Origin of the sequence: Alcaligenes sp. YSL9 (assembly GCF_030515105.1) — a bacterium.
Lineage (GTDB): Bacteria > Pseudomonadota > Gammaproteobacteria > Burkholderiales > Burkholderiaceae_B > Alcaligenes > Alcaligenes phenolicus.
Genome location: NZ_JALXJU010000003.1, coordinates 625711 through 682188 on the forward strand (window position 1 = coordinate 625711; position 56478 = coordinate 682188).

51 protein-coding genes and 1 tRNA gene (1 of these 52 only partly in view) are annotated in these 56478 nt (G+C 56.1%); 26 read left to right on the forward strand and 26 right to left on the reverse strand.

Going from position 1 to position 56478, the window contains the following annotated elements; translation table 11 throughout:
• From glyA to M2Q46_RS15490, 4 genes are all read left to right on the forward strand, one after another.
• Positions 1–400 carry the final stretch of a serine hydroxymethyltransferase gene (glyA, locus tag M2Q46_RS15475; RefSeq protein ID WP_009460681.1) on the forward strand. Its footprint begins 851 nt before the window's first position, so 400 of the gene's 1251 nt are visible here — the last part of the coding sequence; its start codon lies off the left edge, out of view; it ends in the stop codon at positions 398–400.
• Between the two features lie 36 nt (positions 401–436).
• A complete protein-coding gene (gene nrdR / locus M2Q46_RS15480; RefSeq protein WP_003801815.1) occupies positions 437–898 on the forward strand; it encodes a transcriptional regulator NrdR in 462 nt (153 codons plus the stop codon).
• Between the two features lie 4 nt (positions 899–902).
• Entirely contained in the window at positions 903–2051 is a 1149-nt protein-coding gene (gene ribD, locus M2Q46_RS15485) for a bifunctional diaminohydroxyphosphoribosylaminopyrimidine deaminase/5-amino-6-(5-phosphoribosylamino)uracil reductase RibD (RefSeq protein WP_302357594.1), read from the forward strand.
• Positions 2052–2191: 140 nt separating this feature from the next.
• A tRNA-Ser gene (locus tag M2Q46_RS15490) sits at positions 2192–2282 on the forward strand.
• Positions 2283–2425: 143 nt separating this feature from the next.
• Here the strand turns inward: M2Q46_RS15490 and M2Q46_RS15495 are convergent.
• Entirely contained in the window at positions 2426–3409 is a 984-nt protein-coding gene (locus M2Q46_RS15495) for a GlxA family transcriptional regulator (RefSeq protein ID WP_302357595.1), read from the reverse strand.
• Between the two features lie 253 nt (positions 3410–3662).
• Between M2Q46_RS15495 and M2Q46_RS15500 the strand changes: the two genes are divergently transcribed.
• The 5 genes from M2Q46_RS15500 (at position 3663) to M2Q46_RS15520 (ending at position 7575) form a co-directional block, all read left to right on the forward strand.
• Positions 3663–4130 carry a GNAT family N-acetyltransferase gene (locus M2Q46_RS15500; RefSeq protein ID WP_009460687.1) on the forward strand — a complete coding sequence of 156 codons (468 nt, stop codon included), beginning with the start codon at positions 3663–3665 and terminating at the stop codon, positions 4128–4130.
• A gap of 24 nt (positions 4131–4154) precedes the next feature.
• Positions 4155–4877 (forward strand): TenA family transcriptional regulator, encoded by a 723-nt coding sequence (locus M2Q46_RS15505; protein WP_009460689.1) that lies wholly within the window; start codon positions 4155–4157, stop codon positions 4875–4877.
• A gap of 90 nt (positions 4878–4967) precedes the next feature.
• On the forward strand, positions 4968–6131 hold the full coding sequence (locus M2Q46_RS15510) for an MFS transporter (protein ID WP_247966858.1): 1164 nt from the start codon (positions 4968–4970) through the stop codon (positions 6129–6131).
• A gap of 7 nt (positions 6132–6138) precedes the next feature.
• The gene (locus M2Q46_RS15515) at positions 6139–7368 is read left to right on the forward strand and encodes an aminotransferase class I/II-fold pyridoxal phosphate-dependent enzyme (RefSeq protein ID WP_115634408.1); all 1230 of its coding nucleotides are present in this window, start codon (positions 6139–6141) and stop codon (positions 7366–7368) included.
• 9 nt (positions 7369–7377) lie between these two features.
• Complete coding sequence (locus M2Q46_RS15520; RefSeq protein ID WP_009460694.1) at positions 7378–7575, forward strand: hypothetical protein; 198 nt, start codon at positions 7378–7380, stop codon at positions 7573–7575.
• Between the two features lie 85 nt (positions 7576–7660).
• Here the strand turns inward: M2Q46_RS15520 and M2Q46_RS15525 are convergent, their stop codons facing one another.
• The 7 genes from M2Q46_RS15525 to M2Q46_RS15555 all read right to left on the reverse strand — a co-directional run bounded on the left by M2Q46_RS15525 (position 7661) and on the right by M2Q46_RS15555 (position 13227).
• Positions 7661–8068 carry a YgiW/YdeI family stress tolerance OB fold protein gene (locus M2Q46_RS15525; RefSeq protein WP_060186678.1) on the reverse strand — a complete coding sequence of 136 codons (408 nt, stop codon included), beginning with the start codon at positions 8066–8068 and terminating at the stop codon, positions 7661–7663.
• An 87-nt stretch (positions 8069–8155) separates the two neighbouring features.
• A complete protein-coding gene (locus M2Q46_RS15530) occupies positions 8156–9556 on the reverse strand; it encodes an ATP-binding protein (protein WP_115634407.1) in 1401 nt (466 codons plus the stop codon).
• Positions 9553–10221 (reverse strand): response regulator transcription factor, encoded by a 669-nt coding sequence (locus tag M2Q46_RS15535; protein ID WP_302357596.1) that lies wholly within the window; start codon positions 10219–10221, stop codon positions 9553–9555. Before M2Q46_RS15535 ends, M2Q46_RS15530 begins: the two co-directional genes overlap by 4 nt.
• Positions 10222–10367: 146 nt before the next feature.
• Positions 10368–11084, reverse strand: coding sequence for an arsenical resistance protein ArsH (gene arsH, locus M2Q46_RS15540; RefSeq protein ID WP_302357650.1), 717 nt, complete (start codon positions 11082–11084; stop codon positions 10368–10370).
• Positions 11071–11502, reverse strand: coding sequence for an arsenate reductase (glutaredoxin) (gene arsC, locus M2Q46_RS15545; protein ID WP_239054664.1), 432 nt, complete (start codon positions 11500–11502; stop codon positions 11071–11073). Before arsC ends, arsH begins: the two co-directional genes overlap by 14 nt.
• A gap of 22 nt (positions 11503–11524) precedes the next feature.
• Positions 11525–12814 (reverse strand): arsenic transporter, encoded by a 1290-nt coding sequence (locus M2Q46_RS15550; RefSeq protein ID WP_302357597.1) that lies wholly within the window; start codon positions 12812–12814, stop codon positions 11525–11527.
• Between the two features lie 89 nt (positions 12815–12903).
• Positions 12904–13227, reverse strand: a complete 324-nt coding sequence (locus tag M2Q46_RS15555; protein ID WP_009460707.1) for a helix-turn-helix transcriptional regulator — start codon at positions 13225–13227, stop codon at positions 12904–12906.
• 260 nt (positions 13228–13487) lie between these two features.
• On the opposite strand from M2Q46_RS15555, the gene M2Q46_RS15560 reads away from it, so the two are divergent.
• Complete coding sequence (locus M2Q46_RS15560; RefSeq protein WP_081055444.1) at positions 13488–14609, forward strand: transporter substrate-binding domain-containing protein; 1122 nt, start codon at positions 13488–13490, stop codon at positions 14607–14609.
• Between the two features lie 9 nt (positions 14610–14618).
• On the opposite strand, the gene M2Q46_RS15565 is transcribed toward M2Q46_RS15560, so the two are convergent.
• The gene (locus M2Q46_RS15565) at positions 14619–15497 is read right to left on the reverse strand and encodes a LysR substrate-binding domain-containing protein (RefSeq protein WP_302357598.1); all 879 of its coding nucleotides are present in this window, start codon (positions 15495–15497) and stop codon (positions 14619–14621) included.
• Positions 15498–15859: 362 nt separating this feature from the next.
• Between M2Q46_RS15565 and M2Q46_RS15570 the strand changes: the two genes are divergently transcribed.
• Entirely contained in the window at positions 15860–16477 is a 618-nt protein-coding gene (locus M2Q46_RS15570; RefSeq protein ID WP_083054595.1) for a LysE family translocator, read from the forward strand.
• Positions 16478–16855: 378 nt separating this feature from the next.
• On the forward strand, positions 16856–18079 hold the full coding sequence (locus tag M2Q46_RS15575; RefSeq protein ID WP_302357599.1) for a hypothetical protein: 1224 nt from the start codon (positions 16856–16858) through the stop codon (positions 18077–18079).
• A 198-nt stretch (positions 18080–18277) separates the two neighbouring features.
• On the opposite strand, the gene M2Q46_RS15580 is transcribed toward M2Q46_RS15575, so the two are convergent.
• Positions 18278–19924 carry a long-chain-fatty-acid--CoA ligase gene (locus M2Q46_RS15580; protein WP_302357600.1) on the reverse strand — a complete coding sequence of 549 codons (1647 nt, stop codon included), beginning with the start codon at positions 19922–19924 and terminating at the stop codon, positions 18278–18280.
• 365 nt (positions 19925–20289) lie between these two features.
• Between M2Q46_RS15580 and M2Q46_RS15585 the strand changes: the two genes are divergently transcribed.
• Entirely contained in the window at positions 20290–23880 is a 3591-nt protein-coding gene (locus M2Q46_RS15585) for a BTAD domain-containing putative transcriptional regulator (protein ID WP_302357601.1), read from the forward strand.
• Here the strand turns inward: M2Q46_RS15585 and M2Q46_RS15590 are convergent.
• Entirely contained in the window at positions 23877–24635 is a 759-nt protein-coding gene (locus M2Q46_RS15590; protein WP_302357602.1) for a hypothetical protein, read from the reverse strand. The two genes, M2Q46_RS15585 and M2Q46_RS15590, sit on opposite strands and share 4 nt — an antisense overlap.
• Before the next feature lie 118 nt (positions 24636–24753).
• On the opposite strand from M2Q46_RS15590, the gene M2Q46_RS15595 reads away from it, so the two are divergent.
• Positions 24754–26748 (forward strand): alkyl/aryl-sulfatase, encoded by a 1995-nt coding sequence (locus tag M2Q46_RS15595; RefSeq protein WP_302357603.1) that lies wholly within the window; start codon positions 24754–24756, stop codon positions 26746–26748.
• A 185-nt stretch (positions 26749–26933) separates the two neighbouring features.
• Positions 26934–30221, forward strand: a complete 3288-nt coding sequence (locus tag M2Q46_RS15600) for an autotransporter domain-containing protein (RefSeq protein WP_302357604.1) — start codon at positions 26934–26936, stop codon at positions 30219–30221.
• 117 nt (positions 30222–30338) lie between these two features.
• Here the strand turns inward: M2Q46_RS15600 and M2Q46_RS15605 are convergent, their stop codons facing one another.
• Positions 30339–30866, reverse strand: a complete 528-nt coding sequence (locus M2Q46_RS15605; RefSeq protein WP_302357605.1) for a DUF2478 domain-containing protein — start codon at positions 30864–30866, stop codon at positions 30339–30341.
• Positions 30867–31151: 285 nt separating this feature from the next.
• Here M2Q46_RS15605 and M2Q46_RS15610 point away from each other — a divergent pair, with 285 nt between their 5' ends.
• Positions 31152–31901 (forward strand): IclR family transcriptional regulator, encoded by a 750-nt coding sequence (locus M2Q46_RS15610; RefSeq protein ID WP_250756086.1) that lies wholly within the window; start codon positions 31152–31154, stop codon positions 31899–31901.
• Positions 31902–32018: 117 nt separating this feature from the next.
• On the opposite strand, the gene M2Q46_RS15615 is transcribed toward M2Q46_RS15610, so the two are convergent.
• The 3 genes from M2Q46_RS15615 to M2Q46_RS15625 are packed head-to-tail and all read right to left on the reverse strand — an operon-like array spanning position 32019 to position 34951.
• Positions 32019–32771, reverse strand: a complete 753-nt coding sequence (locus tag M2Q46_RS15615; protein WP_137430677.1) for an enoyl-CoA hydratase/isomerase family protein — start codon at positions 32769–32771, stop codon at positions 32019–32021.
• Positions 32768–33919 (reverse strand): CaiB/BaiF CoA-transferase family protein, encoded by a 1152-nt coding sequence (locus M2Q46_RS15620; RefSeq protein ID WP_035273440.1) that lies wholly within the window; start codon positions 33917–33919, stop codon positions 32768–32770. Before M2Q46_RS15620 ends, M2Q46_RS15615 begins: the two co-directional genes overlap by 4 nt.
• A gap of 45 nt (positions 33920–33964) precedes the next feature.
• The gene (locus tag M2Q46_RS15625) at positions 33965–34951 is read right to left on the reverse strand and encodes an MDR family oxidoreductase (protein ID WP_035273442.1); all 987 of its coding nucleotides are present in this window, start codon (positions 34949–34951) and stop codon (positions 33965–33967) included.
• 341 nt (positions 34952–35292) lie between these two features.
• Between M2Q46_RS15625 and M2Q46_RS15630 the strand changes: the two genes are divergently transcribed.
• From M2Q46_RS15630 to M2Q46_RS15645, 4 genes are read left to right on the forward strand one after another with little or no spacing between them, the layout of a single operon-like run.
• On the forward strand, positions 35293–36291 hold the full coding sequence (locus M2Q46_RS15630) for a tripartite tricarboxylate transporter substrate binding protein (RefSeq protein WP_051316466.1): 999 nt from the start codon (positions 35293–35295) through the stop codon (positions 36289–36291).
• A 34-nt stretch (positions 36292–36325) separates the two neighbouring features.
• Positions 36326–38428, forward strand: coding sequence for an acetate--CoA ligase family protein (locus M2Q46_RS15635; RefSeq protein ID WP_302357606.1), 2103 nt, complete (start codon positions 36326–36328; stop codon positions 38426–38428).
• Positions 38429–38471: 43 nt separating this feature from the next.
• Positions 38472–39224 (forward strand): enoyl-CoA hydratase/isomerase family protein, encoded by a 753-nt coding sequence (locus M2Q46_RS15640; RefSeq protein ID WP_035273445.1) that lies wholly within the window; start codon positions 38472–38474, stop codon positions 39222–39224.
• A 55-nt stretch (positions 39225–39279) separates the two neighbouring features.
• Positions 39280–39846: a cysteine dioxygenase gene (locus M2Q46_RS15645; RefSeq protein WP_203145466.1), complete on the forward strand. Its 567-nt coding sequence runs from the start codon at positions 39280–39282 to the stop codon at positions 39844–39846.
• Between the two features lies 1 nt (position 39847).
• Here the strand turns inward: M2Q46_RS15645 and M2Q46_RS15650 are convergent, their stop codons facing one another.
• The 5 genes from M2Q46_RS15650 to M2Q46_RS15670 form a co-directional block, all read right to left on the reverse strand.
• The gene (locus M2Q46_RS15650; protein WP_302357607.1) at positions 39848–40609 is read right to left on the reverse strand and encodes a S9 family peptidase; all 762 of its coding nucleotides are present in this window, start codon (positions 40607–40609) and stop codon (positions 39848–39850) included.
• The gene (locus M2Q46_RS15655; protein WP_035273451.1) at positions 40606–41730 is read right to left on the reverse strand and encodes a DUF3182 family protein; all 1125 of its coding nucleotides are present in this window, start codon (positions 41728–41730) and stop codon (positions 40606–40608) included. Before M2Q46_RS15655 ends, M2Q46_RS15650 begins: the two co-directional genes overlap by 4 nt.
• Positions 41731–41775: 45 nt before the next feature.
• Positions 41776–42570 carry a trehalose-phosphatase gene (otsB, locus tag M2Q46_RS15660; protein WP_251197067.1) on the reverse strand — a complete coding sequence of 265 codons (795 nt, stop codon included), beginning with the start codon at positions 42568–42570 and terminating at the stop codon, positions 41776–41778.
• Between the two features lies 1 nt (position 42571).
• Complete coding sequence (locus M2Q46_RS15665) at positions 42572–43543, reverse strand: SDR family oxidoreductase (protein ID WP_022983321.1); 972 nt, start codon at positions 43541–43543, stop codon at positions 42572–42574.
• An 85-nt stretch (positions 43544–43628) separates the two neighbouring features.
• Positions 43629–44051, reverse strand: a complete 423-nt coding sequence (locus M2Q46_RS15670; protein WP_035273453.1) for a KGG domain-containing protein — start codon at positions 44049–44051, stop codon at positions 43629–43631.
• Positions 44052–44188: 137 nt separating this feature from the next.
• Between M2Q46_RS15670 and M2Q46_RS15675 the strand changes: the two genes are divergently transcribed.
• Positions 44189–45250: a mechanosensitive ion channel family protein gene (locus tag M2Q46_RS15675; protein ID WP_250756082.1), complete on the forward strand. Its 1062-nt coding sequence runs from the start codon at positions 44189–44191 to the stop codon at positions 45248–45250.
• On the opposite strand, the gene M2Q46_RS15680 is transcribed toward M2Q46_RS15675, so the two are convergent.
• Both M2Q46_RS15680 and rpoN read right to left on the reverse strand, forming a co-directional pair.
• Positions 45195–46595 carry a trehalose-6-phosphate synthase gene (locus M2Q46_RS15680; RefSeq protein ID WP_302357608.1) on the reverse strand — a complete coding sequence of 467 codons (1401 nt, stop codon included), beginning with the start codon at positions 46593–46595 and terminating at the stop codon, positions 45195–45197. The genes M2Q46_RS15675 and M2Q46_RS15680 overlap by 56 nt on opposite strands.
• A 63-nt stretch (positions 46596–46658) precedes the next feature.
• Positions 46659–48029 carry an RNA polymerase factor sigma-54 gene (gene rpoN / locus M2Q46_RS15685; protein ID WP_302357609.1) on the reverse strand — a complete coding sequence of 457 codons (1371 nt, stop codon included), beginning with the start codon at positions 48027–48029 and terminating at the stop codon, positions 46659–46661.
• Between the two features lie 235 nt (positions 48030–48264).
• Between rpoN and M2Q46_RS15690 the strand changes: the two genes are divergently transcribed.
• A complete protein-coding gene (locus M2Q46_RS15690; protein ID WP_238441743.1) occupies positions 48265–48801 on the forward strand; it encodes a DUF4142 domain-containing protein in 537 nt (178 codons plus the stop codon).
• Between the two features lie 40 nt (positions 48802–48841).
• On the opposite strand, the gene M2Q46_RS15695 is transcribed toward M2Q46_RS15690, so the two are convergent.
• The gene (locus M2Q46_RS15695) at positions 48842–49870 is read right to left on the reverse strand and encodes a sigma-54-dependent Fis family transcriptional regulator (protein WP_226348432.1); all 1029 of its coding nucleotides are present in this window, start codon (positions 49868–49870) and stop codon (positions 48842–48844) included.
• Between the two features lie 353 nt (positions 49871–50223).
• Entirely contained in the window at positions 50224–50700 is a 477-nt protein-coding gene (locus tag M2Q46_RS15700) for a YbaK/EbsC family protein (RefSeq protein WP_060186701.1), read from the reverse strand.
• Between the two features lie 117 nt (positions 50701–50817).
• Here M2Q46_RS15700 and M2Q46_RS15705 point away from each other — a divergent pair, with 117 nt between their 5' ends.
• A complete protein-coding gene (locus tag M2Q46_RS15705; protein ID WP_096917395.1) occupies positions 50818–51237 on the forward strand; it encodes a DUF411 domain-containing protein in 420 nt (139 codons plus the stop codon).
• Between the two features lie 116 nt (positions 51238–51353).
• A complete protein-coding gene (locus M2Q46_RS15710) occupies positions 51354–51737 on the forward strand; it encodes a DUF4168 domain-containing protein (RefSeq protein WP_035273462.1) in 384 nt (127 codons plus the stop codon).
• 301 nt (positions 51738–52038) lie between these two features.
• Here M2Q46_RS15710 and M2Q46_RS15715 read toward each other — a convergent pair whose 3' ends face one another.
• Both M2Q46_RS15715 and M2Q46_RS15720 read right to left on the reverse strand, forming a co-directional pair.
• Complete coding sequence (locus tag M2Q46_RS15715; RefSeq protein WP_035273463.1) at positions 52039–52992, reverse strand: DUF3829 domain-containing protein; 954 nt, start codon at positions 52990–52992, stop codon at positions 52039–52041.
• Positions 52993–53204: 212 nt separating this feature from the next.
• Positions 53205–54308: a metal-dependent hydrolase gene (locus tag M2Q46_RS15720; RefSeq protein ID WP_035273464.1), complete on the reverse strand. Its 1104-nt coding sequence runs from the start codon at positions 54306–54308 to the stop codon at positions 53205–53207.
• A gap of 212 nt (positions 54309–54520) precedes the next feature.
• On the opposite strand from M2Q46_RS15720, the gene M2Q46_RS15725 reads away from it, so the two are divergent.
• Together M2Q46_RS15725 and M2Q46_RS15730 are read left to right on the forward strand one after the other, a co-directional pair.
• The gene (locus tag M2Q46_RS15725) at positions 54521–55528 is read left to right on the forward strand and encodes a rhodanese-related sulfurtransferase (RefSeq protein ID WP_022983316.1); all 1008 of its coding nucleotides are present in this window, start codon (positions 54521–54523) and stop codon (positions 55526–55528) included.
• Positions 55529–55676: 148 nt separating this feature from the next.
• Positions 55677–56360 carry a glutathione S-transferase gene (locus M2Q46_RS15730; protein WP_060186703.1) on the forward strand — a complete coding sequence of 228 codons (684 nt, stop codon included), beginning with the start codon at positions 55677–55679 and terminating at the stop codon, positions 56358–56360.
• Positions 56361–56478: the final 118 nt, after the last annotated feature.

The window sequence follows — 56478 nt, forward strand, 5'->3', positions numbered from 1 at the left end:
CGCTGCTCAAGTTGTGAAGAACGCTGACGTTCTGGCCCGCACTCTGGTTGAGCGCGGTCTGCGTATCGTGTCCGGTCGCACCGAAAGCCACGTCATGCTGGTAGACCTGCGTCCCAAGGGCATCACCGGTAAAGTGGCTGAAGAAGCACTGGGCAAGGCTCACATCACGGTCAACAAGAACGCCATTCCTAACGACCCCGAGAAGCCATTTGTCACCAGCGGCGTGCGTTTGGGTACTCCTGCCATGACCACTCGCGGCTTTAAAGAAGCCGAAGCGGAATTGACGGCGCACCTGATTGCTGATGTACTGGACAACCCTCACGACGAAGCCGTTTTGGCGGACGTTCGTCGCCGTGTACACGAGCTGACTGCCAAGTTGCCCGTTTACTCCTCCAAGTAATCCAGCCGGAGCGGGCCGTGAGGCCCGCGATCTTGAATGAAGTGTCCGTTCTGCCACCATGCCGATACCCAGGTGATCGACTCTCGAATCACCGAAGAAGGCGACGCCATACGGCGACGTCGTAAATGCTCGGCCTGTGAACGGCGCTTCACGACTTACGAGCGTGCCGAGCTGAGCCTGCCGGTTGTGGCCAAGCGCAATGGCACTCGTATGGATTTTGATCCCGCACGTTTGCGGGCGAGCATGGGCGTTGCACTGCGCAAGCGTTCCATCCCCATGGCTCAGGTCGATGCCGCTGTACAGCGTATCGAAGAAAAACTTCAACTGACTGGCGAGCGCGAAGTCTCCTCCGAGACCATAGGCGAGCTGGTCATGGCCGAGCTCAAGCAGTTGGACCAGGTGGCCTATGTGCGCTTTGCCTCGGTCTACAAGAGCTTTAAAGACATCCGCGAGTTCGTAGAGGCGATCGACGAAATGAACGATCCCGACCGCGGCTAAGGCTATGGTCGAGCAAGAAGACGTCATCTGGATGCGGCAAGCCCTGGAGCTGGCCGAGAAATCCCTTTATATCAGTGCCCCCAACCCGCGAGTCGCCTGCCTGATCGTGCGCGATGGCCAATTATTGGCTTCGGGTTCAACACAGCAAGCGGGTGGCCCTCACGCCGAAGTGATGGCCTTGCGCCAAGCCAAAGAGCGCGGCGTCAGTGTGGCCGGTGCGACCTTTTACGTCACCCTGGAGCCTTGCAGTCACCACGGGCGAACCCCTCCTTGTGCCGATGCGCTGATCAAAGCAGGCGCTGGGCGTGTTGTCTTTTCCATGTACGACCCCAACCCCTTGGTGGCTGGCAACGGCGTCTCACGCTTGCGTCAGGCGGGTATTACCGTAGATGGCCCCTTGTGCGTAGAGCAGGCGCTGGCGATCAACGCCGGTTTCTTTGCCCGCATGACACGTGGGCGTCCCTGGTTGTGGATGAAGATGGCCGCTTCGCTGGATGGCCGCAGTGCCTTGCCGGACGGTCGCTCTCAGTGGATTACCGGGCCGCAGGCTCGTGACGACGGTCACCACTGGCGCGCTCGCAGTTGCGTCGTGCTGACAGGCATCGGAACCGTGCATGCCGATAATCCCTTAATGAATGTGCGTGCGGTTTCTACGCCGCGTCCCCCGATCAAGGCTGTGCTGGATACTCATTTACGCATGGACCCGAAAGCTGCCTTGCTGGACGGCACGCCGTGCTGGGTATTCAGTCACCGTCGTGATCCCGAGCTGGAGGCGGAGCTGGCAGATCGAAATGCACAGGTTATTCCCATGCCCTTGTACGAAGGTCAGGTGGATGTCCGTGCCGTTCTGGACTGGATGACAGATCAACAGATCAATGAAGTCCATGCAGAAGCCGGTGCTCGCCTTTCCGGTGCCTTGATTGATGCGGGTGTAGTGGATCAATTACTGATGTACCTGGCCCCCAAGATCCTGGGGCAGGGGCGAGGCGTGGCCGATATTACCGAACTGGCCGGGCTGGATGATGTAGAGCCGTTTGAATTTACCGATGTGCGCTTGCTGGGTGCCGACCTGCGCGTCCTGGCGCGCCAGCGCGATCATTGGGAAGCCTTGCTGCGAGCGGTGGGTGGAGCTTATCCGCCGGACTCGGAATAAGTTGTTTGTACGCTTTACTGTTTAGTTGCTACTAATTAGCCGAAGAAAGAATTTGAGCACTTGCGTTACAAGGATAAGTGCTGCTATTATTATGGACTTGGCGTTAGCAGCTTCAAATTGCTTGGCCAAAAGAACAGTTAGGACAGGTGGCCGAGTGGTTGAAGGCGCACGCCTGGAAAGCGTGTATACGTTTATAGCGTATCGGGGGTTCGAATCCCCCTCTGTCCGCCAGAATTCAAAAGCCCTCGCACAGCAATGTGCGGGGGCTTTTTTCTTGGCTGCGTTTTACAGAGTCGGTGAAATTAATAATTCATTTTTAGTCAGGCTCTGCGTCGTCGTTGCAAAAAAGGTCGCTGACTGGGAACCGCGCAAGATCAGCGCAGGCCTTGAGAGTCTTGCCTTTGCTTATCTCGCCATTTTGAGGGAGGAAGTGTTTCGTGTTGCCGCCAGGCGGCGCGAAATGATTGCAAGCTGGCAAAACCACAATGCTCGGCAATTCGCTCAATAGACCAGTCGGTATCCATGAATAATTGGCGCGATCTGTCCAGCCGCATGGTTTGTTGGTACTGCTTCAGACTGATGCCGCATTCTTTCATGAACAGGCGGCTCAGATGCCTGTAGCTGACTGAAAATTGTGCTGATAAGGATTCGTTGAGCGGGGTTTGAACCGTCTGTTGTGCCAACCAGTCTTGCACTTCATGAATCAAGGGATGTTGGTGATTGCGATAACTCAGATGGACGCTTAACTGCGGGTCTGCTTCCAGACGACGAAACTGAATCAGATTTTCGCGCGCGATGCGTGCGCTGACTGCGCTGCCGAAATACTGAGTGATCAAGTGCAATGCCAGATCTATTCCTGCAGAAACGCCAGCTGAGGTATAGATAGGACCATCCTGCACAAGGATGCGTTTGCTGATAACCCGTGCTTGTGGCGCAAGTTGTTGCAGGGTCTTGAGGTGATTGTGATGTGTCGTGCAGAGGCGACCATCCAGCAGTCCTGCTTGTGCCAGCAGCACAGCGCCTGTGCAAACGCTGGCGATCACTATTCCCGACGGTAGCTTGCCCCCGATATCACGTAGCCATTGCGTCACTTGTTGCTGTGCCGGCGTTGCGGGGAGTTCGACCTGGATTTTGCTTCCGACTACGACAACGACATCTCCTGCAGTCAGACGCTTGGGGAGGGGGGCAATCGCGCTTAGAAAAATCCCCTGGTAGCTTTTTATGTGGGACTCCGGCCCGACACACTGGATCTTGATGTCGGCTATATCCAGTTCTGTTAGAGAAGCAAAAATCTGCATAGGCCCTCCCAGATCCAGGATGTGCATCTGGGGAAGGACGACAAAGAAAATCCGTTTCATGTGTTATTCGGATGAGTCATTGATTTGATTTAGCGATGTTATCGCTTTTTATTCCTTTTTCTTAATGGTGTTTTCTTTTCTATTTATGTCCTGAAACGGTCTGGAGCCTGGAGGGGCGAGAACTTACGATAAACAAGAAATTTTTACATCGAAAGGATTTGTCCTCGTGGCGGAAGAATCAAGGGTCATTGAGCTTTATTGGAATCCCGCTTTTACGGGATCAATGGGCTCGGGGGTGCTGGAGCTTATCAATATGACGGTCGCTGATAAGGGCACGCTGGGGTTTGCCTCTGAGCTGTCGGGAGAGCAGGCGCATCTGTTCCTGGACGCCCTGAACCGCAAAGTGGCAGACGGCGATACGCAAGCCTTGTATGCCAGCTATGCCGGTCAACCCGCTTTCTTTGTGATGATGAATTTGAGTGGCATGCCCAATTGCCGACACAGTGCTGAACTCGCCAAGGCGGTCGTGGCGCCGGGGTTTCGTGGACAAGGTTTACCGAAACATGCCTTGCGAGCCTTGATCTGTCGAGCCAGGGAGTTGGGCATCGAGCAGTTTGTTCTGGATGTGCGCGAGGGGTCTCGGGCACATCGGTTATGGACTCGATATGGTTTTCAGACTTGGGGAATTCTTCCGGACTATGCCCGCGTGGCAGGACAGGTTTTCGCGGGTCACTACATGTCGCAATCCATAGAAGTGCTGGCCCAACGCCTGGGAATTTAGGAATTCTTCAAAAGGATCTTGTAAATGTTGAGTAAGTCAGAATTTAAAAATGAGCTTGAAAGTACATTGCATGGCCATCTTACATTGGCGCATCCTATCTTTATTGAATTGCTCAATACGCAGCAACCTAATAAGGAGTTGCTGAAACAGGTGGCCTTGCAAGGTTATCAATTGACCAAGCATTTCCTGCATTATGTGGAGCACCTTTTTTTCTATTGTCCAGTTCCTAAATTCAAGAGGGCTTTGCTGGTTAATGTGTATGAAGAAGAGACGGGTCGCCTTTCCCAGACAGACAACCATGTCGTTTTGATGCAGAACTTTATTCGTGCCCTGGGAATTAGTGATGAAGAGCGCGACGCCGCTACCCCTTTGCCCGCCACACAAGAACTGATTGATTATCGACTGAAAGCGGTCGAGGATCCGCAGCGCTACCACGTGGGCGCGGCGGCGGTCATGATCGCCAGCGAAGGCCAGAACCTGGAGACCAAGGCAGGTGAGGCCCGCCACACCTTGCTGGGAGAAGTTTACGGCTTGCAGGAAAAAGATCTTTTGTTCTTTTCCGTGCACCAGGAAGAGGATGTGGGGCATGTCATGCAGGGGCTGAATTTGGTGACCGAGCTCTGTAACACTGAAAAGTTGCAGAAAGAGGCGCTGGAGGCCGTGGACCATACCTGCACCTTGTTCTGGAACATGTATGACAACTTGCATCGAGAGTACTGCCAGCCAAGCCCCGTTCGTCTAAGTTGATTCGGTGCGCCATTGAAAATCTGAGGTGGATGTTGCTTCATGCAAAACAAGAATGTTGTCCGCTCTCTGGTCGGGCTGGGTTTTCTGGCCATGTTTCTCTCGAGCGCGTTCAAAGGGGTTTTCCAGGTTTATTTCAATGACCTGGCTCTGTCTTTTGAGCGCGGCCGATCAGATTTCGGTTTTGTGGGCGGGGTGTTCCTTTTGGTATCCGGGCTGGCATCGCCGATGGTCGGTGCCTTGTCGGATCGCTTTGGGCCCATCTGGACCGTCTTGATCGGCAGTGTGCTTGGAGGGGGAGCATTCCTTTTGCTTGGCCTTCTACCTCATCAGTACTGGCTTTTTGTCATCTTGTATGGACTTTTGGCGGCGTTTTCTCTGGCGGCGATGACGTTTGTGCCCATGGGCATATTGGTTGACCGATTGTTCGACCAGAGAAATAAAAGCTTCGCGTATGCCTTGATCACTAATGGCACGGCAATTGGATTCATTGTCCTTTCTCCATTCTGGTTGTGGTTGCAAGCCCATTTCGAATGGCAGCAGGTCTTTTTTGTTGTTGGTCTGCTGTTCCTGGGGCCTTTGGCCTTGCTGTTCTGGCTGGGGGCACGAGTGCCTTTGCCTGCGAAAGAGTCTGTCGGACATATTCAGGAGAAACGCGTTGGCACTTGGCCTGTTGTGTTGCGCGATCCTGGCTTTTACGTGCTTGCCTTTGGTTTCTTCGGCTGTGGGGCGTCGATGGCGTTCATTGACGTTCATCTGGTGCCTTTATGGCGCGATGCCGGGGTCAGCCGCGCCAGCATGGGGATGAGTTTGAGCCTGTTTGGCGTGCTGGAAATGATTAGCGGTTTAGCGGCTGGCTGGTTGGCGCTGCGCTTCTCCCAGCATCGGCTGCTGGCGGCATTCTACGTACTACGCTGTCTGGCCATGAGCTTGTTATTGGCTCCCTCCGGGATAGTGACGACCTATGTATTTGCGGCTGTATTTGGGGCCAGTTATCTCGGAACAGTCATATTGACCTCAGCGATCTGTCTGGATCGCTATGGAGGCGCCGTCAAGGGACAGGTATTTGGCATGCTTTTTCTGGTTCATCAGATCGGCGCTTTTGGGTCTGCTCAATTAGGTGCTTACGGCTATGACCGTTTGGGTAGCTATCAGGCCACAGTCATGGTCCTGGCCATGCTGACCGCGATTGCCGGTATTTCTTCACTCTTTCTGTCGTCTGTTGCTTTTCGACGGACTCAATCTGAATTCAACTGAGATCTCCATGATGTTCAATGACCAAGGTGCTACTCAAATGCTCAGGATTGGACAGGGTATCGATGTCTCTGACAGCTTTTGCGAGCCGCTTGCACTGACCTCTGCCTATTGCTTCAGTTCAGCCAGTGAGGCAGCCGCTCGTTTTGGCGGGACGGAGCCGGGCAATGTTTATAGTCGATTTACCAATCCAACAGTAAAGACGTTCGAGCAGCGGGTTGCCTTCCTGGAGGAGGCTGAAGCGGCGGTGGCCTTTGCATCCGGCATGGCTGCATTGTCAGCGGTGGTGATGGCGTTTGCCGCGAGTGGTCGCAACATCGTGTGCGCACGTGATGTGTTTGGCACGACTCTGACGATGTTGCGTCAGCACTTTTCCCCTTATGGAGTGGAGGTGCGCGTCGTTGGCATGTTGGATTACGACGCTTGGGAAAAGGCGATCGATAGTGCTACATGCTTGGTTATTGTTGAAACTCCAGCAAATCCGATGCAGCAGGTTGCCGATATTGCCCGGCTGTCACGCATGGCTCATGCCCATGGCGCATTGCTTCTGGTAGACAGCACCATGCTGACGCCTGTTTTGCAGCGGCCATTAAGGCAAGGTGCGGATCTGGTATTGCATTCTGCCGGTAAGTATATGGATGGCCAAGGTCGGTGCATTGCCGGTGTAGTCGGTGGGGCCGAGGCATTGATGAAGCCACTGCGGGCGGTGTTGCGTTCGCAAGGAGCCTGTCTGAGCCCCATGAATGCCTGGTTACTGCTCAAGAGTCTTGAGACGCTTGAGCTGCGCATGCAGCATATCAGTGCCAGCGCACTGTCGATAGCGCATTGGCTGGATAAGCATCCGAATGTCGGTTCGGTGTTTTACTCGGGCCTGGAGTCGCATCCCTGCCATGAAATCGCTTGCGCGCAGCAGGCCGGCTTTGGAGGGGTGGTCAGCTTTGAAGTGGGCACGAGCCAAAAAGAGGCTTGGGCTTTCATGGACGCTTTGCAGCTGATTTCAATTGCCACCAATATTGGAGATACACGCAGCATGGTCACGCACCCGGCATCAACGACACATGGACGCTGGTCGCCGGAGGATCGCATGCACTGCGGGATTGGGGACAATCTTGTGCGCTTGTCTGTGGGCTTGGAGTCACTTGCCAACTTGCAGCAGGATATTGATCTGGCACTCCAGATTGCCCTTGCTCAGAAGGATCAGAGTATGCGGGGCTACTCCTTGCTTGAGACGCTGGAATGAGGGGGACAGATGTTTTTGACGTTGTTGTTTTCTGTCGTACTGACTTTCCATGCGCTGGTGCTGTCAGATAGCGGGCGACGCTCCAGGCAATGGTTTCGGTATCTTGTTATCAGCTTGATGGCTCTGTTGCTGAGCTTGCCGATTGATTTTGCCACCCTGAGCGACCGCCGGATTGACGGCCTCGCCTTTGGTGGCTTATGCGGTTGATGGCTGAGGGGGCCTGGTACCGGATAAGCCCATTGGTTTCAGCTTGTCCGGTACCAATTCCACTGGGACATCAGACCAGGCAGGATTAAGGTAGCAGGCTCAGGCGGTCGACTTCAAATTCGGTTTTGCGCAGGCCTTTGTCGAACTCGCCCGTCAGCTCCACTTTCTGTTCGGCGCTGATGGTTTGACCAGCCGGAAAGTCCTTGTTGTCGATCTCTACCGTGATACGGCCGGTGGCATCTTCAAAAATATAGCGCTCATCACCTTCAAACGACACCAGACGGCCTTGCAAACGCGCGATTTGATCGTCGCGGCCGGTTTCCAGGAGCTGCTTGACGGTCATGAGCGGCACATTGTTAGGGCCAGAGTAGGAGCCGGCAGCCGTGGCGGCTTGAGGTGCATTGCTTGGGCCTGTGTAGTTGGCTGGTTGCGCGAGGGCAGCGGTGGCGCTCAGCGCCAGTACGGCGGCAAGAGTGGGTAAAGTGAATCGCATGATTGGGTTTCCTGTATCGGGTTATCGGGTCAATGTTCCGCCGATTGCGGAATGGTTTTATTAGACCCCCCGAACCTGAAGGCAATCTTAAGATAAGTAATTGGGTGGGAAATCCAGCACGACACTCAGACCCTGGCCGTCCAGCCCCTCTTCAAAGGAAAGCGTGGCCTCGTGCAAGGCCGCGATGCGGGCCACGATGGACAAACCCAGTCCGTTGCCTGTTTGGCCGGTTCCCAATACGCGAAAGAAGCGTTCTCCCAGTCTGGGCCGTTGTTCGGGGGGGACGCCAGGCCCATTGTCTCGGACCGCAAGGCGTACACCGCCATCGTGTCTGCGTGTTGTTTCGACCCGTACTCGGACGCCTGCGCCGCCGTAGCGAATGGCATTGCCAATCAGGTTACGTAAAGCGCTGTTTAACAGCACTGGCGCCGCCTGTATGCTTGTGACGGCCAGGGCTCTTTCCATGTTGATGGATGTCGAAGGCAGGGATGGAATCAGACTGTCCAGGACCTGATTCAGGTCTACGGTTTCACGCTTCAAGGGTTCGGCCTGCGGCTCCAGTCGCGTCAGGGCGAGCAGGCTTTCTACCAGGGCGGTACAACGGTCCAGGTCTGCGCGTAATTGCTGCAGATGGGCGTCAGGCAGTTGCAGCTCGCGCTCAATTAGTTGAACGCGCATGCGCAGCCCGGCCAAGGGCGTACGCAGTTCGTGTGCGGCATCGGACGTAAAGCGCCGTTCACTTTCCAGTGCTGAAGACAAGCGTGCCATGAGCGCATTCAATGCATCCAGCATGGGTTGCAGCTCGCGTGGGGGATTTCCGCCTTCTACAGGAGTGAGGTCATCGGGCGATTTGGAATTGATGCGTTTAGCCGTGTCCTCCAAAGGACGCATCAGGCGTCGGATCAGGAACCAGCTGGACAGACCCAGCAGCGCCAGTAGCCCCACTGCGGGCCAAACCAGGTTCTCGGCCATGTCTTCAAGCAGCTCCAGGCGTTCTTCCATAGGCTGGCCGACCTGGGCTGTGACCCCTCCGGCTCCGGGGCGGACGTAAACCCGCCAGAGTTCGTCATCAACCCAGACAGTGGTGATTTGCTTGCGTTTCGCCTGGGGGATAAAAGCCGTTTTGGGAGTGTCGTCGCCGCGCAGCAGTACCCGGCCATCTGCGGCCACGAGCTGGTAATACATGCGCAGCTTGAGAGCCGCGTCACGGTTCAGTCGTGTGTCTGTAGTATTGGCAGAAGCCTGCGCCTCTTGCGGGTCCAGCATCAGTACCAGACGCGCCCCTTCTTCAAGGGCATCATCAAGCACATCGCCGGTTGCGTGCCAGGCCACTCCGACTACGATGGCCAGGCTGACCAGCCACAGCCCAATACTGGTGCCCATGACGGTAAGCAGCAGACGACGTCGTAAGGACCAGCCTTTCGTGCGTGACACCGGGGACTTGGCGGTAGAGCGGATACGCGTTAGTTTCTGGGGCAGGTTTTTCATGCGGGTGCCAGAACGTAGCCTTGATTACGTACGGTGACGATGAAGTCACTGCCCAATTTCTTGCGCAGATTGTAGATGTGTACTTCGATAGCGTTGCTCTCCACTTCTTCGCTCCAGCCATAAAGGGCTTCTTCAAGCTGGGCACGACTCAGAATATGGGTGGGATGGTGCATCAAGGCTTGCAGAACAGCGAATTCGCGTGCTGTTACGGCCACAGGCTTGTCGTTCAAGGTGACGCGCTTGGCTGTCGGGTCAATGGCGACGGGACCGTGACGCCATTGGGGAGAGGCTTGGGCGGCACTGCGGCGCAAGGCTGCACGTACGCGCGCGGACAGCTCTTCAAGATCAAACGGTTTGACCAGATAGTCGTCCGCGCCCAGATCCAGGCCCTGTACCCGGTCAGCCAAGGTATCGCGTGCAGTGATCACAATGACGGGCACTTGTGCGTGAGATCCGCTGGCTCCTCGCAGACTGCGTAAAACCGCATCGCCATCCACACCGGGCAAGCCCCGATCCAGCAAGATGCACTGATAGGTATGAGTGGCCAGGGCTGTGGCAACTTGATCGCCACGTTGCAACCAGTCCACAGCGTAGCCGTCCAGATGCAGCCAGGACTGCAAGGAACTGCCCAGCGAAGGAACATCTTCGATTAAGAGAATACGCATGTGCAAAGCCTGGCAGGGAAAGATGAAGGGAAACTGATGTTGCGGCGGGGTATGAGGTAAAGCAGGGGCAAGCCCCTACCTTGTTTGTATAGCGACTGTGTGTTTTTGAAAAGCGCAGCGAGGTGTTTTCCGTTCTGATTGGCGCGCTAGATGCTGCGCTGTTGTACCCGTGCAGACAGCTCCTGCGCCGTCTCCTTGCGCTCGCTATATCGATCCACCAGATACTGCGCACAGTCACGCGTCAGCAAGGTGAACTTCATCAGTTCCTCCATCACATCCACCACGCGCTCGTAGTAGGACGAAGGTTTCATGCGGCCTTCTTCGTCAAATTCCAGAAAGGCTTTGGCAACCGAAGACTGGTTGGGGATAGTGATCAGGCGCATCCAGCGGCCCAGAACCCGCATCTGGTTCAAGGCGTTAAAGGATTGCGAGCCGCCTGACACTTGCATCACGGCCAGTGTTTTGCCTTGTGTTGGGCGTACAGCACCGATGCTTAACGGTATCCAGTCAATTTGTGCTTTCAGAACGCTGCTCATGGCACCGTGGCGCTCGGGCGATGTCCAGACCATGCCTTCGGCCCACTGCACGAGTTGGCGCAACTCCTGCACTTTCGGGTGGTCGTCTGCTGCACCGTCGGGCAAGGGCAGGCCTTGCGGGTCGAAAATTCTGGTTTCTGCACCCATTGCTTCCAGCAGCCGTGCTGCTTCTTGCGTCAGAAAGCGGCTGTAGGAGCGTTCTCTCAGGGAACCATATAAAAGCAGAATTCGAGGTGGGTGTGTGGCGCGTGCTTGAGGCAGCAGTTCTGCCATATCTGGAGTGTTAAATGCGTGCTCGTCCAGATTGGGTAAATCAGGCTTGCTCAATTCTTTGTCCTTTTTCATCAATAACGGCTTGGCCGTCTTCTTTCCGGAAGGCACCTTGTTGTGCTTGGGGAAGTATCTCCAGCACCTGTTCCGAGGGACGACACAAGCGCGTTCCCAATGGGGTGACAACAATAGGGCGGTTGAGCAGAATCGGGTGCTGCAACATGAAATCAATCAGCTGTTCATCGCTCCATTTCGGGTCGCCGAGCCCGAGTTCTTCATAGGGCGTACCTTTCTGTCGCAAGACTTCACGCACGCTCAGTCCACAGTTTGCGATCAACTTAGTCAGCGTGCTGCGGTCCGGCGGTGTTTGCAGATACTCGATGATGGTGGGTTCTTGTCCGCTATTGCGGATCAGGCCCAAGGTGTTGCGCGAAGTGCCGCAGGCGGGGTTGTGATAGATGATGATGTCTGTCATGGCGCGATCTTGATATCAGGGTTTAGTGGGCGATACCCAGTCGCAGCGCCAAGGCTGCCAGGGTGATCAGCAAGACGGGTGTGGTCAGGATGGCTCCCACTTTGAAGTAGTAGCCCCAGCTGATTTTTGTGCCTTTCTGGGCCAGGACATGCAGCCACAGCAAGGTAGCCAGACTGCCTATAGGTGTGAATTTCGGGCCCAGATCGCTGCCAATGACGTTGGCGTAAATCATGGCTTCCTTGACGATGCCCTCGGCGCTGGAAGCGTCAATGGACAGGGCGGTGACAAGGACCGTGGGCATATTGTTCATCACCGAGGACAGCAACGCAGACAGGACGCCGGTACCCATGGCCGCTGCCCACACGCCAGCTTGGGCGAACTGATCCAGCAGTAAACCCAGGTAATCGGTTAGCCCGGCATTGCGCAGGCCGTAAACCACCAGATACATGCCCAGCGAGAACACGACGATTTGCCAGGGGGCGCCACGCAGCACTTTTCGCGTACTGATGACTGTGCCACGGGCGGCAACCGCCAGCAAAATGATGGCGCCTGCTGCGGCAACCGCACTGACGGGGACACCCAGGGGTTCCAGTGCAAAAAAGCCTGTCAGCAATAACGCCAGCACAATCCAGCCAGCCTTGAAACTGGCCATGTCCTTGATAGCCTCAGCAGGCGCTCTTAATTGTTCAAGGCGATAGTGGGCGGGAATGTCGCGACGGAAGTACAGCATCAGAACGACCAGGCTGGCCAGTACAGACACGATGTTGACGGGTGCCATGATGGCGGCGTAGTCCGTGAAGCCCAGTTTGAAGTAGTCGGCAGAGACGATGTTCACCAAATTGGAGACGACCAGCGGCAAGCTGGCTGTGTCCGCAATAAAACCGGCTGCCATGACAAAAGCCAGAGTTGCTGCTGGTGAAAAGCCCAAGGCCAGCAACATGGCCATGACAATCGGCGTCAGAATCAGTGCGGCCCCGTCATTGGCAAACAGGGCAGAGACTGCTGCGCCCAGAATCACGATAAAGGCAAAGAGTTTGCGCCCGTTGCCGGCTCCCCAACGGGCGACATGCAGGGCGGCCCATTCAAAAAAACCTGCCTCGTCCAATATCAGGCTGATGATGATAATGGCGACAAATGTGGCGGTGGCGTTCCAGACGATATTCCAGACCAGGGCCAGGTCAGTCCATTGCACGACGCCAGACAGCAAGGCAGCAACTGCACCTAAAGAGGCACTCCAACCAATGCCCAAACCTTTGGGCTGCCAGATCACCAGGGTTAAGGTAGCGATAAAAATGAGTACAGCAAGAAGCATGACGGAGTGCTCTGATCAGGGGGATAGCCAGCAAGGCAGTTAAGTTCCGAGTGGTTTTTGCAGGACGTGGATATCAAGTGTTCGGCGCTCTAGCAGTTCTGACACAGGTCTTGCGTTGGGAGGCAGGTTTGACCCTGACAGCAATTCTCGGTCAGATAAGTAAGCAGATTGTTCATGGCGGGAAAGGTGGCGCTGTAGAGCAGATTGCGACCTTGCCGCTCGGCGTGGATCAGCCCGGCGTTGCTAAGCTCCTTTAAATGAAAGGACAGGGCGTTGGGGGCAATACCTAGCTGCTCAGCCAGAGAGCCGGGTGTCAGTCCGGTGGGCCCGGCAACAACGAGTGCGCGGAAAACCCGTAGGCGGGCTTCGTGGGCCAAAGCGGCCAGGGAGCGGATAACTTGAGATTCTTCCATAGAGTAATAATACAATAATTCAAGGATTATTGAATAGTTTGATGTTTCCCATAGAGAGCTTTGAATGACAAGATTCGCGTGTGACGTTTTATTGATTTGTCAGGCATTGTGAAACTCGTGGTTTGCGACAGCAGATCCTTCTGGAACCGGGAACAGGGCCGATGCCAATTTGCTATCCTCTAAGACAATATTCGCCCGTCCTTGTTATTCTCAGCCCGCCTGGCAAGTGGAATCTCGGACTACACCCCCCAAGATTGCCTATGAAAATCCCATTTCTGAGCCACCATCAGTTTGGCCGCCGCATTGCTCAAGCACGTCTTTTTGGCCTTGTTGCTCTGTTGATGTTGTTGGCGGCGCTTCCCCAAACAGGCTATGGCAAAGAGCCGCCATTGACGGTCGGCGTATTGGTCTCGCCACCATTCGTAATGAAAAGTGATGGTGCTTTCACCGGATTGGCTATCGACTTATGGGAAGATTTGGCAGCAGAAAAGCAGTGGGTATTTGAATATAAGGAATACGGCACGTTTCGGGATTTGCTCAGTGCCACAGAGTCGGGTTCTCTTGATGTTGCCATGACTAATCTGACTATCACGCAGCAACGCGCGTTGAAGGTGGATTTCACCCAGCCCTGGTTTGATGGTGGTATGCGCCTGATGGTCAGTTCCGATCAAGGAACTGGTTTTCAAAGTGTTCTCAAGGGTTTGGCGCAGGCCGGTTTTATTACGGCGTATGCATGGATCGCTTTTGTCATTTTGTTTGCCACTGTTGTTTTGACCTTGTTTGACCGGCGGTTTGACCAATCCTTCCCTGCTCGCTGGCGCGATGGCGTGGCAGAGAGTTTCTATACCGTGATGTCTGTTGTGACTTCGGGGCGTGCGCCGGCCAGAAAGAATCTTTTTGGCTGGTTAGGACGTATCTGGCAGGGCTTGTGGCTGGTGTGTGGGGTGGGCATCTTGGCCTTTGTAACGTCCTCTGTCACCAGCGTGATGACAACGCTGGCTATCTCAAACCAGATCAATAGTGTGGACGATTTGAAGGGGCGACCAGTAGGCGTGCTGATCGGGACCGTAGAAGAGGACTATGCCCGCAAGCAGGGACTTGCCATGCGCAGTTATGCCAGTTTGGACAAAGCCACGGCAGCTTTGGACAATGGCGATGTTGTGGCCGTGATTGCCGACGCTCCGGTACTGGAGTACTACGTGTATTCCAACCCTGGCTTGCCGGTGAAGGTAGTGGGGCGACTGTTCGAGCGTGACAAGTATGGGTTTGCCTTGCCACTGCAAAGTGAGCTATCCCGAGAAGTAACTTTGGCTGTGCTAGGGGCCGTGGATGAAGGCAAGGTGGAGGCCTTCAAGACCAAGTATTTTGGCTTGGGACAGTAGTAGCCAGGCTTATTGGCTTGGGTTCATCTTTGAGGGCTCAAGCTGCTCACTTAACCAGTCGGCAAATACTTCCGCACGCGGGTTTTGATCCAAAGCCTGGGGAGAGAGCAGGTAGTACGCCGAGCCGTCCGCAATGAATCCTTGCGGGGCAATGAGCTGCCCGCTTTGCAGTTCATCTTGCACCATCAGGCGCGACACAATACTCATGCCTTGTCCGGACAAGGCAGCCTGGATACATAAATAAAAATGCTCTAGTTCCAGCTTGTTGGCAGAGCGTATGACTTGGCCGCTAAGTCGCGCCCAGGTGGCCCAAGCTTGCGGACGGGAGCTGCTTTGTATCAGCACCTGTTTGGCCGTGTCCTGGGTGTGGAGATAGTGAGGCTGGCAGACCGGCCCTATCATTTCTTCGCACAATTTCAGGCCGCAGACCGAGTCTGCCCAATGAAAGTCGTCACGGCGTATGGCCAGATCCACTCCCATTTGAGCAAAGTTCACTGGCCCCCCGGCTGTAATCAGATGCACGGTGATATTAGGGTGCAGAGTGTGAAAATCCCCCAGTCGGGGTATCAACCATTTCATCGCAATGGTGGGCTCGCAGGAAACGACCAGCGCATGTTCACGCTGTGTCTGCTGCAACTGATACACCACGTCTTCCAAGCGCTCGAACATGGGCGCGGTCACATGCAAAAGCTGGCGGCCTGCCTGTGTCAGAAATACAGCTCGATTGCGCCGTTCAAACAGTTCTACCCCCAAAGACTCTTCCAGCGCCCGAATCTGGCGACTGACCGCGCCGTGAGTGACATGCAGCAGCTGGGCTGCCTGCACAAAGCTGCCTGCCTTGGCGGCCGTGTCGAAGTAGCGGAAGGCCGTGAGATTGGGGATTTGCATGGTCGATGAAAACTCACAGAAATAGCGCAGGAATTATCGTTTTTAAATTAGCACAGGATTATCAATAATGAAATCCTGAGAGCGAATATTAAAACAAGAAAACGATAGAAGTTTTGGAGGGTTTTTCTTGGGTTTTGAAAATCTGGATTGGTCCCGTTGAGAATAGCAAAAACTATATAAATTCGATGAATACATAGCTCACCAGGAAGGGTTTTCACATTCTGACTGGAGCGGTCTTTGCAGACTGGTAGATCGTCCGCGAAGGAACGATCTCATTCCTAGAGTGTAGGACTGGCTCTGTGGTTTGGCTGCCTTTGACCTAGCTTGTCACACCGATTTCATCAAACTTAGGCTTTTTAAAAATGCATGAACTGTTGGCCGTTGCCACTATCACTATCCTGGCCGTGATCAGCCCAGGCCCCGACTTTGCCATGGTCACTCGTAATGGCTATTCCTTTGGCCGCAAGATTGGCCTGATTTCGGCTCTGGGTATTGCTGCCGGGGTGCAGGTGCACGTGGTCTACACGGTGCTGGGCGTTGCAATTCTGATTACTCAGTCTCCCACCTTGTTTCTGGTGATGAAAGTGGTGGGGGCAGCGTACTTGATGTACTTGGGCTATCAGTCTTTCTGTAATCGCACTGTTTTGAATACGGACGGTGAGGCGGGAAATATGCCCAGCGCCTGGCAAGCTTTTGGCATGGGGTTTTTGACCAATGCCTTGAATCCCAAAACCATGTTGTTTGTGGTGGCCACCTTTACGCAGCTGGTGCAGCCGGATGCATCGTTCTGGCTGAATTTCGCTTATGGGTTTTTCATGTCTTTTGCCCATTGGGTCTGGTTCAGCATTGTGGCGCTGGTGTTCTCAAACAAGCGCTTGCGGGCAGCCATGCTGGCCCGGCAAAGATTGCTGGACAGGGTGATAGGCGTGGCCTTGTTCAGCTTGGGCGCTTCGCTGCTATTTGCCAACTCGGTGTCTTAGGGCGGCCATGCGGGAGCAGGTGCTGTGCACAGGCGATTTGTACTGCCTGATTATTGAAGTGATTAATAAATTGGTTTGAATTAAATTCAGAATTTAATTGAGTATTTTATTTTTAATTTGATTTTGAATTATATTTGTATGGCTATTAATAATAAAAATATAAAAGTATGGAAAAGAATGTGAGTTAAATTCTTTAAAAGAATGTCTGTTATCTTCTGTCATTTATTGACGGCGCTCTGGGTATGGTTGTTACGTTGCCGTTTCAGGTTTCGCACACTACTTGTAGAGAGGGAGACAAGAATGACTTGCCATCATATAAACGCAAAAGCGCTGGCTGCGTCTGGCCTGGCTTTATTCGCAGCGGTTCAGAGCAGTGTTATGGCTCAAAGCCCGGAGCCCCGGCTGGATACCAGCCAGCTGTATGCAGACGTGCATTTCCACGCTTCCAATTACGCCATGCAAGGTATTTCCTTAAAGGAATATGCAGAGCGCTATATGAGCGCCAATCGCCAGCAAATTGTGCGCTCCACCATCATGCCGATTCCTTTGCAGCAACGCTGGGATGGGTTTGAACAGTACCAGGCACAGTCTGGCGATCAGATGTATGGCCCGAACTACTACATAGGCCCCAAAGCAGACTTGTATTACTACTCTTTTGTGGATGCCATATTTGCGCGCGAGTACGAACGCTTGCCGCCCCAGTATCAGGAAAAGCTGGATGTCATGATTACGGCCTTCAATCCCATGGACGTATATGCCTCGCAACATATCAAGCGTGCGGTGCTCAGTTTTCCAGGCGTGTTTGCCGGGGTGGGAGAGTTCACCATTCACAAGGAGCTGGTGTCCAGCAAGCTGGCTGGTGAAACGGTAGAACAAACCAAGGCCCCCTCTGTGCCGCTACCGCCTGATGCGGGCGATGGCAGCAAGGTATCGCTGTATTCCGAGTCGCTGGAGTATTTGTTCAAGACCATTGAAGAGATTGGTCTGGTCGCGATCTTGCACAATGATATGTACCGGGTAGAGGTCAATTACCAGGGTGAGCTGGAGCATTCCTATCCCGATCAGGACTATGTGGACGGCTTGAAGCACGTGTGCGGACATGCGCCCAAAGCCAAGGTGGTGTGGGCGCATACGGGCCTGGGGCGTTTTGTGAAACCCACCATCGACCACATTACGCGCGTGAAAAAAGTGCTGGATGCCTGCCCCAGCTGGTCTACCGATATTTCCTGGGATCTGGTGCAGGACTATATGTTGAATCCCGAGCCGGGCATGCCCAGTCGCCAGGATTGGCTGAATTTCTTCAATGAATACCAGAACCGGATTCTGTGGGGTTCAGATGTGGTGATTTTTACGCGTAATCGCTTTGAGTCGGCCCCTCCCACGTCAGTGACACCAGGCGGTTTGATGGAGCCGGCTCAGTACCATGCGGACTTGTCCAAGATGAGGGAGTTTCTGGACGAGTTGCCAGTGGCCATAGGCAACAAGATTCGCTATGAAAACTATCTGGGTCTGTTCAATCGTGCCAAGTTCTCTGTGCGGGCCTGGGAGCGCGAGAATGCGGATCTCAATATCTGGGATATTCCTACGCCCGTGCATCCTTGAAGGAGGCATGCTGTTGATATGGGCGATCAGCCATAGATACTGGACTTGATTCTGGCCCTTTCAAAGCCAATGGCAAAGGCAAAAAATAGCCCCCCGACAGTTGGATAACTGTCGGGGGGCTGTTTGCGATTGCGCGTCAAGAAAGCCGAGCTTGGCTCCTTGATTCTGCTGTCAGGCATCTGGCTGGATGCAGCTTGGTTAACCCGCCTTGTTCTGCGCAGCCAGCTTGTTCAGATCCTCCTGAATCAGCTTGCGAATAGCGGTTTTCAAGAGCTTGCCGGTTGCTGTGTGAGGTAGTTCATCCACCACGATCAGTTCATCAGGAATGCTCCATTTGGAGACTTGTTCTGTAAACAGATCAATCATGTCCTGCTTGGTGAAGGTAGCGTCGTCCTGGAGCTGCACCACCAGAACCGGACGCTCGCCCCAGCGCTCGTCGGGCTTGGCTACGACAGCCGCTTCCTTGATCGCCGGATGAGCCTGGGCAATGTTTTCCAGCTCGATGGAGCTGATCCATTCGCCACCGGATTTCACCACATCCTTGGTTCGGTCCACGATCTGGATGAAGCCATCCTGATCAATGGTCACCACGTCGCCCGTATTGAACCAGCCATCTTCTGTATGGGCAGAGGTGTCATTGCTATTGAAGTAAGAACCCGCAATCCATGGACCGCGCACCATCATGGCACCAAACATCTTGCCGTCGCGGGCAATGGGTTGACCGTCGTCGCCATCTACCCGGAACTCGACCCCGAAGAGCGGACGACCTTGCTTGGCAAGCAGCTTGAGTTTCTCGTTGTCAGGCAAGGACTCGTGCTTGGGCAGCAAGGCAGCCGCCAGACCGACCGGGCTGGTCTCCGTCATGCCCCAGGCGTGGCGTACTTTGACGCCCAGTTTCTGGAAGCGGGTAATCATGACCGGAGGCGCAGACGAGCCGCCAATCACCAGGCGTTGCAGGCTGCTGAAGGTTTTGCCATTGGCTTGCATCCAATCGAGCAGGCCTAGCCAGACGGTAGGCACACCGGCTGTCATGGTGACGCCTTCGTTTTCAAACAAGGTATGCAGGCTGGCGCCGTCCAGTTTCGGGCCGGGCAAGACCAGTTTGGCGCCCACCATCAAGGCCGCATAGGGCAGGCCCCAGGCATTGACGTGGAACATGGGCACGATGGGGGTGATGGTGTCGGAGGCAGACAGGCACAGGGCATCGGGCATGCTCAAGGCAAAGGCATGCAAGATAGTGGAGCGATGGCTGTAGAGCACGCCTTTGGGGTTGCCCGTGGTGCCGGAGGTGTAGCACAGGCCGGAGGCCGTGTTTTCATCAAACACTGGCCAGTCGAAATGATCGGATTCAGACGCAATCAGGGTTTCATAGCACTGCAGATTGGGCAGCAAGTCCGACTTGGGCATGTGGGCTTCGTCAGTCATGATGACCACGGCTTTCAGCTTGGACAGCTGATCGGCCAAGGCTTCCAGAATTGGCATGAAGCTCAGGTCGGCAAACAGCACGCTGTCGTCTGCGTGTTCAATGATGTAGCCGATTTGATCCTGAAACAGACGCGGGTTGATGGTGTGACACACCAGGCCCGAGCCCGAAACGCCGTAGTACAACTCCAGGTGACGATAGCCATTCCAGGCCAGGGTTCCGACACGGTCGCCATGTTGCAGGCCCATTTTCTTCAACGCATTGGCCAGTTGCTGGCTGCGTTTGGATAGCTCGGTATAGGTGTACCGGTGAATGTGGCCCTCAACGGTTTGCGAGACGACCTCTCGGTCTGCGTGATAGTTCGCTGCGTGACGCAGTATGGATGATACTAGCAGTGGGGTATTCATCATCATGCCAAGCATGGTCTTCGTCCTCCCTGGGAGTAAATCAAACAGAACTGACGGGCCCTACAACATGGGGATTGGGAGCAGCAGATGGATGAATTTACACCACTGACTGTCATGGCCTCTTCAGGAACAGTAGCCTAAAACTCACAAATACGTCTACGTAGTCGTTTATGTTTGCTTGCGCAATGCCAAGGCTTCTACAAAATCCGGAACCCCGGGAAATTTCTGGACACAATTAATACTCTTTGATTGAAGATTGAAGGGCTTTGAGTACAATCGGCAGCTAATTACAGCTTTTTTAAGACGTAGTGTCGGATTTGCTGTCAATTTGACACGAGTGACGCTGGGCCGAAATGGCCCTGTGCTCGGAGCATCGTTCAATGATCGTGCTAGGTTTGCTGGGCCCATTTCGCTTTATTGTCGATCAGGTGGATCGCACTGCATTGCTTAGCTATGACAAGGTCAAACTGCTGGCTGCGGTGCTGTGCCTGGCGCAAGGCAAGGCGCTGCAGCGCGAGCGGCTGGCACAAATGCTTTGGCCAGATCTGACACGAGACAAGGCACTATCGCGCTTGCGCCACGCGCTGCATGTGTTGCGCAAGGCCCTGGGCGAGCAGGCCGCTTGTCTGGTCGCCAATGCCGAAGGTGCAATGGCGTTCAAGCCTGAAAGCGTGCAAATGGATGTGCTGGAATTTCTGCAGGCCGATGCCGCGCAGAATGCTCGTCTTTCACAGCGCTTGAGCCTGTATGTCGGTCCTTTTCTAGACGCGATTCAATCCCCCGATACTGAAACTTTTATTTCCTGGCGACAAAGCTGGGAAGATCGCCTTGCTTTGGAATTGCTTAGCTTGCGTGCCCGCCTTTTCGAGCAGCTCTTGCAGGCTCGTCAACTGGATCAGGCGCTTGCATTGGCGCAGGAGTGGGTGCAGCAAGCTCCCGAGCAGGAGGTCTATCACCGCCTCTTGATCAGTGTCTTGATGCAAAGAGGGGACAGGCAGGCCGCCTTGCAAGCCTATGCTCATTGCGAGCAGGCTTTGCGTCAGTACCTGGGAGTACGTCCCGATCCTGAAACCCGCCGCCTGGCCCAAGTCCAATGGCCGGTGGCAACAAGCAAGACACCCCCCAAATCCGCCCAGGCTCATCGTACGGTTGCCACGCTGGCCTTGGCACTGTCCTGGCTGCCAGCAGAGGACTCCGAGGCGCATCTGGATGGCGATCTGGTGCCGGATCAAGCCGTGGCGTATCTGGAATCCTGGCACGAGCAATTGCTGGATATTTTGCGTCAGCACGGGGCTTGGTTAAGTCAGTCCAGCGGGTCCACCTTGTTGGCTCATTTTGGCTGGCCACATGCGCAGTCCGAGCCGGTGAATCGGGCGGTTGAACTGGCTTGCGTGATTCGTGCTTTGCGAACGCCGCCGGGGATCAGTATCGGTCAGGTAGTGCATGTGAGCCTGGCCTTGGTGGACGAACAGCAGGTCAATACACATAGCCTGTTTGGGCAGTTGGTCATGCCTTTGGTGTGGAAGGCCAGGCATGGCGAGATTCTGCTGAGCGCGCAGGCCGTTGCTCGTATGGCGGATTGGCAGATCAATCAGCATCGAGGCCCGGAGGGTGTTTATTTCAGCTTGGGAGAGGGGAGGTGGATGAACGATCCTCTTTATGGCTGTCAACCCGAGTTCGAGCAACTGGTGGCGCAATGGCAGCAGTGCAGCCGTCAGTCTCACAAAGCCGCCTTCAGAATTCATGGTGATCTGGGTTCGGGCAAATCTCGTTTGGCCGAAGCCTTTCGCAGCTACGTTGTTCGCGATGGCGGGCAGCCCTTGCTGATTGATTTCTCGCGTCAGGATGTGTTGGAAGGCGTGCGCGAGATGATGCAGGCTAGTCTAGGGGAAGGGAACGGAACCCAGGACTTGCCTCTTGCGTTAAGTCAGTGCCTGCAGGCCTGGTTTGGCCTGTCTGATTCTCATTGGGATCAAGTGCTGCAAGATGTTCACTGTCTGAATACGGAAGATACCCAAGTGGTACCCGATCCGTGCCGTTTGCTATTGGCGGCGGTGCAGGCCTTTACTAGTCAGAACCAGCCTGTGCTGGTGATTCTGGACCATGTTGATGTACTGGATGCCGGTTATCAAAACAGCTTGGCGGCGATATGGGCTGCAGTGCAAAAGCAGTCTGCTGGGGGCCTGTTATTGATCTTGTCGCGTCAGGCTCAGTTGGTTTTGGACTTTGCTCAAAGTATGGCTTTGCGTAGTTTGTCCGAGGCGGATGTGGGTAAGGCGATGAGCTTTTATGCACGTGGCAAGCGCCTGTCCTCGGACGCCAGTACACAGATTCGTAGCCAGCGTTTGAGCAATCCCATGTTGATCAAGGACATGCTGCATTTGCAGCGTTTTGGCATGCCGCTGGATTACTTGCCACGTCTGGCAGACCGCTTGCTGCTGAGTTTGGAGCAACTGGATGCGGACAGCCGTTGCGTGCTTTTGATGGCTGTGTTGTGGGAGCGTGCCACGCCTGCGGGTTTGGCCCAGGCCTGCAATTTGCCTGTAGGCGTTGTAGAGCAATCCTGGATCAGCCTGTTGGACAAAGGCTTGTTGCAGCAAGACAGCCAGGGCCAGACTTCTTGCGCTCCAGTGATGCGTTCCGCCTTGCGACGTTTGATTGCCAAGGAAGAAAGTAGGGCTTTGTACGGCAAGCTTGCCCATAGCCTGATTCAAATGCAGCAGGCTGAAGAAGAAATTGCCGCTTGTCTGGCGCAGGCGCAAAGCGAGCAAGCAGCCATCTGGTGGCGTAAAGCCATTGATACATCGCTGCGCAGTGGTGACAACCTGCAAGCGGCAGAACAGTTGTCGCAGGTCCTGAGCAGCCTGCAATACATGAGTGATGTGCAGTTGCGCCGTCAGTACGAGCGCGACAGCTACGTCACCTTGGGGGCGCTGGAAATCAGTCGTGGCGGACCTGCCGCCATGCCCGTGTCGCAAGCATACGAGCAGGCTGCTGGACGTAGTGAGGGCGGCGAGGATGATTTGCCCGTGCTGTGGGGCCAATGGGTGATGCTGCATGGTGCTGGCAAATTGCCGGAAAGTCTGGCCCATGCCAAGCAATTGCAGGAGCAGTCGCGACGTCAGGGGCAAAGCGCCTGGTATGGCTGGGGTTTGTATGCCGAGGCCCAATATCTGTTCTGGAAAGGTCGTGTGCAACAGGCCGAGCTGGCCTTGGATGAGGCGCTGCGTGCCCTGGCGTACGAGCAACCCGTTCCGGCCATGGATGCGGCTCTGGGCCATCATTGTCCGGCTTTGGTACACAGCCTGCTGGGGCTGGCTCAAGTGCTGCAAGGGCGCTTTGAGCAGGGCGTTGCCAATGCTCGCCATGCCCAGTTTCTGGCCAGTCAAAGTCAGTCTCGAATTTCGGCGGTGATTGCAGAAATCCAGATGCTGCGCATCCTGTATCTGCAAGGCAATCTGGACATGCTGGCTGGCCGCAGTCAGGCTTTGCTGGGCATGTTGCAACCCGTCTTGCCTGGCAGTGTGTGGTGTGCCGTGGCTGAAACCTATGTGCTGTATTGCCGTTTGGTGCGAGGTGAAGAAACAGGCTCGGAGCTGGAGCGTCTGCTGGGGCTGTTGCCCGAGTTTGCACGCAGCATGCCTTTGGCGACGGATGCTTTTCTGTGCATTGTGGCCCGCTGCCATTTGGCCCAAGGTGAAATCGAACGTGCCAGCCAGGCTTTGGATCAAGTTGGCCAGATAGCGCAGGAGCGGGCTTCTACCCTGTATCTGCCGGAACTTGACTGCTTGCGGGGGGATCTGGCCTGGGTCCGTGCGGATAGACAGCAGGCGCAGGTTTGCTGGGCGCAGGCCCAGCAAGAAGTCTTGCGCAGCGGCTTGTACGCCTATGAAGGCTGGATCCGACATCGGCGCGAGCGCCTGCCCGATCTGGCGGCGCGCAGTGTGTGGATCCAGCGCCAGCCCGGTTAGAACTGGAAGTTGATACCCGCAAAAATTTGCCATACCGGTGCTCCTGCGCCTTTCTTGTCCACGGAGTATTGTGGTTCGATAAAGGCGTTGATCACGTTCTTGCCGGGCTTGAACACCTTGCCCAGGCCCAGACCTACAGGAATGTGATGGGTGTGGTTTTTCAGGTCAAAGGTCCACACCCCGCTGGAGCGCAGGTAAAAGCCATTGGGCAGGTTATAGAACAGAGCGGGCTGGAAGGTGGCCATTTTGACCTTCTCGCGGTCCGAGTCCCCAGCAAAGGATTGTTGAAAGGTCAGGAGCCCGCCTGCCAGACCCCAATCCCTGCTGGCAACCAAAGCTGCTGCACTGCCAATTTGCCATTTGCCTTGTCCCAGCAAATCGTTCGATGCCGTAGGCATCACCAGCAAGGGGCCGATGCCATAAGAAAAACTGCCTGCGTTTTTCATGAATACATCCATGAAGGTGATGTCGCCCAAGCCGGATTTGCTGCCCAGACGATCATGGTGCAAGGCCACAATCGGTACATTCAAACGCCATAGCTGCGGCAGACCAAAGGTCTTGTTGGGCAGGACGGCACGCAGCACCGTCTGGTTTGCCCAGGCATTGTCGAGCTTGTACAGCTCGGGCACGTAGTAGTCGTGCAGGCTGACCATGGGCCGGGGGCTTAGCGGGTTATTGGCGTCGTTCTGGGACTGGGCCAGGGCACCCGTGCTGATCAGGCTGGTGGCCAACAGGCCAAATATTGTCTTTTGCATATGCATACCTCCTCGAAAAACCGAAGGTAGAAAAGCGGCGTTGAAAAAGCATTTAAAGCGGGCCACTGTGGCAAATCCGCAGATTGGGCTATCAGGTCCGCTTTGCTCCCAGAATGAGATGCTTGTTGAAAAAGCCCATCAGGAGGAGCGTGTCATGGCACATGCAGCGATAAGAACAGTCATGCTGGCGGCAGTAGTCAGCGCGGGTTTGGGTCAGGCACAGGCGGCACCTGCCACGCAGGCAACGCAGGAGCGCCACGCTCAGTGGATGAAAACGCTCCCGTTTGATGACACCCAGGATTTCAAGAACGCCCAGCGCGGTTTGATTTACCGCGAGCCCAGCCTGCAGATCAAAGGCGTGAACGGCAACGTGGTGTGGGATCTGGATTCCTACAAGGCCTTCATCAAGCCCGATAGCGCTGCGCCCAGCACGGTGCATCCAGGCTTGTGGCGCATGTCACAGCTGAACCTGCTCGATGGCGTGTACAAGGTGACGGACAATATTTATCAGGTGCGCGGCTATGACTTGTCCAACATCACTTTTGTACGCGGCACAAGCGGCTGGATTGTGTTTGATGTGGGCACCTCTACCGAAACGGCTGCCGCTGCGTATGCCTTGCTGCAAAAGCATGTGCAGGCCGCCCCCATCAAGGCGATTATTTACAGCCATTCCCACATAGACCATTACGCCGGAGCCAAGGGACTGGTGGATCAGGCCGCGGTGGATTCAGGGCAGGTACAGATCATTGCGCCAGAAGGTTTTGTGGAGCATGCCATCAGCGAAGGGGTGATTGCCGGCAATGCCATGAAGCGCCGTGCGACTTATATGTACGGGGCCTTCTTGCCGCGCGGTCCGGAGCACAGCGTGGGCTCGGGGCTGGGCATGACTAATCCGCTGGGTTCCGTCTCCCTGATTGCGCCTACGCGTTCGGTGTCCAAGTCGGGTGAAAAACTTGTGGTGGATGGCGTTGAAATGGTCATGCAACTGACGCCGGGCACCGAGGCTCCGGTAGAAATGAATACCTACCTGCCGCAGTTCAAAGCCATGTGGATGGCCGAGAACACTACCAACACCATGCACAATATTCTGTCCTTGCGCGGTACACAGGTGCGGGATGCCAGGGAATGGGCCAACTACATCAATGAAACAATTGATCTGTTTGGCGATGGCACGGAGGTGAAGTTTCAGGCGCACCACTGGCCTGTGTGGGGCAAGGAGCAGGTCCACGATTACCTGATCAAGCAGCGTGATCTGTACAAGTACATTCACGATCGCAGCGTGAACCTGATGAACAAGGGCTATACCGGCGAAGAAATTGCCGAGCTGATCGAGCTGCCCGCGTCCTTGCAGAAAGACTGGGCGACGCGCGGTTATTACGGCACGCTCAAGCACAATGCGCGGGCGGTGTATCAGTACTACATGGGTTGGTACGACGGCAATCCTTCCAGCCTGGATGTCTTGCCACCCACGGCAGCGGGGGCGAAGTATGTGGAATATATAGGGCGTGATCGACTGCTGCAAAAAGCCCAGGAAGACTTCGATCGTGGCGAATACCGTTGGGTGGCCATGGTGGTGAAGCATCTGGTCTTTGCCGATGCCAAAGATACGGAAGCGCGCCAATTGCTGGCCAATAGCTATGAGCAGCTGGGTTATCAGGCCGAATCCGGGCCGTGGCGTTCCATCTACCTGCAAGGAGCTTTGGAACTGCGCAATGGTGCGCCGGACCTGCCTGTGCCGCCGAACAATAACGCCGATATGCTGGCCGCACTGACGCCAGAGATGATGTTTGACTTGATGGCTGTGCGTCTGGACGATGAAAAGGTCAAAGATAAGGAGCTGACGGTTGCTTTCCACTTTGTGGATATAGATACGACCTACACCCTCAGCATTGGCAATTCGGTGCTCAATTACAGTACGCGCCCCGGTTTGCCGGCTCAGGCCACCATGTCAGTCAGCCTGGCGGATTTCAAACTGATTCAAGGCAAGATGCTGGACTGGAAAACGGCCATGAAAACGGATCGCGCCAAGCTGCAAGGGGCAGGCCGCAAGTTCCAGGAGTTTGCGGGGCTGTTTGAGGAGCCTGACTTGTGGTTCAACATCGTGACGCCTTGAGCAGGTAGTCAGGAGCACGCGGCCTGGCCGCGTGCTTGTTGCTATGTGGCGACAAGGGTTTTGGGTGGCACGAATTAAACGGTTTCCAGGCTTTATTTGCATTAATGTGCTTGCTCGGAGGTTGTCCCTGGGGCGTTTACTACACGGGACGTCTTGTGTATTGCCCACGCCTGGAGCCCAAGCTCATGTCCGCGATTTTGAAAACCCTGTTCAGTGCTGGTGTCTTGCTGACGGCTTCGGCCAGCGCCCACGCCTATCAGACTGAGATTATCTATAACAAGAAAGGGGAAGCGGCCTTTGAACTGCGGGTCTTTGGCCCTCAGGATGGTCCCTATGGCAATATTGGGCCGTCTGCTTTTGATGTGGACGAAAATGGCCGCCGCAAGATTCGTGCGGCGCTGGAGCGCTGGGCTGAAATCCTGACTCTGCCGCCGAATTACCGTCCCGGCGTTGTCCATCTGGGCACCTTCGCGGCGCCCGGTGCCTCTGCCAGCAGCGATCCCTGGTTGATGGCGGGTGATCCAGTGGCGGTTTCCATGCTGCAGGCCGCTCTGTTCAATGCCTTGTCGCCAGAGGACTACGACAGCCCCCATGGGATTATCAATATCGGGTTGATGCCCTTTGATACGGCCCCGGTCAATCCCAGCCAATTACCCTTGACGGGTCAGGCGGACTATAACGGGGTCATTTTTCACGAGTTGGCGCATGCCCTGGGTTTGGGGAATGTGGTTGCCGACAGGAATGGGCCTGGCACAGGTACACCGCAGTTTGCTCCTTTCCTGAATCGGTGGGCGGCGGGTTTGCGGGATGACAATGGCAATCCGGCCCGCCCTGAGCAGAACATTCTGTGTACGCCTTGCAGTCATCCCTATGATGCGCAGGCCTTCGATCTGCGCAAGGATCAGGGCTACTTTACCGGCCAGCATGTGCAGGAGGTGTTGGGTGATGCTATGCCCGGCGTCCCGGTCAGCATTCTGACTTTTCATGACAATCCTGCTGCCGGTATAGACACGGATTACATGAGCCACAGCGAGTTGCGCAACAGCTTGATGAGTCATCAACGCTACCGCAACTACACCAACTTCATGGAAGCTGAAATCGCGGTGATGCAGGATCTGGGCTTGCAGATCGATCGGCGTAATTTCTATGGTTATTCGGTTTACGGGGATGACGTCACTCTGGTCAATCAGAATGGCTTTTTTGCGCGTAATGCCGAGGGTACGGCGTATCTGCCGGGGCAGTACAACACTGCGACTCAGGGCCTGGGCCTGCACATTTATGGCCAGCGCAATACGATTACTCAAGCGGCGGATTTGCTTGGCGCCGGCCCTGGCGGTATAGGTGTGCGGGTGGACGGTAGTGAAAACACATTGATTATTCCGGCCTCCACACGTATCCATGCCCAGGGCTGGGTTGGTCGTGGTCTGCAGTTCAGCTATGGTCGCAATCACACGATCGTGCAGCAGGGCGAAGTGCGTGCGCAGGGTGAGGACGGGGTGGCGGCCTTGTTTGATTTTGGCAATAACGCCAGGGGCAATCAGGATGGTTATCATGGTTCATGGCAATGGTTCTCGCCGTTGGAGAACAAGCCGCTTGGCTATGTGCCCGAGATTTTGCAGGGCGCACTCATCAAGAACTACCATTTAGCCGGTCTCTTGTCGGGCAAGAAAGCCGCTATCCAGATTTCCAGGAATGCACAGGTTGAGAATATCAACATCATGCAAGGTGCCCGGATTCAGGGCGATATCCTGTCTGACTATTCCACTCGTCAAAGCAACGGCGAGCTGTTTGTCACCCATGTGAATTTTGGGCAGAAAGCAGATGAGCAAGGGCGTGCCACGCTAGAGGCCGATCCTGATTTCCGCCTGCGTTATGACGGCAATATTCAGGGCGCGGACAACTTGGCCGTGGTGATTGCAGGGGGCGAAAGCTCGCTCAGTGGCCAGCATCAGCTGCTCGGCCTGCGTGTGGATGCGGGCGCTACCTTAAGCGGCAATAGCAGCTACGTCATCAATCCGGAAGGTAATTTCAGTAACCACGGCACTTTGAGTCCGGGCAACTCCTTTGGCCAGATGACGATTCAAGGCGATTTCGTTCAGGCTCCTGAAGGCCGGGTATTGATCGAAGCCGACACGCGTCAGAATGACCGGATTGAAGTGCAAGGTCTGGCTCAACTGGCTGGTGAATTGAAGCTGCAATTGCAGCCTGACTGGTATGCCGATGGCTGGTCCTTGAACCAGAACATGGTCTTTCAGGCCACACAGACCCAGGGTGGTTTTGATCTGCTGACTGCCAGCCTGAATTCGCCCAGCCTGAGCGTGCACGTGAATAACGCTGGCTGGTCGGTCAGCCGTCAGGCAGCGGCTTATTCGCCCTACGCAGGCAATCCGAATGCGGGTGCCGTGGGCCGCAGTCTGGAGCAGGCCTCCACTGACAATCAGCGTCCCTTGGCCTCTGTCTACCAGGCTTTGGACTTCTCCGCAGCGGATGGCAGCGAGATTGGTGACGCACTCAATCAGTTAAGTGCTGGTGCTTATGGGGCTCAACTGGCGGCCAGCTTGCGTCGCGAGCAGTTGGTGTCCGAGCAACTGCGTCAGCGCACTGGCCTGGGCAAGGATGGCTGGCAGACTTTCATCCAGCCTTTTGGTGGCCGTTATCACTGGCAGTTAAGCAGCAATGATGTAGACCACCGCAGCCAGACTTATGGTGTCGTGTTCGGTGCGGAACATCGCGCTGCAGGCAGCGATTGGAGCTTGGGTGCCCATGCAACCGCCAATGAGCAAAGCTTGAATATAGATGCCCCTTATCAGGCCAAGAGCACGCTGACGGGGTTGGGTGCCGGTGTGCATGCCTTGTACCGTGCTGATGCTCGTGAGGGCTGGCAAGGTCTGGCGCAAGTTCGTATGGGCTTGGAACAGGGCAAATTGAACCGACGTATCGCGTTTTCTGACTATCAGGCCAATCCCAAATCTGACTGGACTGGCCATACCTTTTCAGCGGGTCTTCAGACTGCCTATAGCTGGCCCTTGGGTGAGGCAGGCAGCATAGGTCCAGTTCTGGCTTTGGACTATCTGCGTTACAGTCGCCCCGGTTTACGTGAAGAGGGGGATGCGGGTAGCCGCTTGCAGCTGGATTCGACCCGTGCCCATTCCTTGCAAGCGTCGCTGGGTCTGGCTGTCAGTCAGGTTTGGGAGTTGAAGCAGGGCCGTCGTTTACAGACCGGGGTCTCCGCTTCCTGGGAGCAGGCTTTGCTGGGCCGCAAGCAGACACAATATGCACAGTTTGAGGCTTCACCACAGACAGGTTTTGATGGTCGCTATGCGCGTGTCGATAGTCATGCGCTGGCATTGCGGGCGGGCTTGACGCTGCAAAGCTCCGAGCGTTTGCGTTTGGGTGTGTCCGCAGGGACCCGTTTGCTGGGCAATAGCCGGGCAGATATTTCCGGGAATGTGTCGCTGAACTGGACGTTCTAGGCGGGGTTAGCCGGGGTTTTAAAGGGCTATTTGTTAGCCATGATAATTTGATAGGGAACTGCCGGATTGATTCTGGCAGCTCCGTAAATTGGATCACGCTAGCCCCGTTGAAGGCCTTCAGGCGGCCTGGCGGCTGTTCTCGAACCAGTCCCACAGTGCCTGACGCTCCGGCTCCAGTTCCACCGCCAAGCCACCTGTAAACTCACGCCATGCAGGCAGGTAGGTGTGGGCCACAACGGTCAGCACCGGGTAGCCCTGGTCGATCAAGGCCAGGATCTCGTTATTAAAGCCCTGGCCGTCCGCTTCCATGATTCCAAAGCGATTCACAATCACCAGATCAGCCGGGCTTCCCAGCGCCTGCCGCAGTACTTCGCTGGCTTCCAGCAAGGCACCAATGTCCAAGCAACAGGCGGTGGATTCCGCCCCCAGGTTCTGGGTAATGGGATACAGTGTGCCCTTGTCCAGATCCTGCACCGTGCGCAGGCTATGGTCCTCCTTCTGAATTTCCGGACCTTGCACCAGACCACAGACGCGATAGTTCTTCGCGCGCAATTCCTGCACGAATTCCAGTAGCAAGGCGTCGGCACTGCCTTTGCCTGCGTGCACGATGGCCGCAAGGGCAAGAGGCGGGGAATTGGTGTCCATCGGGATGTGGCTCCGGGCAGTAGAAAGAGAAGGCAAGGCTCTTTGTACACGCATTTGGCCTGGGCTGGAAAGCGGAAAAACCTCTGTGCTGCTGGCCGGTGTTTGGCCTTGGTGGGTAGCAGGCTTGTTGTTTAAGGTTCAAGTCTCGAAGCCTTTCTGCTTGAACAGCGGATGGAACTGTTGCGAAAGCCGCTTGCTGCTTTGCTATACGGGCTTGTCTGGCTATGGCGTGGTTCTGTTCCATGAGACAATTCATGCACTTTTAGTGACTGATGGGATATTCGATTGGACAAGACTTTTGTTAAGGGCCTGGTGCTCCTGGAAGCCCTGGCCAAGCACGAACGCGGTTCGGGTGTCACCGAACTGGCCAATCAATTGATGCTCAATAAAAGCAATGTGCATCGCCTGTTGCAGGCCCTGGTTCACCAGGGCTTTGCACGCAAGAATGAAGATACGGGTCGCTACGAGCTGACCATGAAGCTCTGGGAGCTGGGCTCGGGCCTGGCCAACCGTCTGGATGTGCGGGTGGAAGCCTTGTCTTTCATGAAAGAGCTGGCCGAGCAAACCCAGGAAACGGTGCATTTGTCGCTGCTGGACGGGGTTGAGGTGCTGTATATCGAGAAGATAGACAGCCCGCAGCCCGTGCGTGCCTACACCACGGTGGGTGGTCGCTCGCCTGCGCAATGTGTGGCTACCGGCAAGGCCATGCTGGCCTGGGCCAGTGAAGATACCTTGAATCTGGTCAAGAACCGCCTCAAGCCTTATACGCCTCGCAGTCTGGTCAAGTTTGGTGATTTGCGCCGAGAGTTGGAGCAGGTGCGTGAACAGGGCTATGCCATTAACCGTGGCGAATGGCGTGAGCAGGTCGTGGGGGCGGCTGCGCCTATTTACGATAGTCGTGGAATGGTAGTGGCGGCTTTGGGTATTTCCGGGCCTGCGGAACGTCTGGAGGAAGCCCGGCTGGTTCAGGCCGGTAAAACCTTGATGACGGCAGCGGCACAGATCTCGCGCCGTTTGGGCTATAGCGGCCGTTAAGCTGCTACAGCCCCAGTCAGCTTGCCCTGGCTGCAAGAAGCCGCCCGGATGCAAATTGCCCCCAAAATCTGGATGCGTCTCCAGTTTTTGGGGGCAGTTCCATTCAGGAAAGAAAGTTCAAGATTTTGCGGCTTGCCGGAAGGCCGCAATTCTTTGTTTGAGGCCGGGTGCGGAAGCAGAGCGTACCAAGGCTGTCATATCCCGATCAGCTTGTTGTGGGCAGCCCGTTAACTGATGCAGATAGGTGCGACTGGTGGCGTCCAGCAAGCCCGCAGTCTGTTGAACCTGCTCGATGACAGCAGGCCATGTATCGGGCTCTTGTATGCCGTTAATAAAACCCAGTTGCTCCGCTTTGGCAGCATCAAAAATCTGGCTTCCTGCCAGAAGTTGATGAGCCTGCTGGCCGCCGATCAGGGCAGCCAGTCTGCCTGTTCCCAGTGCCAGACCAAACTGCAATCCAGGCATGCGAAAGCGGGCATCGGCACTGGCGATACGTTGACGACAAACAGCAATCAAATCCACCCCGGCGCCGAAGTTCTGCCCATGCGCCAGGGCCAGCGTGGCGCAAGGCGTATGGGCCAGCATTTGCAGCAGGGTTTCGATGCGGATAAAGCGCAGTACCAGGTCCCCTTCGCTTTGTTGCTCGTAGTCGCTGAAGTCAAAACCGGCACTGAAATTGCGGCCCTCACCACGCAATATCAGCAGATCCGCCTGGGCCTTTTCCGCGGCCTGCACGGCCGCGATCAAGGCTTCGACCAGATCGGCCGACAAGGCATTGCGCTTGTCAGGCCGGTTCAGCGTCAGTGTCCAGACTTTGCCCGCGCAGTCCACGTTCAGGCCGGGACTGCTGCTGCAATACGGCTCTGTCATGGGGTAACTCCGTGCAAGATGCTGTCGTTATGTTCGCCCAATGCCGGGGGGGCCATACGGACGGGCAAGCCCACTCCATTGATACGCAGGGGCGAGACAAAGGTGCGCGTCTCGGTGTCTGTGCCCGGCAGGCGAATGTTTTGCACCCACTCCATGTGCTCGACCTGCGGGTCTCGCAGCACGTCGGAATAGCGGTTGATGGGACTGCAGGGTACGCCTTGGGCACGGAATTGCGTCAGCCAATGTTCGGAGTCGTGCTGCGCAAAAATGGCTTCCAGCAGTTCACGCAAGGCGTCTTGATGTTTGGCGCGCAGGGTGGTGCTGGTGAAACGCTCGTCCTCGGTCAGGTCCGGGCGTTCTACAACCTGACAGACGGAGCGCCACAGCGCATCGTTGCCCGCTGCCATGGCGAAGTAACCGCCTTTGCACTGGAACGCCTGATAGGGGGCATTACGGGGGTGGGCGGAGCCCAGCTTGTCCGGGTCGCGACCACTGCCGAAATACTCTGAGGTTTGCAGTGCGGCGATGGCCAGGGTGGTCCCCAGCATGGGCACGTCGATATGTGCCCCCTGACCGGTGGCGCGGGCTTGAGGCAAGGCGGCACTGATGGCAAACGCCGCATACAAACCGGCCGCAAAGTCCGCCAGTGGAACTCCGCATTTAACGGGGGCTCCACCTGCTTCGCCCGTCACGCTCATCACGCCGCTCATGGCCTGAATCGTCAGGTCAAAACCGCCTTCTTGCGAGCGGGGGCCGCTTTGTCCGTAGGCAGAAATTGAGCAGTACAGCAGTCTGGGATTCAGGGCCTTAAGGCTTTCATAATCCAGCCCCAAGCGCTGCATGACGCCGGGCCGATTGTTTTCCAGCAAGACGTCTGCATCCAGTACCAGTTGGCGTGCCTTGGCTACATCTTCGGGGTTCTTCAGATCCAGCGTTACCGAGCGCTTGTTGCGGTTCAGCGAAGCAAAGTTCTCGCTATATCCTTGGTTGATGGGCGGCCAGCTTCGCAAGGTGTCACCCCCTTTGGGGTGTTCGATCTTGATGACGTCAGCCCCCATATCGGCCAACAACATACCGCAGTACGGGCCAGCGGCCACATTGCAAAATTCCAGTATCCGAACCCCGTTCAGGGGCAATGTCGTATCCATGAATCAGCTCCAGAGCATGATAGGTAGATGGGGGCCGACAGGGCCTTAGGCGTTCACATCAACCACGATGCGGCCGCGTACCTTGCCTTCCAGTAGCTGGCCGGCTTGATCAATGGCTTGGGAAAGTGTGATGGTGCTGGCGCCGATGCGCTCCAGGGCTTCGATAGACAAATGCTTGGCCAGCAAGTCCCAGGCCGCCAGGCGCTCGGGTTTGGGGCAATGGACGCTGTCCACCCCAATCAATTGCACACCACGCAGAATGAAGGGGGCCACGGAAGCGGGGAAATCCATGCCTTGGGCCAGACCGCAAGCGGCGACTGCACCCAGGTATTGTGTGCCTGCGCAGACATTGGCCAGGGTATGGCTGCCTACGCTGTCGATGGCTCCGGCCCAGCGCTCCTTGCCCAGTGGCTTGCCCGGTTCGCTCAAGGTGTTGCGGTCCACAATCTCGCTGGCGCCCAGCGCCTTCAGATAGCTTTCTTCCTGAGGTCGGCCTGTGCTGGCCATGACGGTGTAGCCCAGGGCATGCAGCAGGGCCACGCTGACACTGCCCACGCCACCCGCGGCACCTGTCACCAGAATCGGGCCCTTGTCAGGCGTGACGCCTTGGCGCTGCAAGGCACGCACGCACAGTGCAGCGGTATAGCCGGCGGTGCCTATCATCATGGCTTGCTGGGTGGAGAAAGCGTCGGGCAGGGGAATCAGCCAATCGCCTTTCACGCGTGCTTGCTGTGCCAGACCGCCCCAATGGACCTCACCCAAGCCCCAGCCGTTAAGCACCACTTTCTGGCCGGACTTGAAATTCGGGTCGCTGCTGTCGGTCACTGTGCCAGCAAAGTCGATGCCGGGCACCATGGGGAACTGGCGCACTACGGGGGATTTACCCGTCATGGCCAGGCCGTCTTTGAAATTCAGGGTGGAGTAGTCGATACGGACGGTAACCTGGCCTTCGGGCAGGGCGGACTCGTCCAGGGATTGCAGGCTGGCTTTGTATTGGCCGTCGGTTTTGTCGATGACGATGGCAGAGAACATGAGTGAATTCCTTCGATCAGTTAAGGGTTTGTGTTCTGATATTTGGAACATCGTTCTTTAAATTGACATGAAAAAGCAGTGTTTTCATTTTATCCAGAAGCTCGTTGCGGTCAAGTCCAATGCGACCAGATGATCGAACTGGGGAAATCCCGAAGGGGTTTAATAGTTGACACCTGAAATCAAATATCCCACTATTTGAACCGTTGTCCTAAGTTGCTTGTGTTGTTGCTGTCTGTTGTATTCAAGCCGTTCTCACGGCATTTTTAATATCAAAAACAAGAACAGCGTTCTATATATTGGAACACCAAGAGAGAAAAACTCTCACACAGGAGGCAAGGATCATGTTCAGTTCTTTTTTTTCGCGCACAGGGTTTCTACGCACAGTGCTGGTCTCGGGACTGGCGGCAGTCAGCAGCTTTTCTGCCCCGGCGGCCATCGCGGCCGATACCTATCCCAGCCGTGAAGTGACCTTTGTGGTTCCCTATCCCCCAGGCGGTAACAGCGACAATCTGGCGCGTCTGTTTGCCGACCGTCTGCGCGTCAAGCTTGGCGTTCCCATCGTGATTGAAAACCGGCCCGGCGGCACCACCTCGCTGGGCACGTCTATCGTGGGTCGCGCCAAACCCGATGGCTACACCTTGTTGCTGGCCACCAGCACCGCCTTTACCGTGCTGCCCTATATACGCGACGTGCCTTATGACCCGATCAAGGGCTTTGATTTTGTAGGCAGTCTGGCCGGTTACCTGCCCATCATGACGGTGCGCAATGATTTGCCCGTCTCCAATCTGAAAGAGTTTGTCGAGCTGGCCCGCAAGGAGCCCGGCACCTTGACCTATGGTTCGGCAGGTATTGCGTCTGGCGGCCACCTGGCTGGAGAGATTCTGGAAAACGCCGAGAAACTGGACTTGCTGCATGTGCCGTTCAAAGGCTCGGCAGACACCATGACGGCTTTGATGGGCAATCACATCGATTTCTTTATTGATGGAGTCGGGCTGGAGCTGGTGAAAAGCGGCAAGGCCAAAGCCCTGGTGACCTATGCCAGCGTGCGTCATCCCGAACTGCCGGATGTGCCCACACCGAAAGAAGCCGGTTTTGATCTGGCCCTGCCTTTTGAAGGGTTCTGGGGGCTGGCGGTGCCGGCTGGCACCCCTGACGATGTCATGAAGAAGCTGGCCAAGGCTACCGAAGAAATTCTGGCCGAGCCGCAGACTCAAGAGCGTTTCCACCGCATCAGTGTCAGTGCCAGCTGGAAAGACGGCGATGCGTATGCCAAGGATCTGGAGCAGAGTCGGGCTTATTACAGCGAGCTGCTCAAGACCATCAAGATGAGCGATGACTAAACGCTCACAGAACCACCAACAGGAGACAAACGTGATGGAAACCGTCACTTGCGCCAGCACGCTGGACGCTTTGCTGGACCCGGCATCCATAGCTTTGGTCGGCGCCTCGGAAGATCAGTCCAAGTTTGGCGGGCGACTGTTCCGTATGCTGCTCAAGCACGGTTATGGCGGCAAGGTCCTGCCTATCAATCCCAGCCGCAGCAGTTTGTTTGGTTTGCCCGCTGTGCCCGGTCTGGCTGCACTGGATAGCGCTCCGGATCTGGCCGTGTTTACGGTGGGGGCCGATACCGTTCTGGAACAGGCGCAGATTGCGGCCCAAATGGGGGTACGCGGTTTGCTGGTGATCTCCGCAGGCTTTGCTGATGCAGGCGAGCGCGGGCTGGAACGCGAGCAGGCCTTGCTGCGTATCTGTCGTGACTCGGGCATGCGACTGATCGGCCCCAATTGCCTGGGCATGATCAGCCCCAGCCGCAGTCTGGTGCTGTGCTCTTCGCCGGTGCTGGACAGAGACAGCCTGCCGGAACGGCCTATTGGTTTTGTCAGCCAAAGCGGTGCCTTGATGACTACCTATTTTGATCGGGCCTGGGCGATGGGCGGTGGCTTTACCTACGGTTTTTCGGTGGGTAATCAGGCTGACCTGGATCTGTGCGACTTTGTGGATTTCCTGATTGATGATCCCAAGACGCAAGTGATCTGTACTTATATAGAGGGCATTAAAGATACTCAGGCTTTGCGTCGCACAGCTCGTCGGGCGCAGGCCGCGGGCAAGCCCTGGCTGGCCGTCAAGGCAGGGCGCTCCAGTGCGGGCAAGGCGGCCGCCTTTTCGCATACTGCCAGCGTAGCGGGTGACCATGATGTGTTTGCCAGTGTCTGTCGCGATGAAGGCATCAGCCTGATGGACGATATGGGGGCCATGCTCTTGCTGGCAAACAGCATGGTGCGCTTTACCAGCAACAAGATCTCCAAAGTCGCGATTGTGACGCCTTCGGGTGGCGGTGGGGCCTTGGCTGCAGATGCTTTGGCAGAGCATGGCGTGGAACTGTCCAGTTTTTCCGCTACTACCAAGCAGGCTCTGGCTGCCCACTACCCGGCAGGGCAGGCGGATAACCCGGTTGATCTGGGAGCGCGTCTGACGCAGGACTCCACCGAAGTGGCCCGCGCTACTTTGGATGCCTTGATGCAGGATCAGCAAAGTGACGTGGTATTGATCACGGCTTCCATGTGTCCGCAGGAGTGGATGGCGGCCCTGATTGAAAAAATCATCCACCCCGAACCGCACTGGGCCAAGCCCGTGATGGTGGCGTTCGATGCGGGCGCAACATCCGAGCCTTTGCGGCAGAAACTGGCCCAGCACGGCCATGCGTATGCCAGCTCCAGCCTGGAAGCGGCGCTGGCCTTGTCCGCCTGGAAACGTCACGGTCAGTTTGTGCCGCGCCAGCAAGCCTTGCGTCCCAGTGCCTGCCAAGCGCCCACGGTCATGCCGCGCGGTGTTTTGAATGAAGATCAGTCCAAACGTCTGCTGGCGCATTACGGCCTGCCCGTGAATCTGGGCCAGGTGTGCGAGGACGTGGAACAGGCTGTGGTGCTGGCCGAACAGATTGGCTATCCGGTGGTGATGAAGATTGTGTCTCCCGACATCGTCCATAAAACCGAAGCGGGTGGGGTGGCGCTGGATGTGGCCGACGACGCCAGCTTGCGACGCGATTTTGCCCGGCTCTACGCCAATGCCAAAGCCTATAAAGCAGATGCCCGTCTGGAAGGCGTGCTGGTGCAGGCCATGGCCAAGGGGGATGTGGAGCTGCTGATCGGGGCACGTCAGGATGCGCAGTTTGGCCCGGTCGTGGTGTTTGGTGCCGGTGGCATTCTGGTGGAAATGCTGTCGGACCGGGTGATTGCCGCGGCCCCTTTAACCCTGGCTGATGCAGATCGACTTTTATCTACCTTGATGATCGACAAGCTGCTGAAGGGGTACCGGGGACGCATGCTGGATCGTGACGGTGTGCTCGATGCGATTGTGCGTGTCAGCTTCCTGGCCCACGACTTACGCGACACCAACTTTGAATTGGATATCAACCCCTTGATCGTGGCGGCTACCCGCTGTCACGCCGTCGATGCCCGCCTGTCCATAGGCGAATAAAACCAAAACCTATTCTTTGAAAAATACCCAGGAGGAGTAAACCATGTCGGATTATCAGTGCATTCTTGTAGAAAACCACGATGACGGTGTTTCCATCTTCACGATCAACCGTCCTGATCGCCGCAATGCCTTGAGCGCTACCGTGGTCAAGGAACTGCAGCAGGCATTTCTGGCCTTTGACGAAGACCCCACACGCCGCGTAGCCGTGCTGACCGGGGCAGGCAATGATGCTTTTTCTGCCGGGGCGGATATTAATGAGTGGCCCGAGTTGTGGCGCGCCATTCCCACGGTAGGCTTTGAAACCGACAAGCCCATTATTGCGGCCGTTAGTGGTTGGTGTGTGGGTGGAGCCCTGGTGATGGCCATGATGACGGATTTGCTGGTAGCGTCCGAGAGCGCCAAGTTCTCCTACCCCGAAGCCAAGCTGGGCTTTACTGGCGGCATCATCTCGGGCCTGGCCTCGCGCATTCCGCATCATGCCGCCATGGAAGTGATCTTGTTGTGCCGTACGCTGGAAGCCCGCCGTGCTTACGATCTGGGTTTTGCCAATGAAGTGGTGCCGGTAGGCGAGCAAGTCCAGGCTGCTGTGCGTATGGCGCAGGACTTGGCCAAGATGTCGCCGCGTGTTTTGCAAACCTTGAAGCGCTTTATCAATAATGAAGTGCTGACGCGCGGCCCGTCCGAGCAAATGGCGCGCACCATGCGGCAACTGAAAGCGATCGAGGATAGTTATGATGCCAAGGAAGGGATGAACGCGTTCAAAGAAAAACGTGCCCCGGTGTATCTGAACAAATAAGAACTGATTCACGAATTGGGCCGCAAGGCCCAGTCAACTATGGAGACATCCCCTTATGCACCCCCGTTTTGAGCGTTTTATTCAAGGGATGAATGAATTGACCGGCCGCCCGGCTGTCGCCGAGGCGGATATCCTGCGTGATGGCCGTGTCCTGCTGGGCGAACTGGTGGCCCAGGACGATTGGCTGGCCCCGGAGTACACCCAGCCCCATCCCCAGTTTTATCAGCAGTACTTGCTGTATTGCTGTCCGCAGGAACGCTTTTCCGTGGTCAGCTTTGTGTGGGGGCCCGGCCAGAAAACCCCTATCCACGACCACACCGTGTGGGGCTTGATTGGTATGTTGCGTGGCGCGGAACGCTCCCGGCCTTTTGACCGTGATCCCGATACCGGCCATATGACAGAACAAGACACACAGACTCTGGAACCAGGCGTGGTGGAAGTGGTGTCACCCACGGTGGGTGATATACACGAGGTCTCCAATATGTATGACGACCAGGTGTCCATCAGCATTCACGTTTATGGTGCGGATATCGGCAAGGTACGCCGTCACGTCTTTGATCCGCAGACCGGGCAGGCCAAGGAGTTTATCTCCGGCTATGCCAACCGCCCGGCTGTCGCGTGAGTCAAGTGGTGTTATTGGGCAGGTGCCCAATACGGGCGCCAATAATCATTTCCTGAATCCAGCGATAAAGCAGCACGGAGTAATCACGCTGGGCGACTTTTTCGTCCAGCGCGTGGTTGCTGCCTTCCAGCACTCGATGTGTCAGGGAATGAGCCTGGCTGAAGGCTTGGCGATACGTTAGCAAGGTCTGGCGGGGAATCAGCTCATCGTATTCCGCTTCAAACAGCAAAACATCTCCCGTGAATTTGGAGCAGGCCTGCAAGGCGCGGTTCTCTTGCGGAGAATGAGTATGCAGACGGTAGTCCTGCAGCAACTCTCGGTTGAGCTGATCCTTTGGAGACAGCCAGTCGTCGTCCGGGTACAAGGCAGGAGCCAGCAAGCTGAGCCAGCGTACCGATCGAAATTCACTTAACAGGCAGGCCAGATAGGCGCCATAACTGTGCCCCACAATGGCGATGGAGCTGGAGTCCACCATAGGGTGGCTGCTCAAGGTGTCGAAGGCCGCGCAGATATCCTGAAAGTTCTGTTCTCGGGTGACGTTCTCGCGCTCGTGCTGATTGGCATTGTGTCCGGCAAGATCAAAGGTCAGACAAATACAGCCCATACCGGCAATGGTGTGGGCGCGTTTCAGGTCAAAGTGCTGGCTGCCGCCCCAACCGTGCACGAACAAAATGCCAGGGACAGGGGATTGGGGGACTAGCAGGCGTGCATTCAGGTGCTGATGGGGCACTTTGATGGTGGTGTTGAAAATTTCCGTACTCATGATGGCAGTGGGCCGCCGAAGCGGGCAAGATAAGCCTCGTCTTCTTGGTCGAGGCTGTAAAGATGAGGGGAGTTTTTCACCAGGCTGGCATCGTCCAGATAGCGCTCGCGTGTCCATGCGTGGGTATGTTGGAGCTCAGGGTGGCGTTGCAGGGTGCGGATGGCCAGAATCTCTGCAATGGACGCTCCGCCGAAACGCCAGGAATGTTCCAGTACGGCTGCCTTGTAGTGGCCACGCGCATTTTTACCGACGATGAGGTCATAGTTGCGACGTGAGGCATACAGTTCAGGAAAGGCCTGCCTGATGTTTTTTTCGTAGCTTATGGTCAGCTCAAGCAGATGCTCAATGCGCTTCATGCCTGAGAGCTGCAGCAACTGCGGAAACCCGCCGCGAACCAGTAGCAAGCTGGAGCCGCCATATACGGACTCGTGCTGCAGGTTGGTGGTCTGGTGTTGCTGGCCAATATAGGAAAAAAGATGCTCGCCCACCTGGGTCTGGCCGATGCTGAAGGTCTCGCCATCGAGCAGGTTCTCCTCCAGTACCAGACCCTGTTCCAGTTGACTCTGCCACGGCGGCAGGTTCAAGAGCTCTTCCAGCTCTTGACGGCTGTAGATCACCTTCTGGCCTTTGCCTGCATTAGCACTGGCCAGTTTGGCCCGTATGCCGGTCTGGCCTGCTTCATCCAGAAGGCTCATTGTGCGTAGCGCGTCGTTTCTTGAAAAGACGCTGTAGCCTGGCAAGACCGTGTGCCGTAACGCCAGGCCCAGCTCATTGTTCCAGCCTTCCGGGCGGTCCATATCGTCCTGGGGAAGGGGATGGGCGACGGTTTTATGGGCCAGAAAGTCATATGGCACTACACCCCCATACAGTTGGGAGGCCTGTTCGATACCCAGTTGTCGCGCCTGCTCCAGGCTCAAGGTCTGCAGGGGGAGGTAGTAAGTGTTTCCGGAGCTGGGCTTTAGCTGGTCTTCATAGTCAATATGGACTCGAGGCAGATCCAGGAATTGCGCCAGTTCCCTGGCCATGAATTCCAGACTTTGGAGCGCGCCCTTGTTGCAGCCCTTGCTGGGCAGGCTGATTTGCAAGGAGGTCTTGGGCGTAGAGGTAAGTATCTTGCTCATGGGGCCATCCTTTTAAGTAAAGAGAGTGCGGCCAGTGTCAGCGAGTCATGGCGCAACCGTTTTGGCGCCTGAGGGCGTTCGCTGTGCCAGCTCGGAGAAAAAGCGCGTCTCCAGCAGACTGGTTTGCAAAAGTGTCAGCAGGTCAGAGGGGTGTGGCAAGGAAAGCTGGGCCGCGCTGGCTGGCTCCTGAGGACCGATGCGTATGCTCAGCCCGCCTTTCTGGTTCACAAACTCAAAGGCGGCCTCATCGGTCAAGTCGTCGCCAATCATGACGGGCTTGCGGTTGGCGAACGCGGGCAGGCGTTGGGCCCGGGCCAGGGCTTGGCCTTTGTCAAAGCCGCTCATGCGCAGTTCGATGACACAATGTCCACGGATCAGATCAAAGCCGGGATATTCCGAGCACAGCACGTGCAGTTCGGTGGCCAAGGCCTCGCCAACTTCAGGGCGTTGCCGAAAGTGCACAGCCACACCGTGCGATTTGCGCTCCATCCAAACCAGTGAATAGGGGTGGATCAGGGCGGCGACAGAGCGGGACAGGCTGTGGTGCTCAGCCGGGTTGATCGGGATGTTCCAGCATTCCTGACCCTCGGCGTCATACATGGCTGCGCCGTGGCTGCTGATCATGGCAAGCGGAAGCTTGGTGCAGGCGATATGCAGGCTGTCATAGTCGCGGCCTGAAACCAGTGCCACCGCGCCGTCGCAGGCAGCGTGCAGATTCAGCAGCAGGCCGGCGGTGGACGGGGGAAGAAATACCTGGTCAGGCCGCGCAGCCAAGGGGACCAGGGTACCGTCCAGATCCAGAAACAAGGCGGTCTGATCCAAATGCAGAGCGTTATTCATATCAGCTTCCTGGGTAACCCGTGATGGGGAGCACGGTGCCGGTGATGTAGCTGGCGGTGATCGGGCTGGCCAGGTAGACATAGGCAGGCGCCAGTTCTTCCGGCTGGGCGGGGCGGCCAAAGACCGTATCGGCACCAAACTCGGGGATTTTTTCGGCCGGGGAGTCGGCGGGGTTCAAGGGGGTCCAGACGGGTCCGGGAGCGACCGCGTTTACACGTATACCTTTGGGCGCCAGGTTGGCCGCCAGGGAGTACGTGAAGGCAATAATGGCGCCCTTGGTGCTGGAGTAGTCCAGCAGATGAGCGGCCCCGCGCAAGGCTGTGACCGAGCTGGTATTGACGATGGCATCGCCCGCGTGAAGGTGCGGCAGGCAGGCCTGGGCCATGTAGATATAGCCATAGATATTGGTGTGGAAGGTTTCATTGAGTCGCTCCGGGGTCAGGTCCAGCAAGGATTGGGCATGTTCCTGAAAGCCGGCATTGTTGACCAGAATATTCAGGTGACCGAAGCGGTCCAGTACCTGCTCAATCGCTTGTCGGCAAAATTCAGGGTCTTTCACATCGCCGCGCAGTGTCAGGCATTGGCGGCCTTCGGCCTCGACGGCCAGACGAGTGCGTCCGGCATCTTCATCCTCGTGCAAATACACAATCGCCACATCGGCACCTTCTCGGGCATAGAGCACGGCAACGGCCCGGCCTATGCCCGAGTCCCCACCGGTAATCACGGCTACTTTTCCTTCCAGCTTGCCGCTGCCCTTGTAGCTGGAGGCTTCGTAGCGGGGGGCCGGGTCCAGATCACTTTCACACCCAGGCTTTTCCAGGTGTTGTTGCGGCAGGGGGGGAGTGGGGTAATCGCTGCCTGGGTGGCTCTTATCGTGCGTAACGGGCTCGTTCTGGCCGACCCCGTTCTTGTCCTTCTGGTCCTGCTGTTCTTGCAGGTGACGTTGCTCTTTCACTGTTTGACGCGTTGTCATGACGGCTCCTGAAATAGACAAGGAATGGGACAGGGCGCGGCGGCCCTGGTGGGTGCGCCGCGTCCAACTGGGGCTTGGTTAAGGCTTAGCGTCGCTGGTCCTGGGTGGCCTTGCCACCTTTGGCGCCGGCCTTGCGGGCCTCCTCGGAGTCGAACTCATGGGCCGTGCCCTTTTCATGGGCTGCCCGGCCACCCTTGGCACCGGCTTCACGGGCTTCTTCGGAAGTGAACTCGTGAGCTGTGCCCTTTTCATGAGCGGCGCGACCGCCCTTGGCACCGGCTTCGCGAGCTTCTTCAGAGTTGAACTCGTGCGCCGTACCGCGTTCATGGGCTACACGGCCGCCTTTAGCGCCAGCCTCACGGGCCTCTTCCGGGGTGAACTCGTGCGCGGTGCCTTTTTCGTGCGAGGCACGCCCACCTTCAGCAGCAATCTCGCGCTGCTTTTTGTCGTCCATGGAGGCAAAGCCACGTTGATCTTTATGATCCTGTTTGTTTGTGTGCTGGGTCATATAACTCTCCTTGAGAAAGAACACCAATCACGTGATTGGTTATGACTGACCCAGCACAAAGCGTGCCTGACTGCCTGGGGGCGGGGCGCGGCACACAAGTTGCTGTATCTGGAGACATGGTTTTCAGGAGAGCAATCATGATGTCAATGACGTGGTGGATGTGGCTGCTGTTATTGCTGGGCGGCTGGGCGATACTGCTGCTGGTGCATTTTCTGGGTGGCAAGATTATTGAAAGACTGGCTTCGCCAGAGCACTTTCTGCGGTTTTTCAGCGAGCGGATACGCTGGCCGTCGCGGCTGTTTTTTCTGGCCGTATTTTTGCGGATATGTATTCCGCTGGCCCCCATTTCGGCCAAGTGGCAGTCCTATCTGATCGTTGGGGACATGCTGGTGCTGATTATCTGCACGACCTGGATGCTGATGAGTGCAGTCGAATCTCTGTTCCAGCTTGTGGTGGTGCGTCACCCCTTGAATGTGTCCGACAATCTGCGTTCGCGTCAGATCTACACCCAGGCGCGCGTGCTGGCACGCAGTGTGCATTTCTTGCTGGTCTTGCTAGGCTTGTCCTTTGCTTTGATGGTTCTACCCGGCGCACGGCAACTGGGCACCAGCCTGCTGGCATCGGCCGGGGTAGCGGGGCTGGTAGCCGGTATTGCTGCCCGGCCGGTGCTGGGTAACTTTATTGCCGGTTTGCAGATCGCATTCACCCAGCCCATACGCATTGACGATGTGGTGATTGTGGAAGGGGAGTGGGGCCGGATAGAGGAAATCACGGCCACTTATGTGGTGGTACGTGTGTGGGACGAGCGCCGTCTGATCGTTCCCTTGCAATGGTTTGTAGAAACTGTCTTCCAGAACTGGACCCGTCGCAGCGCCTCTTTGCTGGGCACGGTATTTCTATGGGTGGACTACAAGGTTGAAATGCAGGGCTTGAACACGGCATTCAAGGACTTGTGCGAGTCCTCTGAATTGTGGGATGGGCGCGTTCAGGTGTTGCAGGTGACCGATACCAATGAGTGGGGGATGCAGTTGCGCTTTCTGGTCAGTGCTGCCGACTCGGGCCGTTTGTTCGACTTGCGCTGTTTGTTGCGCGAGCGCTTGGTGGCCTATCTGGGTCAGCACCAACCGGATGCATTTGTACGCGTCAGGATGCTGGAAGCTCAGCCAGAGGGTCATGGGCCTGATTCAAGCCCGAGCTGATGCCAAGATCATGCAGGAACTGTTCGCACCACTGCCTCAGGTCCTGCTGTCGCAGTTGCATCATTAAATGCTGGTGGCGTCGGCGTCGTTCCTCTAGCGGCATGTTCAAGGCCTGATACAGGCTGCGGGCGGTGGCGTCCGCATCAAATGGGTTGACGGGCAGGTAGCCGCCTTGCAGGGATTGTGCCGCGCCCGTAAAGGTGGACAGAACCAGGACACCGGGGTCGGCGGGGTCCTGGGCAGCGATATATTCTTTGGCCACCAGATTCATTCCGTCACGCAAGGGCGCGATAAAACCGACGCGGGCGCGGCGCAACATGCGCATCAGCTGGCCGGCCGGAAAGGCGCGGTTCATGTACACCACTGGACTCCAGCCTGGCGTGGCAAATTGACCGTTAATCTGTCCGGCCAGACTTTCCAGCTCTTCACACATGACTTGATAATCGTGAATATCGCCGCGGGTAGAGGGGGCGATTTGGACATACGTTGTTTGCCCGTGCAGCGTCGGGTAACTACGCAGCAGCGTATCCAGGGTGCGCAGCCGATAGGCCAGACCTTTGGTGTAATCCAGCCTGTCCACACTGATAATGGTGTCAGGCCCGTTGACTGGCTCGATTGGTGTGGCGCTGTCGGTCCATGAGGGGGCCTTGGCCAGAGCCTGAACCAGATCCACGTCGATACTGATGGGATAGACGTCTGTGCTGACGGTACGGGCGCCTGACTCGCTCGTACGCGGTGGCACTAAGGTCTGGAGTGCGGCTGTCAGCGCATGATGGTCGCCACGGCTTTGGACGCCAATCTGGTCGTAATGGTGCAGCATGGGCAGCCATTGTTCATAGCGGGGAATGGAGCGCAGAATCTCCGGGCACGGAAAGGGGGTGTGAAAGAACAGCCCAATAGCCTGCTGCATTCCTTGCTCTCGGCAAAAATGGGCTAATGGCATCAGGTGGTAGTCATGGACCCAGATCAAGTCGTCCTCTTCGGCAATCTGGCGCAAATAAGCGGCAATTTGCCGGTTGATCTCCAGGTATTGCTGGAAGTGGTGGGTCTGGAAGTCCATCAGGTCCAGGCGGTAGTGAAAGGCGGGCCAAAGGCAGGTGTTCGCGTAACCGCAGTAAAACTGTTCGTATTGCTCCTGGGTGAAGGAGAAGGTGACGGCTTGGTAGCTGCCCCGATCTTCGGTACGCAACGCCCCCGGCTGTGGATCACATTGGCCGTTCCACCCCAGCCAGATGCCCTGGGTCTGCGGGTGCTTTAACAATTGATCTACTGCGACGGCCAGTCCGCCTGTGCAAGGTTGATCGGAACTGGCCACGCGTATGGACACCACAATGATTTTGCTCATGCTGATTCTCGCTTTGTTTTATTAAGGGATCTTCGTTGGAGAATCAGCAAATTGCGTACCCGCTCAGTTCAAGGGGTGCACATCCTGCCCGCTGACAGCACGCAAGCGTGCCCGTTGCAAACGTTCGCGGGCATTGGGAATACCCAGTTGCAGGCGGTACTTGGTGACGGTTCGTTTGGATAGCTCCACACTGTTCTGACGCAGCGCCTGATGCAAGTCGACATCGCTTAAAGGCTGACGCTCTGGTTCACTGGCAATCAGCCGGCGTATCTGCTCCTTGACCAGGGCGGTGGAGCAACTGCCACCGAAATCAGTCTCCAGCTCGCCGGAGAAAAAATGCCTGAAGCTCAAGGTGCCAAAGGGAGTGCTCATGTACTTGTTGGCAGTCGCTCTGGAGATGGTGGATTGATGCAGATCCAGCTCCTTGGCCAGATCGCTGATGCGCAGGGGTTGCAGGCCTTGCTCACCTAGCTCGAAAAAAAGGATCTGGTGCCGGACGATGAATTCAGCGACACGGCACACCGTACTGCGTCGCATCGCCAGACTCTCGGCCAGCCAGCGAGCCTGAGTCAGGGCGCTGTGCAAAGGGCGGTTCTGCTGCGTGCGTGCCTGCTGCTCCAGGGTGGCGGCATATTCTTGATGCACCTGAACGCGTGGCAGGCTGCGAGGGTCCGCGAGCACGCGCCAATGCTTGCCATCGCGGTAGACGTGGACGTCTGGCGTAATGGTCTGGCGTAACGGCTCCAGATAAGCCAGACCGGGGTTGGGGTCCAGGCTTTGCAGTTCGCGCAGCGCCTGATGAAAGTCTGCATCGGACAGATTCAGGCGGCTCTGCACTTGTGACCATTCGCCTTGCGCCAGCGCGGGCAGCTCGGTAGCCACTAACTTGAGCAGTCTCTGTTTCAGAACCGGGTCTAGAGACTGACGCGCCTGGATCTGCAAGCGCAACGCGTCGGACAGGCAGTGGGCACCTGTGCCGGGAACAGAAAGGGACTGGACCAGCGCCAGCGCGGTTTGCCATTCGGCAAGGGGGATGTGTTCGTAGCCGGCGGGGAGCAGGTCTTCAAAGTGATCGCGCAAGTAACCGTTGTCATCCAGTGCGTTCACGATCAGGGTACATAAGGCCTTGCAGCGCTCACTGGCGTGACTCAAACGTACATGCTCCAGGATCTGTTCGTCACGGCTGCGCGGAGCCGGGCTTATGTCGTGCTTATCGAACAGGTGAGCGCTTTGGCTGGACACAGGATGGGACAGGCCCTCTCGTACGGGGGCGGCGGGTTCTGGAGCGGGTTCCAGTAGGGGATTGTCTTGCAGGCTGTCTTGTACCAGCGTTTGCAGCTCCTGCGCCGAGAGCTGCAGGATTTGTGCGGACTGTTGCAGTCGCTGCGAGAGGGTTTGCTGCATGTGCAGCTGCGGAACCATTTCCAGCTTCATGGTGGCGTCTCCTTGTGGTTGGTGATGAGAACCGACAGTTCTTCGGACACAGTTGCCGGGATGATCCAGGCCCTGTGCTATCTACATAGCAAGTTCCGTTCCTGCCCCAAGGTTCAAGGCGCGGGTACGGTCCTTGCTAGGACACCGTCAAGGCTTTGCTGGCCATGCTGATTGGCCTCAGGTCAGCAAAGATGTTCTGGTTTCAGGCAATGACTGACGTTTTTGGAGGTGTGCGATGCGAGTAAGACATCTGATGTGTTTGGCGCTGGCGGCGGGTCTGGTATTGGGTTTGAGTGTTCGCAGTGCTTCTGCCATTGAGCTGTTTTCTCCGGATAAAGGGTTCTTGAAAGATGCGGCACAATCGGGACATTTTGAAGTGAAGGCTGCCAAGCTGGCTCTGGAGCGCAGCAACAACGATAGAGTGGTCGAATTTGCACAAATGATGATCGACGACCACGAGCAGCTGGCCAAGGAACTGCAGACGCTGGCACAGGCCCGCAAGGTGGAGCTGCCCACCGAGCCCAGCCTGATGCAGCGCGGCAAGATCTCCATGCTTGAGGGCGCGGAGGGTGAACAGTTCGATGCAGACTATGCCAACGAAGCGGCAGTCAAAGCGCATGAGGACACCATCAAGCTCTTTGAGGACTACATCAAGGATGGTAAAGACAAGGAAGTCATGGGTTTTGCTCAGGACGCTTTGCCCATGCTGCAGCAACACTTGCGGCATGCTCATGCGCTGGCAGACTCCATGAAGCCTGCCGTGGCCCAGTAAGCTTTTGCCAAGCTTGCTCAGTTCCACACTGGGCAAGCATTTATTCCATGGGGTCGGCCTCCATATTGATTTCCACCTGATCGCTGTTGCTCATTACATAGCTGCGCAGTACCGCATTGCGTAGCTGGCGTATATTGCCCGGCCAGTGATAGCGCTCGATCTCCTTCATGCTGGCCAGGCTCAGTGAGCGGTTCTGCTGATGCTCCTGGTTCAGCTGTTCTACCAAGTGCTGGGCGATCAGGACGGCATCATCGCCGCGTTCACGCAGGGGGGGGATTTGAATCGGAAAGACCCCCAGGCGGTAATACAGATCTTCGCGCAGTTTCTTGTCCTCAATAGCGCGCATGGGCGGGCGATTGGTCGCAGCGATGATGCGGGCATCATGTTTGATCAACTTGTCGCCACCTACCTTCATGTATTCGCCATTTTCCAATGCGCGCAGCAGCTTGGTTTGGGCGTCTATGGGCATTTCGGTGATTTCGTCCAGGAACAGCGTGCCCTGGTCCGCCAGTTCAAAGTAGCCCTGCCGATTACGTTCGGCTCCGGTAAAGCTGCCTTTTTCGTGGCCGAACAGCTCGCTTTCGATCAGTTGTTCTGAAATGGCTGAACAGTTGATGGGCACATACGCCTGCTCCTTGCGAGCGCTGCAGCGGTGAATAGCCCGGGCCGCCAGTTCCTTGCCGGTACCACTCTCGCCAATCAGCAGCACAGGCAGGTCGGTGCTGGCCACTTTGCTGATTTCTTCATAGAGTTTTTTCATGGGGGCGGAACAGCCTACAAACTCGCCAAAGTCATGATGCTGCTCGGCTTGAAAAGCACAGGCACCGTTTTGATACTTGGCTTTTAATTGCTCCAGCAAGGTGCGCAATTGCGCCTGGTCTTGCCGGGTCGAGCCACTGTAGGCGTGCAAGGTATAGCTTTCCACCGCATCCAGTCCGATGCGACGGCTCAACTCCTGGGCCTGCAGGGCGCTGACACTGGGGCCAAACAGCAGGGCATCAGGAGTTTTCTGGTGATAACGGATCAGAACATCTTCTGGCGTATTTGCAGCGATGGCGGAAAAGTTCATCTGCCGCGCCAGTGCCAAAAAAAGGCTTATAAAAGCTGAATCTGTCTCCAGCAATAATAGGTGGGGCATTTTTTCCTCTGGGATAGACAAAGTTAATTTGAAATCCGATGTCTTATCCTAATCAGGATAGAAAGGGCATTCGTTACCAGATATGGCAAGGACGAACCCGCTTATTTTCTGAAAATACCTTATGGCCGCGTCCCCATGCCCTGGGCTCTTATGGCGTTTTTTGTCGCCTGGTCATGTACGTATTCAACTTACACATCTGTTTACCTGTCAGCGACGGGCAGGCTTGCCTGTGCCTGGGGAGCACAAGGCAGCAGGTCAACCTCTGATCCAATCGCAGGTGGGGGTCAGGACTGAGCTGGGGGCGGCTGAGTCACATCAATCCATTGCGCGCTGGTCAGCTCGGCCAGGCGCTGCGGGGTGATGCGTACCGCAGAATTAATAGAGCCTGCTGCGGGCAAGACCGTGTCGTAGTCCTGCAAGGACAGATCGCAGTAAATCTCCAGCGGGGTAGCCAGACCAAAGGGGCAGACCCCGCCAACCGGGTGACCCGTCAAGGCTTCGGTGCTTTCCAGGTCCAGCATTTTTACGCGCGTACCGAAGGCGGTACGCAGCTTCTTGTTGTCCAGACGGGCATCACCTCGAGCGACCAGCAGCACTACTTTATCGCCCACTTTCAAGCTAAGCGTCTTGGCAATTTGTCCCGGCTCGACTTGGTGCACTTGCGCAGCCAGCACGACGGTGGCTGTGCTTTCGGTGGTTTCAATTACCTGAATATCGGCAGCGTGTTCGTTAAAAAACTGTTTGACGGAATCAAGACTCATGGCGGATCAGGACGGATTAGTGTGTTTTGTTAAACTTTTTTGCGAGTGCCTAGTCTTAGTCAAGTGCATGAGAGTGTCAACCAGAGCGCCGTGGCGCTGCAAAACAGGAATGTAATTGTGATTAAACCTTTATTGTTGACGGCCAGCCTGATGGCCTTCAGTTCCATGGCGTTGGCAGAGGGTCCCGTTATTACGATGTACCAGGATCCTAACTGTGGTTGTTGTGGGGGCTGGGCACAGCACATGCGCGATGAAGGCTTTGAGGTCAAAGAGGTCAAGGTCGTGAAGATTCAAGACGTGAAGCGGCTTTTGAGAGTGCCGGAGAACCTGGCGTCCTGCCACACCGCGATGATTGAAGAGACGGGGCAATTGATTGAAGGCCATGTGCCTGCCAAGGTCGTCAAACGCATGATGAATGATGGCAGTGTGCGTGGAGTGGCCGCGCCAGGCATGCCCGCCAATTCACCCGGCATGGGCCAGATGGACGGCAATTTGGTAACCGTGGACTTTAACGGACGTCCTTACTCGCGCGACTGAAGTCTGTAACGGGAAGGGTGGCATGCAGATACACGAAACTACATTGAGAAACTTGTAAGCTGCTGCCGCTCTTGTCATGATGGTCGTTCATTGACTCTGTTTAGGAGGTTCTATCCATGCAGCCCTCAGTTAAAGCTTTTCTTGCTGCTACCGCAGTCGCATTTGGCATGTACAGCCCTTTTGCGATGGCCCAGGGCAATGCGGCTCCGGCCAACTCGGCAGCCCCTGCTGCCACCCAGGTCGTTAAACCTACGGATTCTCAGCTGGAGCAATATGCGCGCACCTACAAGAAGGTCGCTCAAACTGCTTCGGAATATCAGCCGCGTCTGGATGCGGCCAAAAGTGATGCAGAGCGTCAGGCTATTGTTCAGGAAGCCGACCAGCGCCTGGTAGGCGTGGTCAGTGCTAATGGCATGGATCTGGCGGACTACAACGGTATCAGTCTGGCGATTCAGCAGGACCCGGCCTTGCGCCAGCGTGTTGAAGGGATGCTGAAGTAAGGCTTGTTTGTGATCCTCGGGTTTGACAGAGCGCCGGGTGTCATTTTGTAGTGACCGTAGTGGGTAAATTTAAACCCTGGACGTAATCGTCCAGGGTTTTTTTTGTCGCCGTGCTGCCCCAAAGCTTGGCGCCCCCGGTAAAAAGCCCCCTCGGAGGCACTAAGCCAAAGGCGCAGCGTGGGTGCTGATTGTGTAGGTCGCTTCAATACAAAGCGTGCCGGCCAGAGCCGGCATGACTGCCTGCATTGAGACTGGAGCCTGACGCCAGATTTACGGCTTCAAGCTCAGTCTCTGGGCGCCATTAGCAGCGGGGATAGTTAAGCGCCCCGATCATTGCATTGAATTTCAATTGCAAGCTGCTGGCGTCATTTTTTATGGGGTTATTGATCTGCCAGCTGATCGAGCCTTGCTGAGGTACGTAATTGCCTTCAGAGGCATGCTGGATGACGCTTCTGCCCTGAGCCAGGAATTCATTCATCTTCGACATGATTCTTGGGCATCCTTGTGGCGTTTCTTCCTTGAATTTTTTATCCCAGTTGCTGATCATCGCGGCTGCCTGGTCAAGACTTTCCTGGAAGGGGGGAATGCTCTCTTTTGCTCCCTGCTGCTCGAAAATAGCATCGACCTTGTTCATGGCCTGCTTGCTGAACAGCACGGCACCCAAACGGTAATGCTCCATTGAGTCCTTGGGAGCTTTATCGAAAGAGGTCTGGATGTTTATCTCATCCTGTTTCTGAATACCTTGGAGAAATGCAGCCTCTGCCTGTACGACTTCTGTCAGGGCGCTGACGAACGCCTCGTTATTGTCGGCTGCCTTTTTGCCGCCATCCGTCAGAAACTCTTTTGATTCGGCATAGTTGTTCAACTCGGAATTGAGAGGTGCCAGCTTGGTCAAGGAGTCATCAAACTGCTTTGCTGGTCCATCTATTTCCGGCATGTTGGCTTCCAGTGCCAAGGCGGATTTCAGTTTTTCCTGGGTGTTCTTGATGCTTACCAGTGAAACAACGGAATAGTTATCCAGTTTCTTGCCCGAGCGCACGGCAGGCTCGTAGACGGTTTGATAATCGGAAAGCGCACGGTAGAAAGGCGTATGCAAGCTATTGGCGACTTCAACATAGGCATTGTATTTCTGGATAAAGCCTTGCTCGGACGAGACCGCTTGAGATGGTGCTTCTGTCGCTTCTTCGCTGTTGCAGCCCGCAATAGCGATGCAAAGGCCCAGCGTGGCGAAAACAGATAGTTTTTTTAAATTCATGATGAAAGTGATTGGTGCTTTTGATGCGTTGGCAATACGTTAAAACCCCTATCGGGCAGGACGCAATTTTATAGCTTCACCACTTCGTATTTTGTATCAAGCTAGGACCTTATGTTTCAGGAGTGCGTGCTACACGCGGCCGGGCGGGCTAGCAACAGTTGGCTATGCCCACCCTGCACAGGCCCGTCTCCGTCTCTGGTTTTTGGCCTTGCTTAATCCATGTCCTGGAAGTCTGGGCTTGCCCTGGGAATAGGCACGCCGGCATCAATGCGTTTGGCCCATTCTTGTAGCGGTAGCGGTGGAGTCGGCTCCCAAATACGACGCAGAACGGGCTTTAGCAAAGCAATATTGTGGCCACTGGCCCAACGATACGGAATCACCGGCAACCAGGTGTCGTCGGCAATGCGTTCGGCTACGACAAAGCGGAAACTGTACTGGCCAGGGCCCAGGCTCATGCGTATATCACTGACCACCAGCAGGTCATCGATGATGTCGTAGCGCAGCCAATCGTCCGAAAACCAGCGCAGTTGCTCCAGCTGTTTCAAGGGGGGGAACAGCTGGGTGTAGTCGCTATGAACGGGCAGGCACAGGGATTCGTATTGATGCCCCTTGGGTGCACGCAGCCGGTCCAGCAGGCCCACCATGACTTCGCATTCCCGGTCCTGTGTGTCGCGCACCAGTACACGCCAGAGCAGGATGTTCATGGGTTGGGCGGCGGAGTATACCCGCGCGATTTCCACCTGCTCTTGTTTGAGCTGTGCGGTTGCCTGTTGCTCGGCCCAGAACTTGGCACCTACCGAGGCTGCCAGATACAGGCTGCTCAAGAGCAAGGCCCAGTTGCAGGCCCGTATCGTTGCGGGTACCGGCCCACGAATCAAGCCTATGATCGTGGCGATCAGTAAGGGCACGGTATAGAGCGGGTCAATAATGAAGATGCTGGACCAGGTTGCCGGGGTAGCGGCCAAAGGCCACAGCAATTGCGTTCCGTAACTGGTAAAGGCATCCAGAAGAGGGTGGGTAATCAGCGCCAGCCAGACCGCCAGCCCCAGCCTCCCCGCAGAGGCACGTGCTTGTGGAAACAGCAGTCGCCATAAAAGGGTGACCAGGATGCCTGCCGCGCTCAACACAAACAAAGAGTGCGAGAAACCCCGATGACTGACCATGGAGGTAATCGGGTCCCCATATTGAATGAAGACATCCAGATCGGGCAGGGTGGCGATGATGGCACCGGACAGGACCGCCTTGCGGCCATACTGCCGCCCGAGGAGGGAGCCGCAGATGCTGGCACCGAGGACTGCTTGTGTTACGGAATCCATAGCTCTCGTGCAAAGTGAAACAGGGACCGGGGCCAGATGCGGCCTGACGGCTTTAGCGTTATGATTTTAAAGTTGAATCCCCGGCCCGCCCTATTTTTTTGACGGGCGTCAAAGGCCCAAGGGGTATCAGTCGCGTATAGTGTACGACGGCCTACGCTGTCCTACCGCCTGCGGGCTGCGCCACCGCTTCTATCCAGAGAATTCGTTTACCTATGTCTACCTACCTGATCGCGGCTTTATATAAGTTCGTGGAATTGCCCGATTTCGCCCAAATGCGCGACCCCTTGTTTGCTTTTTGCGAGCAGCACGAGGTCAAGGGCACGCTGTTGCTGGCGCGCGAAGGGATTAACGGCACGATTGCCGGCCCTCAGGAGGGTATTCGTGCCGTCTTGGCATATCTGAACTCCGATCCACGTATTTCTGGCCTGGTGCATAAAGAATCCTATGCCGACAAGGCTCCGTTTTACCGCCTCAAGGTGAAGCTGAAAAAAGAGATCGTTACCCTGGGCGTACCGGATCTGAAAACCGCCGAAATGGTGGGCGAGTATGTTGCTCCCGAAGACTGGAATGCCCTGATCAGCGATCCGGACGTGGTGGTGGTGGATACCCGCAACGATTACGAAGTGGGTATTGGCACTTTTAACCGTGCCATCAACCCCAAGACCCAAAGCTTTACCGAGTTTCCTCAGTGGGTGGCCGAGCAGTCCAAGGAAGGCGGTGTCTTGCATGGCAAACCGCGCGTGGCCATGTTCTGTACCGGCGGTATCCGCTGTGAAAAATCCACAGCCTTCATGCGTTCGCAAGGCTTTGATCAGGTTTACCACCTGCAAGGCGGCATTCTGAAATATCTGGAAGAGATTCCAGCCGCAGAAAGCCTGTGGGATGGTGACTGCTTTGTGTTCGACGAGCGCGTATCGGTGCGTCACGGTCTGGAACCCGGCGATTATGATTTCTGCCGTGCCTGTCGCATGCCTATCAGCGAAGAGGAAAAAGCCTCGCCCCAGTTCGAAGAAGGCGTCAGCTGTCCCTACTGCCACGGCCACAGTTCCCCCGAGCAGATCGAGCGTTTCCGTGAGCGTCAAAAGCAAGTGGCTTTGGCGCGCGAGCGTGAAGAGCGTCACATTGGCGTCAGCATGGACGAGTTGACCGAGCGCCGTGAAGCCGCCCGCCGCAAGGCGGAAGAGCAACGCCTGCTGGCTCAGCAAGGCAAGGACGCCTAGCCCTGATCGGGCCACTGTGTTACCTCTACTAGCTTGATTCTGGCGCTGCGTCGTTTATAGTCCGCCCTTCTGCTACAGAAGGGCGCTTTGCATAAACGCCAGCGCTTTAAGTCCGTGCCTGTGGCGCGGCTTTTTAACGGGATTGAGCATGTCCTTATCTGATCTGCCCATTTTGTATTCCTTTCGCCGTTGCCCCTATGCCATGCGGGCACGGCTGGCTATTGCGGCCAGCGGCGTAACTTGTCAGTTGCGCGAAGTCGTACTGCGCGACAAACCCGAGGCCCTGCGCCTGGCCTCTCCCAAAGCCACCGTCCCGGTGCTGGTCTTGCCCGATGGCAAGGTTATTGATGAAAGCCTGGACATCATGCGTTGGGCTTTGGCGATTCAAGATCCCAAGCAGTATTTGCAGCCTGAGCAGGGCGATGTCGAGCAAATGCTGGCCCTGATTGCGGCCAATGACGGGCCTTTCAAGCGGCATCTGGATTGCTATAAATACCCGGATCGCCATACCGAGGATGAACAATTCACGGATGCAGCCAGTTTTTCGGCCCTGCATAGAGCCCAAGCCAGTGAATTATTGATGGGCCTGAATGCCCGCATTGAACAGCAGGGCTACCTGATGGGACAGCGTCCTTGTCTGGCAGATTTGGCGATTGCCCCCTTTGTGCGGCAATTCGCACAAGTGAACAGGGGCTGGTTTGATGCGCAGCCTTGGACGGCCTTGTCGACCTGGTTGCTGAACTTTCAGTCCAGCCCTTTGTTCCTGAGCATCATGGATAAATACCCTGCCTGGACGCCAGACAGCGAGATTGTGCAGTTTCCTTCTGTCTGACTGAGTCGCTAACGACCTGCCCAAAGCAATACGAGCGGGAGCAGCTTGGTCAGAACATGCAGACAAGCAAAAGGCCGGTTCTCAATTGAAAACCGGCCTTTCTTATTAAGTACCTGAA

Bases quoted from the DNA above. Each gene is read 5' to 3' on its own strand.
- M2Q46_RS15720 (WP_035273464.1), bottom strand. From the start codon at position 54,308: ATGGATTCCGTAACACAAGCAGTCCTCGGTGCCAGCATCTGCGGCTCC.
- M2Q46_RS15710 (WP_035273462.1), top strand. From the start codon at position 51,354: ATGCAGCCCTCAGTTAAAGCTTTTCTTGCTGCTACCGCAGTCGCATTT.
- nrdR (WP_003801815.1), top strand. From the start codon at position 437: ATGAAGTGTCCGTTCTGCCACCATGCCGATACCCAGGTGATCGACTCT.
- M2Q46_RS15585 (WP_302357601.1), top strand. From the start codon at position 20,290: ATGATCGTGCTAGGTTTGCTGGGCCCATTTCGCTTTATTGTCGATCAG.
- M2Q46_RS15625 (WP_035273442.1), bottom strand. From the start codon at position 34,951: ATGTTCTCTGCCATCGTCATCGACAAAACCGACGGCCAATACAAAGCC.
- M2Q46_RS15640 (WP_035273445.1), top strand. From the start codon at position 38,472: ATGTCGGATTATCAGTGCATTCTTGTAGAAAACCACGATGACGGTGTT.
- M2Q46_RS15500 (WP_009460687.1), top strand. From the start codon at position 3,663: ATGACGGTCGCTGATAAGGGCACGCTGGGGTTTGCCTCTGAGCTGTCG.
- M2Q46_RS15695 (WP_226348432.1), bottom strand. From the start codon at position 49,870: ATGAACTTTTCCGCCATCGCTGCAAATACGCCAGAAGATGTTCTGATC.
- M2Q46_RS15675 (WP_250756082.1), top strand. From the start codon at position 44,189: ATGATGTCAATGACGTGGTGGATGTGGCTGCTGTTATTGCTGGGCGGC.
- M2Q46_RS15665 (WP_022983321.1), bottom strand. From the start codon at position 43,543: ATGACAACGCGTCAAACAGTGAAAGAGCAACGTCACCTGCAAGAACAG.
- M2Q46_RS15595 (WP_302357603.1), top strand. From the start codon at position 24,754: ATGCTTGTTGAAAAAGCCCATCAGGAGGAGCGTGTCATGGCACATGCA.
- M2Q46_RS15510 (WP_247966858.1), top strand. From the start codon at position 4,968: ATGTTTCTCTCGAGCGCGTTCAAAGGGGTTTTCCAGGTTTATTTCAAT.
- M2Q46_RS15690 (WP_238441743.1), top strand. From the start codon at position 48,265: ATGCGAGTAAGACATCTGATGTGTTTGGCGCTGGCGGCGGGTCTGGTA.
- M2Q46_RS15575 (WP_302357599.1), top strand. From the start codon at position 16,856: ATGGCTCAAAGCCCGGAGCCCCGGCTGGATACCAGCCAGCTGTATGCA.
- M2Q46_RS15495 (WP_302357595.1), bottom strand. From the start codon at position 3,409: ATGAAACGGATTTTCTTTGTCGTCCTTCCCCAGATGCACATCCTGGAT.
- otsB (WP_251197067.1), bottom strand. From the start codon at position 42,570: ATGAATAACGCTCTGCATTTGGATCAGACCGCCTTGTTTCTGGATCTG.
- M2Q46_RS15645 (WP_203145466.1), top strand. From the start codon at position 39,280: ATGCACCCCCGTTTTGAGCGTTTTATTCAAGGGATGAATGAATTGACC.
- M2Q46_RS15505 (WP_009460689.1), top strand. From the start codon at position 4,155: ATGTTGAGTAAGTCAGAATTTAAAAATGAGCTTGAAAGTACATTGCAT.
- M2Q46_RS15725 (WP_022983316.1), top strand. From the start codon at position 54,521: ATGTCTACCTACCTGATCGCGGCTTTATATAAGTTCGTGGAATTGCCC.
- M2Q46_RS15635 (WP_302357606.1), top strand. From the start codon at position 36,326: ATGGAAACCGTCACTTGCGCCAGCACGCTGGACGCTTTGCTGGACCCG.
- M2Q46_RS15570 (WP_083054595.1), top strand. From the start codon at position 15,860: ATGCATGAACTGTTGGCCGTTGCCACTATCACTATCCTGGCCGTGATC.
- arsC (WP_239054664.1), bottom strand. From the start codon at position 11,502: ATGACAGACATCATCATCTATCACAACCCCGCCTGCGGCACTTCGCGC.
- M2Q46_RS15580 (WP_302357600.1), bottom strand. From the start codon at position 19,924: ATGCTTGGCATGATGATGAATACCCCACTGCTAGTATCATCCATACTG.
- M2Q46_RS15550 (WP_302357597.1), bottom strand. From the start codon at position 12,814: ATGCTTCTTGCTGTACTCATTTTTATCGCTACCTTAACCCTGGTGATC.
- M2Q46_RS15700 (WP_060186701.1), bottom strand. From the start codon at position 50,700: ATGAGTCTTGATTCCGTCAAACAGTTTTTTAACGAACACGCTGCCGAT.
- M2Q46_RS15590 (WP_302357602.1), bottom strand. From the start codon at position 24,635: ATGCAAAAGACAATATTTGGCCTGTTGGCCACCAGCCTGATCAGCACG.
- M2Q46_RS15535 (WP_302357596.1), bottom strand. From the start codon at position 10,221: ATGCGTATTCTCTTAATCGAAGATGTTCCTTCGCTGGGCAGTTCCTTG.
- M2Q46_RS15565 (WP_302357598.1), bottom strand. From the start codon at position 15,497: ATGCAAATCCCCAATCTCACGGCCTTCCGCTACTTCGACACGGCCGCC.
- M2Q46_RS15515 (WP_115634408.1), top strand. From the start codon at position 6,139: ATGATGTTCAATGACCAAGGTGCTACTCAAATGCTCAGGATTGGACAG.
- M2Q46_RS15600 (WP_302357604.1), top strand. From the start codon at position 26,934: ATGTCCGCGATTTTGAAAACCCTGTTCAGTGCTGGTGTCTTGCTGACG.
- M2Q46_RS15530 (WP_115634407.1), bottom strand. From the start codon at position 9,556: ATGAAAAACCTGCCCCAGAAACTAACGCGTATCCGCTCTACCGCCAAG.
- M2Q46_RS15670 (WP_035273453.1), bottom strand. From the start codon at position 44,051: ATGACCCAGCACACAAACAAACAGGATCATAAAGATCAACGTGGCTTT.
- rpoN (WP_302357609.1), bottom strand. From the start codon at position 48,029: ATGAAGCTGGAAATGGTTCCGCAGCTGCACATGCAGCAAACCCTCTCG.
- M2Q46_RS15620 (WP_035273440.1), bottom strand. From the start codon at position 33,919: ATGGATACGACATTGCCCCTGAACGGGGTTCGGATACTGGAATTTTGC.
- M2Q46_RS15630 (WP_051316466.1), top strand. From the start codon at position 35,293: ATGTTCAGTTCTTTTTTTTCGCGCACAGGGTTTCTACGCACAGTGCTG.
- M2Q46_RS15605 (WP_302357605.1), bottom strand. From the start codon at position 30,866: ATGGACACCAATTCCCCGCCTCTTGCCCTTGCGGCCATCGTGCACGCA.
- M2Q46_RS15525 (WP_060186678.1), bottom strand. From the start codon at position 8,068: ATGCGATTCACTTTACCCACTCTTGCCGCCGTACTGGCGCTGAGCGCC.
- M2Q46_RS15555 (WP_009460707.1), bottom strand. From the start codon at position 13,227: ATGGAAGAATCTCAAGTTATCCGCTCCCTGGCCGCTTTGGCCCACGAA.
- M2Q46_RS15730 (WP_060186703.1), top strand. From the start codon at position 55,677: ATGTCCTTATCTGATCTGCCCATTTTGTATTCCTTTCGCCGTTGCCCC.
- ribD (WP_302357594.1), top strand. From the start codon at position 903: ATGGTCGAGCAAGAAGACGTCATCTGGATGCGGCAAGCCCTGGAGCTG.
- M2Q46_RS15650 (WP_302357607.1), bottom strand. From the start codon at position 40,609: ATGAGTACGGAAATTTTCAACACCACCATCAAAGTGCCCCATCAGCAC.
- M2Q46_RS15680 (WP_302357608.1), bottom strand. From the start codon at position 46,595: ATGAGCAAAATCATTGTGGTGTCCATACGCGTGGCCAGTTCCGATCAA.
- M2Q46_RS15520 (WP_009460694.1), top strand. From the start codon at position 7,378: ATGTTTTTGACGTTGTTGTTTTCTGTCGTACTGACTTTCCATGCGCTG.
- M2Q46_RS15715 (WP_035273463.1), bottom strand. From the start codon at position 52,992: ATGAATTTAAAAAAACTATCTGTTTTCGCCACGCTGGGCCTTTGCATC.
- M2Q46_RS15615 (WP_137430677.1), bottom strand. From the start codon at position 32,771: ATGACAGAGCCGTATTGCAGCAGCAGTCCCGGCCTGAACGTGGACTGC.
- M2Q46_RS15655 (WP_035273451.1), bottom strand. From the start codon at position 41,730: ATGAGCAAGATACTTACCTCTACGCCCAAGACCTCCTTGCAAATCAGC.
- M2Q46_RS15560 (WP_081055444.1), top strand. From the start codon at position 13,488: ATGAAAATCCCATTTCTGAGCCACCATCAGTTTGGCCGCCGCATTGCT.